The 56,789-nt window shown below is 66.8% G+C and carries 52 protein-coding genes (2 of these 52 cut by a window edge); 37 read left to right on the top strand and 15 right to left on the bottom strand.

Going from position 1 to position 56,789, the window contains the following annotated elements; translation table 11 throughout:
• The 4 genes from HWX55_RS23990 to HWX55_RS24005 form a co-directional block, all read left to right on the top strand.
• Positions 1–841, top strand: partial view of a helix-turn-helix transcriptional regulator gene (locus tag HWX55_RS23990; protein ID WP_175977541.1) — the 3' portion only. Its footprint begins 698 nt before the window's first position; 841 of the gene's 1,539 nt are visible here — the last part of the coding sequence; its start codon lies off the left edge, out of view; it ends in the stop codon at positions 839–841.
• A gap of 141 nt (positions 842–982) precedes the next feature.
• Positions 983–1,174: a CsbD family protein gene (locus HWX55_RS23995; protein ID WP_050017276.1), complete on the top strand. Its 192-nt coding sequence runs from the start codon at positions 983–985 to the stop codon at positions 1,172–1,174.
• A 417-nt stretch (positions 1,175–1,591) separates the two neighbouring features.
• Positions 1,592–2,743, top strand: coding sequence for a branched-chain amino acid ABC transporter substrate-binding protein (locus HWX55_RS24000; protein ID WP_175977542.1), 1,152 nt, complete (start codon positions 1,592–1,594; stop codon positions 2,741–2,743).
• Positions 2,744–2,904: 161 nt separating this feature from the next.
• Positions 2,905–4,077: an FAD-binding oxidoreductase gene (locus tag HWX55_RS24005; RefSeq protein ID WP_175977543.1), complete on the top strand. Its 1,173-nt coding sequence runs from the start codon at positions 2,905–2,907 to the stop codon at positions 4,075–4,077.
• A gap of 100 nt (positions 4,078–4,177) precedes the next feature.
• On the opposite strand, the gene HWX55_RS24010 is transcribed toward HWX55_RS24005, so the two are convergent.
• On the bottom strand, positions 4,178–5,359 hold the full coding sequence (locus HWX55_RS24010; protein WP_175977544.1) for a serine hydrolase domain-containing protein: 1,182 nt from the start codon (positions 5,357–5,359) through the stop codon (positions 4,178–4,180).
• A gap of 277 nt (positions 5,360–5,636) precedes the next feature.
• Between HWX55_RS24010 and HWX55_RS24015 the strand changes: the two genes are divergently transcribed.
• Together HWX55_RS24015 and HWX55_RS24020 are read left to right on the top strand one after the other, a co-directional pair.
• Entirely contained in the window at positions 5,637–6,764 is a 1,128-nt protein-coding gene (locus HWX55_RS24015) for an aminotransferase class V-fold PLP-dependent enzyme (RefSeq protein WP_175977545.1), read from the top strand.
• Positions 6,765–6,860: 96 nt separating this feature from the next.
• A complete protein-coding gene (locus HWX55_RS24020; protein ID WP_175977546.1) occupies positions 6,861–7,430 on the top strand; it encodes a YdeI/OmpD-associated family protein in 570 nt (189 codons plus the stop codon).
• Positions 7,431–7,522: 92 nt separating this feature from the next.
• On the opposite strand, the gene HWX55_RS24025 is transcribed toward HWX55_RS24020, so the two are convergent.
• On the bottom strand, positions 7,523–8,098 hold the full coding sequence (locus HWX55_RS24025) for a TetR/AcrR family transcriptional regulator (RefSeq protein WP_175977547.1): 576 nt from the start codon (positions 8,096–8,098) through the stop codon (positions 7,523–7,525).
• 145 nt (positions 8,099–8,243) lie between these two features.
• On the opposite strand from HWX55_RS24025, the gene HWX55_RS24030 reads away from it, so the two are divergent.
• From HWX55_RS24030 to HWX55_RS24040, 3 genes are all read left to right on the top strand, one after another.
• Positions 8,244–8,936, top strand: a complete 693-nt coding sequence (locus HWX55_RS24030; protein ID WP_175977548.1) for a glutathione S-transferase — start codon at positions 8,244–8,246, stop codon at positions 8,934–8,936.
• A gap of 192 nt (positions 8,937–9,128) precedes the next feature.
• Positions 9,129–9,503, top strand: a complete 375-nt coding sequence (locus tag HWX55_RS24035; RefSeq protein ID WP_175977549.1) for a VOC family protein — start codon at positions 9,129–9,131, stop codon at positions 9,501–9,503.
• Positions 9,503–10,180, top strand: coding sequence for a hypothetical protein (locus HWX55_RS24040; RefSeq protein WP_175977550.1), 678 nt, complete (start codon positions 9,503–9,505; stop codon positions 10,178–10,180). Before HWX55_RS24035 ends, HWX55_RS24040 begins: the two co-directional genes overlap by 1 nt.
• Positions 10,181–10,185: 5 nt before the next feature.
• On the opposite strand, the gene HWX55_RS24045 is transcribed toward HWX55_RS24040, so the two are convergent.
• Positions 10,186–11,157: a LysR substrate-binding domain-containing protein gene (locus HWX55_RS24045; protein WP_124638380.1), complete on the bottom strand. Its 972-nt coding sequence runs from the start codon at positions 11,155–11,157 to the stop codon at positions 10,186–10,188.
• Positions 11,158–11,291: 134 nt separating this feature from the next.
• On the opposite strand from HWX55_RS24045, the gene HWX55_RS24050 reads away from it, so the two are divergent.
• From HWX55_RS24050 to HWX55_RS24070, 5 genes are all read left to right on the top strand, one after another.
• On the top strand, positions 11,292–13,592 hold the full coding sequence (locus HWX55_RS24050; RefSeq protein ID WP_175977551.1) for an NADP-dependent malic enzyme: 2,301 nt from the start codon (positions 11,292–11,294) through the stop codon (positions 13,590–13,592).
• 289 nt (positions 13,593–13,881) lie between these two features.
• Positions 13,882–14,526 carry a hypothetical protein gene (locus HWX55_RS24055; protein ID WP_244140634.1) on the top strand — a complete coding sequence of 215 codons (645 nt, stop codon included), beginning with the start codon at positions 13,882–13,884 and terminating at the stop codon, positions 14,524–14,526.
• 362 nt (positions 14,527–14,888) lie between these two features.
• A complete protein-coding gene (locus HWX55_RS24060) occupies positions 14,889–16,088 on the top strand; it encodes a PLP-dependent aminotransferase family protein (protein WP_175977552.1) in 1,200 nt (399 codons plus the stop codon).
• Positions 16,089–16,100: 12 nt separating this feature from the next.
• Positions 16,101–16,292: a hypothetical protein gene (locus HWX55_RS24065; protein WP_175977553.1), complete on the top strand. Its 192-nt coding sequence runs from the start codon at positions 16,101–16,103 to the stop codon at positions 16,290–16,292.
• A gap of 97 nt (positions 16,293–16,389) precedes the next feature.
• A complete protein-coding gene (locus HWX55_RS24070) occupies positions 16,390–16,977 on the top strand; it encodes a pyridoxamine 5'-phosphate oxidase family protein (protein WP_175977554.1) in 588 nt (195 codons plus the stop codon).
• Between the two features lie 25 nt (positions 16,978–17,002).
• Here HWX55_RS24070 and gcvA read toward each other — a convergent pair whose 3' ends face one another.
• A complete protein-coding gene (gene gcvA, locus HWX55_RS24075; RefSeq protein ID WP_175977555.1) occupies positions 17,003–17,893 on the bottom strand; it encodes a transcriptional regulator GcvA in 891 nt (296 codons plus the stop codon).
• A gap of 134 nt (positions 17,894–18,027) precedes the next feature.
• On the opposite strand from gcvA, the gene HWX55_RS24080 reads away from it, so the two are divergent.
• The 12 genes from HWX55_RS24080 to HWX55_RS24135 all read left to right on the top strand — a co-directional run bounded on the left by HWX55_RS24080 (position 18,028) and on the right by HWX55_RS24135 (position 30,133).
• Complete coding sequence (locus HWX55_RS24080; RefSeq protein WP_175977556.1) at positions 18,028–18,732, top strand: SDR family oxidoreductase; 705 nt, start codon at positions 18,028–18,030, stop codon at positions 18,730–18,732.
• Positions 18,733–18,930: 198 nt separating this feature from the next.
• Positions 18,931–20,208: an epoxide hydrolase family protein gene (locus HWX55_RS24085; RefSeq protein ID WP_175977557.1), complete on the top strand. Its 1,278-nt coding sequence runs from the start codon at positions 18,931–18,933 to the stop codon at positions 20,206–20,208.
• A 291-nt stretch (positions 20,209–20,499) separates the two neighbouring features.
• Complete coding sequence (locus HWX55_RS24090) at positions 20,500–21,543, top strand: alpha/beta hydrolase (RefSeq protein WP_175977558.1); 1,044 nt, start codon at positions 20,500–20,502, stop codon at positions 21,541–21,543.
• Positions 21,543–22,085 (top strand): cytochrome P460 family protein, encoded by a 543-nt coding sequence (locus tag HWX55_RS24095; RefSeq protein WP_175977559.1) that lies wholly within the window; start codon positions 21,543–21,545, stop codon positions 22,083–22,085. Before HWX55_RS24090 ends, HWX55_RS24095 begins: the two co-directional genes overlap by 1 nt.
• Positions 22,086–22,343: 258 nt before the next feature.
• The gene (locus HWX55_RS24100) at positions 22,344–22,691 is read left to right on the top strand and encodes a DUF4148 domain-containing protein (protein WP_175977560.1); all 348 of its coding nucleotides are present in this window, start codon (positions 22,344–22,346) and stop codon (positions 22,689–22,691) included.
• 84 nt (positions 22,692–22,775) lie between these two features.
• On the top strand, positions 22,776–23,567 hold the full coding sequence (locus HWX55_RS24105) for an alpha/beta hydrolase (protein ID WP_175977595.1): 792 nt from the start codon (positions 22,776–22,778) through the stop codon (positions 23,565–23,567).
• Between the two features lie 76 nt (positions 23,568–23,643).
• Complete coding sequence (locus tag HWX55_RS24110) at positions 23,644–25,044, top strand: amidase family protein (protein WP_175977561.1); 1,401 nt, start codon at positions 23,644–23,646, stop codon at positions 25,042–25,044.
• Between the two features lie 375 nt (positions 25,045–25,419).
• Positions 25,420–25,890 carry a rhodanese-like domain-containing protein gene (locus HWX55_RS24115; protein ID WP_050017254.1) on the top strand — a complete coding sequence of 157 codons (471 nt, stop codon included), beginning with the start codon at positions 25,420–25,422 and terminating at the stop codon, positions 25,888–25,890.
• Positions 25,891–25,918: 28 nt separating this feature from the next.
• A complete protein-coding gene (epsC, locus tag HWX55_RS24120) occupies positions 25,919–26,857 on the top strand; it encodes a serine O-acetyltransferase EpsC (protein ID WP_175977562.1) in 939 nt (312 codons plus the stop codon).
• A gap of 8 nt (positions 26,858–26,865) precedes the next feature.
• A complete protein-coding gene (locus tag HWX55_RS24125) occupies positions 26,866–27,087 on the top strand; it encodes a helix-turn-helix transcriptional regulator (RefSeq protein WP_050017252.1) in 222 nt (73 codons plus the stop codon).
• 138 nt (positions 27,088–27,225) lie between these two features.
• On the top strand, positions 27,226–28,158 hold the full coding sequence (locus HWX55_RS24130; RefSeq protein ID WP_050017251.1) for a family 2A encapsulin nanocompartment shell protein: 933 nt from the start codon (positions 27,226–27,228) through the stop codon (positions 28,156–28,158).
• Complete coding sequence (locus tag HWX55_RS24135) at positions 28,133–30,133, top strand: family 2A encapsulin nanocompartment cargo protein cysteine desulfurase (RefSeq protein WP_175977563.1); 2,001 nt, start codon at positions 28,133–28,135, stop codon at positions 30,131–30,133. The genes HWX55_RS24130 and HWX55_RS24135 overlap by 26 nt, the downstream gene beginning before the upstream one ends.
• 80 nt (positions 30,134–30,213) lie before the next feature.
• Here HWX55_RS24135 and HWX55_RS24140 read toward each other — a convergent pair whose 3' ends face one another.
• From HWX55_RS24140 to HWX55_RS24165, 6 genes are all read right to left on the bottom strand, one after another.
• Positions 30,214–31,098: an acetylglutamate kinase gene (locus tag HWX55_RS24140; RefSeq protein WP_175977564.1), complete on the bottom strand. Its 885-nt coding sequence runs from the start codon at positions 31,096–31,098 to the stop codon at positions 30,214–30,216.
• 48 nt (positions 31,099–31,146) lie between these two features.
• Positions 31,147–31,668: a PTS sugar transporter subunit IIA gene (locus HWX55_RS24145; protein ID WP_175977565.1), complete on the bottom strand. Its 522-nt coding sequence runs from the start codon at positions 31,666–31,668 to the stop codon at positions 31,147–31,149.
• Positions 31,669–31,801: 133 nt separating this feature from the next.
• Complete coding sequence (locus HWX55_RS24150) at positions 31,802–32,023, bottom strand: hypothetical protein (RefSeq protein ID WP_175977566.1); 222 nt, start codon at positions 32,021–32,023, stop codon at positions 31,802–31,804.
• A 609-nt stretch (positions 32,024–32,632) separates the two neighbouring features.
• On the bottom strand, positions 32,633–34,273 hold the full coding sequence (groL, locus tag HWX55_RS24155; protein WP_050017246.1) for a chaperonin GroEL: 1,641 nt from the start codon (positions 34,271–34,273) through the stop codon (positions 32,633–32,635).
• A gap of 12 nt (positions 34,274–34,285) precedes the next feature.
• Positions 34,286–34,576, bottom strand: coding sequence for a co-chaperone GroES (locus HWX55_RS24160; protein ID WP_011694564.1), 291 nt, complete (start codon positions 34,574–34,576; stop codon positions 34,286–34,288).
• A 193-nt stretch (positions 34,577–34,769) separates the two neighbouring features.
• Positions 34,770–35,789, bottom strand: a complete 1,020-nt coding sequence (locus tag HWX55_RS24165; RefSeq protein WP_175977567.1) for an NAD(P)-dependent alcohol dehydrogenase — start codon at positions 35,787–35,789, stop codon at positions 34,770–34,772.
• A gap of 126 nt (positions 35,790–35,915) precedes the next feature.
• Here HWX55_RS24165 and HWX55_RS24170 point away from each other — a divergent pair, with 126 nt between their 5' ends.
• On the top strand, positions 35,916–36,845 hold the full coding sequence (locus tag HWX55_RS24170) for a LysR family transcriptional regulator (RefSeq protein ID WP_175977568.1): 930 nt from the start codon (positions 35,916–35,918) through the stop codon (positions 36,843–36,845).
• Positions 36,846–36,968: 123 nt separating this feature from the next.
• Here the strand turns inward: HWX55_RS24170 and HWX55_RS24175 are convergent, their stop codons facing one another.
• Positions 36,969–37,172 carry a hypothetical protein gene (locus HWX55_RS24175; protein WP_175977569.1) on the bottom strand — a complete coding sequence of 68 codons (204 nt, stop codon included), beginning with the start codon at positions 37,170–37,172 and terminating at the stop codon, positions 36,969–36,971.
• A complete protein-coding gene (locus HWX55_RS24180) occupies positions 37,169–37,396 on the bottom strand; it encodes a hypothetical protein (protein WP_175977570.1) in 228 nt (75 codons plus the stop codon). The genes HWX55_RS24175 and HWX55_RS24180 overlap by 4 nt, the downstream gene beginning before the upstream one ends.
• A gap of 155 nt (positions 37,397–37,551) precedes the next feature.
• Between HWX55_RS24180 and HWX55_RS24185 the strand changes: the two genes are divergently transcribed.
• From HWX55_RS24185 to HWX55_RS24205, 5 genes are all read left to right on the top strand, one after another.
• Positions 37,552–39,501 (top strand): arylsulfatase, encoded by a 1,950-nt coding sequence (locus tag HWX55_RS24185; RefSeq protein ID WP_175977571.1) that lies wholly within the window; start codon positions 37,552–37,554, stop codon positions 39,499–39,501.
• Positions 39,502–39,517: 16 nt separating this feature from the next.
• On the top strand, positions 39,518–40,567 hold the full coding sequence (locus HWX55_RS24190) for a formylglycine-generating enzyme family protein (RefSeq protein ID WP_175977572.1): 1,050 nt from the start codon (positions 39,518–39,520) through the stop codon (positions 40,565–40,567).
• Positions 40,568–40,620: 53 nt separating this feature from the next.
• Positions 40,621–41,376, top strand: coding sequence for a MetQ/NlpA family lipoprotein (locus HWX55_RS24195; protein WP_175977596.1), 756 nt, complete (start codon positions 40,621–40,623; stop codon positions 41,374–41,376).
• Entirely contained in the window at positions 41,370–42,356 is a 987-nt protein-coding gene (locus tag HWX55_RS24200; RefSeq protein WP_175977573.1) for a YkgJ family cysteine cluster protein, read from the top strand. The genes HWX55_RS24195 and HWX55_RS24200 overlap by 7 nt, the downstream gene beginning before the upstream one ends.
• Before the next feature lie 67 nt (positions 42,357–42,423).
• The gene (locus tag HWX55_RS24205; RefSeq protein ID WP_175977574.1) at positions 42,424–42,750 is read left to right on the top strand and encodes an antibiotic biosynthesis monooxygenase; all 327 of its coding nucleotides are present in this window, start codon (positions 42,424–42,426) and stop codon (positions 42,748–42,750) included.
• Positions 42,751–42,760: 10 nt separating this feature from the next.
• Here the strand turns inward: HWX55_RS24205 and HWX55_RS24210 are convergent, their stop codons facing one another.
• On the bottom strand, positions 42,761–43,657 hold the full coding sequence (locus HWX55_RS24210) for a hypothetical protein (RefSeq protein WP_175977575.1): 897 nt from the start codon (positions 43,655–43,657) through the stop codon (positions 42,761–42,763).
• Between the two features lie 155 nt (positions 43,658–43,812).
• On the bottom strand, positions 43,813–44,745 hold the full coding sequence (locus tag HWX55_RS24215; RefSeq protein ID WP_050017235.1) for a LysR family transcriptional regulator: 933 nt from the start codon (positions 44,743–44,745) through the stop codon (positions 43,813–43,815).
• Between the two features lie 205 nt (positions 44,746–44,950).
• Here HWX55_RS24215 and HWX55_RS24220 point away from each other — a divergent pair, with 205 nt between their 5' ends.
• The 4 genes from HWX55_RS24220 to pdeR all read left to right on the top strand — a co-directional run bounded on the left by HWX55_RS24220 (position 44,951) and on the right by pdeR (position 53,454).
• Positions 44,951–45,724, top strand: coding sequence for a putative hydro-lyase (locus tag HWX55_RS24220; RefSeq protein ID WP_175977576.1), 774 nt, complete (start codon positions 44,951–44,953; stop codon positions 45,722–45,724).
• Positions 45,725–45,810: 86 nt separating this feature from the next.
• Positions 45,811–47,109 carry an MFS transporter gene (locus HWX55_RS24225; protein ID WP_175883896.1) on the top strand — a complete coding sequence of 433 codons (1,299 nt, stop codon included), beginning with the start codon at positions 45,811–45,813 and terminating at the stop codon, positions 47,107–47,109.
• 127 nt (positions 47,110–47,236) lie between these two features.
• A complete protein-coding gene (locus HWX55_RS24230; RefSeq protein ID WP_175977577.1) occupies positions 47,237–50,875 on the top strand; it encodes a hydantoinase B/oxoprolinase family protein in 3,639 nt (1,212 codons plus the stop codon).
• A 575-nt stretch (positions 50,876–51,450) separates the two neighbouring features.
• Positions 51,451–53,454: a cyclic di-GMP phosphodiesterase gene (pdeR, locus tag HWX55_RS24235; protein WP_175977578.1), complete on the top strand. Its 2,004-nt coding sequence runs from the start codon at positions 51,451–51,453 to the stop codon at positions 53,452–53,454.
• 49 nt (positions 53,455–53,503) lie between these two features.
• Here pdeR and HWX55_RS24240 read toward each other — a convergent pair whose 3' ends face one another.
• Positions 53,504–54,367 (bottom strand): crotonase/enoyl-CoA hydratase family protein, encoded by an 864-nt coding sequence (locus tag HWX55_RS24240; protein WP_175977579.1) that lies wholly within the window; start codon positions 54,365–54,367, stop codon positions 53,504–53,506.
• A 700-nt stretch (positions 54,368–55,067) separates the two neighbouring features.
• Here HWX55_RS24240 and HWX55_RS24245 point away from each other — a divergent pair.
• Positions 55,068–56,789, top strand: partial view of a DUF3857 domain-containing protein gene (locus HWX55_RS24245; RefSeq protein WP_175977597.1) — the 5' portion only. It continues 204 nt past the right edge of the window; only the first 1,722 of its 1,926 coding nucleotides appear in the window; it begins with the start codon at positions 55,068–55,070; the stop codon falls past the right edge of the window.

Here is a 56,789-nt window from a genome sequence, read left to right on the forward strand (position 1 = left end):
GGTGGTCGTCGCCGGGCAGCCGATCGACATGAACGGCGAGGCGTGCATGCTGTTCACGTTCATGGATCTCGAGCCGCGCAAGCAGGCCGAGCGCGCGCTGATGCAAAGCGAGGAACGCTTCGCGACGGCCTTCCGGATGGCGCCGGTCGCGATGGCGATCGTCACGGCTGACGGTTTCGAGCTGCTCGACGTGAACGACGCGTTTGCCGCGATGACGGGCCACGCGCAGGCCGACCTGCTCGGCAAATCCGCGGACGAGATCGGGCTGTGGGCCGAGCGCGGCGTATGGCCGCGCATCGAAGGCCGGCTCGTGCGCGACGGCAACGTGCGCAATGCGGACGTGCAGATCCGCACGCGCGACGGCGATGTTCGCGATTGCGTCGTGTCGGCCGACCCCGTCGCGATTCACGGCCGCGACTGTTTGCTCGTCGCGCTGCTCGACATCAGCGACCGCAAGCGCACCGAGATGGAGCTCGTCTATGCGATCGAGACCGCGATGCAGGATGCGTCGTGGTTCAGCCGCACGCTGATCGAGAAGCTCGCGAACGTGCGACGCGCGAATGCGCCGGATGCGGGCGCGCAGCTGTCCGACCTGACCGCGCGCGAACGCGACGTGTTCGACCTGCTGTGCCATGGCCTCGCCGACAAGGAGATCGCCGGTCGTCTCGGGCTGGCGCCGAACACCGTGCGCAATCACGTCGCGACGATCTACGCGAAGCTCGACGTGCACAGCCGCGCCGAGGCGATCGTCTGGGCGCGCGAGCGCGGGATCGTCGGCGCGGCCGCGGCCGAAGCGAACGGCGCGCGTGGCGACAAGGGCGGCGCGAAGGACAAGGACTGACGGCGTTCGGTGCGAATGCACCATGCGCACTGGTGCATCCGCATCTGCCGCGCGCGGCGCCCGCTTGCGATCCTGTCCGCTCGGCGGTGCCGCGCAGGCCGCTGCATTGCCGGCTTTCCTCAACCATCGCAGGAGAAGACCATGGACAGGAATCGCATCGAAGGCAAGCTCAAGCAGGTCAAGGGTTCGGTCAAGGAAGCACTCGGCAAGGTGACGGGCGACCGCGAGACCGAAGCGGAAGGCGTCGCCGAACAGCAGGCCGGCAAGCTTCAGGAGAAGGCCGGCGAGGCGGCCGATGCGGTGCGCCACCACACGGGCACCGATCGGCACTGACCGATGACGCGGCGCCGGTTTCGGCGTCGCGAAGGCCGGCCGGACGGCGTCGCGACGATGATGCGTTGCCGGCATGACCGCGCCGGCCCTTATCTGGCGACGCGACCGCCATTTCCCCTCGGAACACCTCTATCCACGGCCCGCCGTCGTACGGGCCGCGGATCGGCCATGAATCCGGAACTTGATGAAAAATCCTCACAACGTAGTTCCGATATTTCGTTTGCTGCACGGGTATTGGCTACCCACAATCCATTCACCTCTTTCGCGATGAAAGGTTCTTCGGAGACGGAATCGCGGTGATCGGCGAGCCGGTCGCGCGCATTGCGCGTCGGCAGCGCAAGAAATCATCGGCGCGCAGGAGGTTGCCGACGCGTGCCGATCGCGCGTTGCATCCCGACTCTCACAAGAAGGACTGCCATGACGTTCCGCATTCGTTCGCTTTCCGGCGTCGCACTGACCGCCGTGCTTCTCGCGTTCCAGACGGGCGCGGCCCATGCGCAGGAGACGATCGTCAAGGTCGGCGTGGCCGGCCCGCTGACGGGTGGCGGCGCGGCATACGGCAAGGACATCGAGAACGGCGTGCGCATGGCGGTCGACGAAGCGAATGCCGCGCACACGACCGTCGGCGGCAAGCCGGTGAAGTTCGTGATCGCGTCGCAGGACGACCAGAGCGACCCGCGCACCGGCGTGCAGGCCGCGCAGCAGCTCGCCGACGCGCAGGTGGCCGTCGTGATCGGCCACTTCAATTCGGGCACGACGCTGCCCGCATCGAAGATCTACGCAAAGGCCGGCATTCCGATGATCACGCCGTCGGCGACCAATCCCGACATCACGCGCGCCGGGCTCGATAGCGTGTATCGCGTGATCGCGACCGACACGCAGAACGCCGGCAATGCCGGTACCTATGCCGCGAGCGTGACGAAAGCGAAACGCATCGCGATCATCGACGATCGCACCGCGTTCGGCCAGGGCGAAGCCGACGAATTCGAGAAGGCCGTGAAGGCGAACGGCGGCACGATCGTCGCGCGCGAATTCACGAACGACAAGGCCGTCGACTTCAGCGCGCAGCTCACGAAGATCAAGAGCGCCAACGCCGATCTCGTGTTTTTCGGCGGCCTCGACGCCCAGGCCGCGATGCTCGTGAAGCGCATGCGCCAGCTCGGCATTCGCGCGCAGTTTCTCGCGGGCGGCGGCGTGATGAACGCGAACTTCATCCGGCTCGCCGGCAATGCGGCCGAAGGCGCGTCGGTGTGGGAATACGGGCAGCCGCTGTCGCGTCTCGCGAAGGGCAAGCTGTTCGAAACGAAATTCAAGCAGAAGTACGGCGTCGACATGCTCGCGTATGCACCGTTCGCGTACGACGCGACGTGGATCGCGATCAACGCGATGCAGAAGGCGAACTCGACGAAGCCAGCCGAGTTCAACGGCGCGCTGAAGGGTACGCGCTACGACGGCATCACGGGCACGATCGCGTTCACGAGCACGGGCGACCTGAAGAACCCGAGCTCGACGCTGTATGAAGTGAAGAACGCCGCGTGGCAGCCTGTCACGACGAAATCGGCGGACTGAACGCAACATCACGCAACAGGCGCGCGGACTTTCGCGGCGATGCCGGACGTGCTGAAATAGCCGAAGCGATCGCCCGCGAAGTGTGCCCGCGCGACGCCGCGCGAGTCGCGGCACGCATCACCCCCAGGCGCTGAGCCTTTTACGTGCAACCGGAGTCAGTCGTGAGTTCTCAAGTCGTCATCGTCGGCGGTGGTGTGATCGGCAGCTCGATCTCTTATTTCCTGCGCGCCACCGATCCCACGGTCGCCGTGACCGTCATCGAGCGCGATCCCACCTATGCCAAATCGTCGTCGGCGCTGTCGGCCGCGTCGATTCGCCAGCAGTTCTCCACGCCGCTGTCGATCGAGATGTCGCTGTTCGGCATTGAGTTCCTGCGCACGATCGGCGAACGGCTCGAAGTGGACGGCAATCGGCCGTCGATCGATCTGCACGAAGGCGGCTACCTGTTTCTCGCGACGCCGGCCGGCGACGCGACGCTGCGCGAGAACCATGCGCTGCAAACGCGCCTCGGCGCCGACATCCGGCTGCTGGACGGCGACGCGCTGCGCGCGAAGTTTCCGTGGCTGAACGTCGACGATCTCGTGTCGGGCGCGTACGGCGCGAGCGGCGAAGGCTGGTTCGACGGCTACGGGCTCGTGCAGGCGCTGCGCAAGAAGGCGCAGGCGCTCGGCGCGCGCTACGTGCCGGCCGACGTGAAGGACGTGGTGCGCGACGGCCGCAAGATCACGCATGTCGTGACGGGCGACGGCGAGCGCTACGCGTGCGACACGCTCGTCAACGCGGCCGGTGCGTGGACGCGCACGCTGTCGTCGATGATGGGCATCGACATTCCGGTGTATGCGCGGCGGCGCAGCATCTTCAACGTATCGTCGCCGGCGAAGCTCGCCGATTGCCCGCTGCTGATCGATCCGACCGGCGTGTATTTCCGGCCGGAAGGGCGCACGTATATCTGCGGCACGTCGCCGAGCCCCGATCGCGACCCGGACGACCTGCCGCTCGACGAAGTCGACCACGACCTGTTCGACGACGTGATCTGGCCGACGCTCGCGCACCGCGTGCCGGAATTCGAGGCGCTGCGCGTCGAGAATTGCTGGTCCGGTTACTACGAGTACAACGTGTTCGATCACAACGCGATCATCGGCTACCACCCCGAGCTCGACAACGTCGTGTTCGCGAACGGCTACAGCGGCCACGGGCTGCAGCAAGGGCCGGCGACCGGGCGGGGCGTCAGTGAACTCATTCTGGGCGGGCGTTACGACACGCTCGACCTGTCGTCGCTCGGCTGGGCGCGTGTGCTGGAAAACCGGCCGATCGTCGAAAAGAACGTCGTGTAGTGTAGTGCGGCGTGACCGCCCGGTATGGGGTGGGCGGGATTCTCCTTGTGTCTCAAACCCGTTGGCCCGACGCTGTCGGGCCTTTTTTCGTGTGCACGCGTTAGCCGACGCCGTAGACGGCATCGCGCAGATCGAGCGTGTACTGCCCGTTCATCCCTTCGTAGAGCGTGTTCGACAGCGACACGACGGTGAGCCCGCGTGCGCGATCGACGAACCACGAATGGCCGTAGACGCCGCCCCAGCGCCAGGTGCCGACGGATTCCGGCGACGCGGCCGCCTGCGGGGCGCGCAGCACCGAGAAGCCGATTCCGAAGCCCGCGCCCGGCAAATCTGGTAATTCCAAATCGCCGGTCTGCACGCGGCCCATCTCGTCGACCAGTTCGGCCGGCAGGATCGCGCCGCCGCCTGCGCGCAGCGTGTCGAGCACCGTCAGCACGTCGCCCGCGGTGCCGACCATTCCGGCGCCGCCCGACGGGAACGCTTGGGCATTCAGCGCGCGCGACGGCGAGTACGTGACGCCGACGAACCCTTCGTCGATCGGCACCGTCTCGTTCTCCGCGAGCCGGTGCGGCTGCGGCGTGTCGTTGACGTACGGCGTGGCGAGCCGCGCGGGATCGCGTGCGACGAAGCCCGTGTCGCGTGCGCCGAGCGGGCGCAGCACGAGCGCATCGATCGCGTCGGCGAGCGGCATGCCGCAGACAGCCTCGATCAGCGCGCCGATGACGTCGATCGACAGCGAATAGTTCCAGCTCGTACCGGGCGCGAACAGCAGCGGCACGCTTGCGATCCGACGCAGGTTTTCGGCGAGCGTGATCGATGCGCCGTCGAGCCCGTCGGACACGCCCGCACGCGCATAGGGGCCGTTCGCGTCGGTTTCGTTGAAGCGATAGTCGAGGCCGGCGGTATGCACGAGCAACTGGCGCACCGTGATCGTCGGCACGCGGCCATCGGGCAGCGCCGGACGGAATTCGGGCAGCCAGCGCGCGACGTCTTCGTCGAGCGACAGCTTGCGTTGCGCGACGAGCGCCATCGCGGCTGCCGACACGATCGGCTTCGTGACCGACGCGAGCCGGAACTGCGTGTCCTCGCGCATCGGTGTACGCGATTCGCGGTCCGCGAGCCCGGCCGCGCGGCGATAGACGAGTTCGCCGTCGCGAGCGACGAGGACGACCGCGCCGACGAGGCGCTGCGTATCGAGCTGGCGGGACAGGACCGCGTCGATGCGCTCGGCGAGGGCGGGATCGGTGGACGACTGCAGTGACGATGCGGGAGAGGAGGTCATCGTGAATTCCGTCGTGAGGGGGCTGGTCGACATGTTAGGCGGCTGTTGCCATGCGCGTCGTTAACCCTTACACGGAACAGGGCGATGTGCGCGGCATGGATTGGCGTCGGCGAAGGCCGAGCCCGGGAGCCGACAAAAATATGCGCCAATCGGCCGGCGGCGTTCGCTAGAATCGGCTTTCGTCGAGGAAATGACGCAGTTGCATGGTGCAGAGCAGTATCGAATCGAAGACGCTGCTTGTCCTGATTCCATCGTTCATCTTTCACCGGAGGCGAGCATGCCAGGTTTACTTCCCGATGTTGACCGCGAGGGGCTCCTCGAATATTCGGTGGTGTACACCGATCGCTCGGTCAACCATATGTCGCAGCGCTTCCAGGGCGTCATGCGCGACATCTCCGCCACGCTGAAAAAAGTCTACAACGCGAAGTCGGTCGCGATCGTGCCGGGCAGCGGCACGTTCGGCATGGAAGCCGTGGCGCGACAGTTCGCGACGAACAAGAAATGCCTCGTGATCCGCAACGGCTGGTTCAGCTTCCGCTGGTCGCAGATTTTCGACATGGGCGGCATTCCGTCCGAAACGACGGTGCTGAAGGCGCGCCCGGTCGAAGTCGGCAGGCAGGCCGCGTACGCGCCGGCTCCGATCGACGAAGTGGTCGCCGCGATCCACGCCAACAAACCCGATTTCGTATTCGCGCCGCACGTCGAAACCGCGTCCGGAATCATGCTGCCCGATGCATACCTGCGCGCGGTGGCCGACGCCGTGCATGCGGTCGGCGGGATGTTCGTGCTGGATTGCATCGCGTCGGGCACCGTGTGGGTCGACATGCAGGCGAGCGGCGTCGATATCCTGATCAGCGCGCCGCAGAAGGGCTGGAGCGCGTCGCCGTGTTGCGCGATGGTCATGTTGAGCCCGCTCGCGCGCGAGCGCATCGATTCGACGACCAGCACCAGCTTCGCGTGCGATCTGCGCAAGTGGCTGCAGATCATGGAAGCGTACGAGGGCGGCGGGTTCGCGTATCACGCGACGATGCCCACCGACAGCCTCACGACGCTGCGCGACGTGATGAAGGAAACCGACGCGTACGGTTTCGACAAGGTGAAGGCGGAACAGCTCGAACTCGGCGAGCGCATTCGTGCGCTGCTGACGGAGAAGGGGTTCAGGAGCGTGGCCGCCGAAGGGTTCGAGGCGCCGGGTGTCGTGGTCAGTTACACCGACGATGACGGTATTCGCACCGGAAAGAAGTTTGCCGATGTCGGTTTGCAGATCGCGGCGGGCGTGCCGTTGCAATGCGACGAGCCGGAGGATTTCAAGACGTTCCGGCTCGGGTTGTTCGGGCTCGACAAGCTGCATGATGTCGATGGCGCGGTGAAGCGGTTTGCCGATGCGTTGAACCGGATTGTTTGAGGCGGTTTTGCGGAATCGGTGGCTCCGATGGTCGCCGCTCGTTCGTTGAGTGGCGGCTTTCGAGTCGTTGAAAACGCAACCATCCAGGATCGTGACATGACCGAAGGCGCTCTGACGTTTGCCAGTCAAGCCGAATGGGAAAGCTGGTTGGGGCAGAACGGCGGCACGTCGACCGGGGCATGGCTGCGGCTCGCGAAAAAAGGCGCGGGGCAGCGAACCGTCAGCTATGAAGAGGCGGTGGAAAGTGCCCTTTGTCATGGCTGGATCGATGGTCAAAAGAAGGCCGATAGCGAGCAATACGGGTTGCAACGCTTTACCCCGCGCTCGGCGAAAAGCATCTGGTCCAAACTGAACAAGGACAAGGCCGAAGCGCTGATCGCCGCAGGCAGAATGCGCGCGGCCGGCATGGGAGAGATCGAGAAGGCGAGGAAGGACGGCCGTTGGGCGGCTACCTATACATCGGCCAGCAATTCGATCGTGCCGGATGACCTGCAGGCGGCTCTGGACGCCCATCCAAAAGCCGCGAAGTTTTTCGCGACGCTGAACAGCCGCAATCGCTATGCGATCCTGTTCCGGATACAGAACGCCAAGAAGCCGGAAACACGGGCGCGCAAAATCGCGGAATTCATCGACATGCTCGAGCGGGGCGAGACTTTTCATCCGTAGAGGGTGAGTTTCTGACGGAATGGGGCGCGCGATCCACCATCACACGTTCGCGAACGTTCGACATCATTCGAAGCCGCGTCACCTTTACCCTGCTACGCCGGCAAAAGCCCCGCTTTACGATAATTGTCGATCAGCGCGTCATAGAGCGAGAGATCGGCGCGACTCCGCGCGATGAGCTGGGCGCCGGCGATGGCGGCGAAGATTGCCCGCGCCCGCGGTTTGCTCTCCCGAGCGCTGACCACTGCCGCCGCGGACAGCACCTTGCTGAGCCACGCGACATTCACGTCGGCGAAGGCCAGCACTTCCTTCATCACGACTTCCGGAAGATCGTCGGTTTCGGCCGCCATGAAGCTGCACAGGCACAGGCGATTGCCCGTCTCGAGCGCCTTGCGGAAGGTGTCTGGATAGCGACGCAGGCAGTCCAGCGGATCGCGCGATCCGGCCAGCATGTCGTCCAGCGCCGCCGCTGAATCCTCCCAATAACGCCTCGCTACCGCGGCGCCGAGATCGGCCTTGCTGTCGAAGTGGTGGTAGATGCTCGCGGCCTTGATGCCGACCTCGTTGGCGAGATCCCGGTAATTCAAGCCGCCGTAGCCGTGCGTCTGCGCGAGCCTCGTGGCGGCTGCCAGGATTTTCTCTCTCGAGTTCGAACTCGCGTCGTTCGTCACTGCTTCAGCCTCCGCGTGCAGGAAAGGGTGTTGACACCCCGGATTCTACCTTATATGGTTAACCTAACAAACGTTAGGTAGATTCGCTGGCGACGCGTTTCCGTGTCGTCAGATTCCCTGCAACCGACTACGGAGCGCCCCTGCAATGACTTCAAGTAACGTCGATTTCGACGCAACGCGACTGCCCGTGATGAAGGTCCACGATTTCCCGACAGGGCCCTATCCGACACGCGTGCGCATCGCGCTGGCCGAAAAGAGGCTGCAATCGCGCGTCCAGTTCGTGATGGTCGATCTTTACAAGGGCGAGCATAAAAAGCCCGAGTTCATCGCCGGCAAGAATTATTCGGGTACGTTGCCGGTGCTGGAACTCGATGATGGAACCTGTATTGCCGAGTGCACGGCCATTACCGAGTACCTCGACACGCTCGATGGCGTACCCGCGCTCACCGGCAGCACGCCGCGCGAAAAGGGCATCATCCACATGATGAGCAAGCGCGCCGAGCTGGAGTTGCTCGACGCGATCAGCGTTTATTTCCATCACGGCACGCCGGGGTTGGGCCCGGACGTCGAGACGTATCAGAATCCGGAGTGGGGATTCCGTCAACGCGACAAGGCGCTGAGGGGCATGCGCTACTTCGATGCGGTTCTGCAAAGGCAACCGTACGTCGCGGGCGAGACGTTCTCGATGGCCGACATCACCGTCATCGGCGGTCTGATCTTTGCGATGCTCGTGAAGCTGCCGGTGCCTGAGGAGTGCGAAGCGCTTCGAGCCTGGTACGCGAGAATGCTGGAGCGTGAGAGCGTCAGGAATCAGCCGGTGTTTGCTATCGTGACCTGAGTCGCCGCAGACGACTGCTTCGGCGTGCGCGAGGGCGCATAGAATACCGGCGCGTTGCGCGTTGCGCGTTGCGCGATCGTAGATCGGCATCGACCATTGCCATTCCCGTATCATCTGTCCGATTCGTCGGGACCGAACCATCTGACCGTCCCGCACACGAGCGTGCACGCCCATTCATCCGGGAGGGATCTCATGTTTGACCACGTCAAATTCGGCGTCAGCGACTACGCCGCCAGCAGGGCGTTTTTCCTGAAGGCACTCGAACCGCTGGGCGCCGAAATTGTCGGGGAAAGCGACCCGTCGTACGGGATCGAGATCGGTCTGCCCAGCAAGTCTTCGCTGTGTCTGTTCCCGACCGACGAGAAACCGGCACCTCTCCACATCGCGTTCGTGGCCGACACGCGGCAGCAAGTCGATGCGTTCCATCGCGCGGCGCTGGCGGCCGGCGGGAAAGACAATGGCGCGCCCGGGCTGCGGCCGCATTATCACGCGAACTACTACGCGGCGTTCGTCATCGGGCCGGATGGACACAATATCGAGGCGGTGTGTCATCGGGCGGAGGGGTGATGCGCTGGATCGGTAAAACGCTCGCGGCGATCTCGAGCATTGCGCTCGTCGGTATCGCCAGCGTTCAAGCAGCGCCCCGCGAAACGGCATTCCCGCGCTTCACTCAGACGGAAGGCAAGCTCGACGGCGACGGGCTGCCGCTATCCGGCGTGAAGCTCTGCGTGCTGCCCGACCGTGCGCCGTGCTTCGAGATGCCGCCCGCGCCGCTTCCTCATTCCTCGAAGGAGTGGTACCAGTTCGGCCTGAATCCACGGTCCGAGCGGCTGCCGATTGCGTCGGGCGGCTCGTGGGTGTTCTTCTCGGGGATGTTCTCGGGTGGCGGCAGCGGGCTGCTGGAGCGCGTGGCCGTGCTGCGGGTCGGCGCGAACGGCAAGATCGAGAACCTGATGCCGAATGTCACCCAGACGGAGATGGCCGATCGTGCGATGTGGAATTTGCCGGAGGTGTCGCCGTATCCGCTGTTTGTCCGGGCCGACTACGTGTGGGGCAAGGACGAGGATCATTTCGGCCAGCACTTCTTCGACGTCGACGCATGGGCGTTCGATCCGGCCGCCAGTCAATACGCGAAGCGCTTTTCTTACCGCACGAGCAAACGCTACGACAGAGGCGAGGGCTCGGACCACGTGCTGGCCGCCGAGCGTGCGGAAATCCTGCGTCGCCTTGCAGCGGGCAAGTAACACGGCTATCGCTGCGCGTCCCCGTACGTCTCCTTGCATACCGCGCGTAGCGCGTCGACGAGCAGATCGCGCGCAGGCGATTGCGAATCGGCGGAGCGCGTGAACAGCGCGATCGGCGGCAACGTCCACACCAGCGAATAAGGCACGATCGCCACGCCGGCGATCCGCACCAGTTCCTCCGCGATATCGGCCGGCACGATCGACACGGCCTCGTCGCTCGACGCGATCATTTCGCCGATCAGCTTCGACGAGTAGCTTTCGACGATCGGCACGGGCGGCGCGATGCCGGCCGACAGGAACAGGTCGGTCACCTGTTCGCGCATCGGCGTATGCGGCGCGCCGAGAATCCAGTCGAGCGCGTGCAGCTTGTGCCAGTCCAGCGGCGTGCGGGCAAGCTTGGCCGCCAGCCGTCGGCTCGCGATCATGCGCGGCTGCTGCTGATACAGCACTTCGAACGAAACCTGCCCGAGATCGATCGCCGACGACGCGCGCCCGATCACGATATCGACACTGTGATCGCGGAGTTGCAGCAGCAACTGATCGCTGGTGCCTTCGTGAATCGTCACGGTCAGGCGCCGCTCCATGCGCGCTTGCAGCCGCTTCAGCGCGGCCGACAGCATCTGGCCGGAGATGAACGGAATCACGCCGATGTGCAGATGGGCCGCATGCCCGGCGGCGACGGTCTCCATCTCGCGGGCGAGGTGGTCGAGATCCTTGATCATCGCCTTCGCCCGTTCGAGCACGACCGCGCCGAGCGCGGTGGGCCGCATGCCGCGCGACGAGCGTTCGAACAGCGGCGTGCCGAACATGCTCTCCAGCTCGGACAGCGCGTTCGTCACGGCCGGCTGGCTGCTCGCCATGTGCTCGGCGACGCGCGTCAGCGATCCGTGCTGCTGGATCTGCAGCAACAGCACCAGATGCCGAATCTTCAGACGCGCGCCGAGCCGCCTGACCACGTCGTTTGCGTCAAAATTCATTGACTGGTCATGCATTCATCATGAAAAAGTGATGGACCGATACTAAAACAAAATCGTCACGTTATGGCGGATCCCTAGAATCCCCTTCATGGATCGCGCCGGGACTGGCCTGGCGCCCACGCCGGGACCACAACATGAAACAGACAGAGACACAGCAGCAGGCCGCGTTCGACTATCACGAGTTTCCGACCCCCGGGAAAATCTCGGTCGTCGCGAGCAAGCCGCTGGTGACGCAGCGCGATCTGGCGCTGGCCTATACGCCCGGCGTGGCGAGCGTGTGCGAGTCGATCGCCGCCGATCCGCTGCAGGCGCACCGCTTCACGAGCCGCGGCAACCTGGTGGGTGTGATTACGAACGGCACCGCCGTGCTGGGCCTCGGCAACATCGGCCCGCTCGCATCGAAGCCGGTGATGGAGGGCAAGGCCGTCCTGTTCAAGAAGTTCGCCGGGATCGACGTGTTCGACATCGAGATCAACGAGACCGACCCGGACAAGCTGATCGACATCATCGCGGGTCTCGAACCGACGTTCGGCGGCATCAACCTCGAAGACATCAAGGCGCCGGAATGCTTCACCGTCGAGCAGAAGCTGCGCGAACGCATGAAGATTCCGGTCTTTCACGACGATCAGCATGGCACGGCCATTACGGTGTCCGCCGCGTTCATCAACGGGTTGAAGGTCGTCGGGAAATCCATCAAGGAAGTGAAGGTCGTGACGTCGGGCGCCGGTGCGGCCGCGCTGGCGTGTCTGGACCTGCTGGTCGACCTCGGGCTGCCGGTGGAAAACGTGTGGGTGACCGACATCGAAGGCGTCGTCTATCGCGGCCGTACCACGCTGATGGACCCGGCCAAGTCGCGCTTCGCGCAGGAAACCGACGCGCGCAAGCTCGCCGAAGTGATCGGCGGCGCGGATGTGTTCCTGGGGCTGTCGGTCGGCGGCATCCTCACGGCGGAGATGCTCAAGCAGATGGCGGCGCGTCCGCTGATTCTCGCGCTGGCCAACCCGACGCCGGAAATCTTCCCGGAACTGGCGCATGAGACCCGCGACGATGTCGTGATCGCGACGGGCCGCTCGGATTATCCGAACCAGGTCAACAACGTGCTGTGCTTCCCGTACATTTTCCGCGGCGCGCTGGACGTGGGCGCGACGACGATCACGCGCGAGATGGAAATCGCCGCGGTGCACGCGATCGCGGGGCTGGCCGAGGAAGAGCAGAACGAAGTCGTCGCGGCGGCCTATGGCGCGTACGACGTGTCGTTCGGCGCGCAATACCTGATTCCGAAGCCGTTCGACCCGCGCCTGATCGTGCGAATCGCGCCGGCCGTCGCGAAGGCGGCGATGGAAGGCGGCGTGGCGACGCGTCCGCTCGCGAATCTCGACGCGTACGTCGAGCAGTTGCAGCAATTCGTCTATCACTCGGGCGCGTTCATGAAGCCGCTGTTCGCGACCGCGCGCCAGCTCGTGCGTGACGGCGGCAAGGCGCGGATCGTGTTCACCGAAGGCGAGGACGAGCGGGTGCTGCGTGCGGTGCAGGTGATCGTCGACGAGAAGCTTGCGCGGCCGATTCTGGTCGGGCGTCCGGAGGTGCTGCTCGCGCGCATCGAGCGATTTGGGCTGCGCTTGCGACTCGGTCAGGATGTCGAAGTGACCAATCCCGAATATGACGAGCGTTTCCCGCAGTACTGGACGAAGTATTGGGAGCTGCGCTGCCGCGACGGTATTTCGAAGGAAATGGCGCGCGTGGAAATGCGCCGCCGCCTGACGCTGATCGGCGCGATGATGGTGCAGCTCGGCGACGCGGACGGGATGATCTGCGGGACGGTGGGCGAATATCACAATCACCTGCGGTTCGTGGACGAAGTGATCGGCAAGAAGCCCGGTGCGTCGACTTATGCGGCGATGAACATCCTGTTGCTCGATCAGCGGACGGTGGCGCTGGTCGATACGCACGTGAACGACAACCCCGATGCGGAGCAGATCGCGGAATTCACGATCGCGGCGGCGCGGCAGATGGAATGGCTGAACCTGACGCCGAAGGTCGCGCTGCTGTCGCGGTCGAATTTCGGGTCGGGGAGTGCTGCTTCAGGCGTGAAGATGCGCCGGGCGCTGGAGATCGTGCGCGAGCAGGCGCCGGATATCGAGGCCGATGGCGAGATGCATGGCGACTGCGCGCTCGATGAAGGGCTGCGGGCGAAGCTGCTGCCGATGTCGCCGTTGAAGGGGGCGGCGAATTTGCTGGTTTGTCCGAACGTCGACGCCGGTAACATCGCGTACAACCTGCTCAAGACCGAGGCGGGGAGCAATGTGGCGGTGGGGCCTTTCCTGTTGGGCGTGAACGCGCCGGTGAATATCCTTACTTCCAGTGCGACCGTGCGGCGGATCGTGAATATGGCTGCGTTGACGGTGATTGAGGCTAATCGGGGTGTGACGGGCTGATTGATTGAAACTTGTGGGCGGCTACGGCCGCCCCTTGTTTTGTCAGATTCAGCCATGAGCGGCCGTCGTGACCGCGCTCAGCAATGTCTGTCCTAGTCTGATACCTAAGCCAAGAATCTTGGGGCGACTCGTGACAGATCCTCCTATTCAATTATCCCCGTGAGAATTATCCCAAGTTTCACGGCTTTCGCGCACTCGAACTGATTTGACAGTTGTTTTCATTGCTATTGCGGACTTGCATAGGTATCGATTATTTTGGCGCCGATTAATTAAGAAGTGCTATCTACTCGTGACCATCCTCAAAGTAGTCTTGTCCGTGATCGCCATATACCTGGTAGTCGATATCGAGTGGACGTTTGTGCCGGTTGATGTGCATAACGCGATCACGATTTTCGCGCTCGTGCATACGAAGGTGGCGATCTTCGCCATCTCGTCGATCATCTTCGGGTTCTACCTGTACCGGCTCGTCAGAAATTTCAACCGTTTCAGCCACGCGAAGCGCGTAAGTCTGGTGATCATCACGCTCGGTTTTGTTGCGTTCGTCTACATGGTCGGCTTTCGCGGGATCGTGATTGACGATACCGATTGTCAGCGCTTCAATTACAACGCCGAGCTGAACGGCGGTGTCAAACACGTCGACGGCAGGACCTACATCGTGAGCATCTGCGGAAATGGTCGCCACGGCGATGGATTTTTCGCGGATCAAAACGAGCAGATCAAAATCGTCGTAGCCGATGCTCACGGATCGACATTGGCTACTAAGTTGTCGTTCGTTTTCTGGGGCGGGCGACCGGGCAACGAGCCGATCGAGGTCCGCGATGGCAAGTTGATCTACTTCGACGCGTCGGATCAGTATGATGGCGTGCGGTCGATCTCGCTGCCACCCACCACCCTCGATTGGGTCGCGGCAAAATTTCCGATTTGGCTTCGCTGAGAATGGTCCCGCCGCCCGGGCGGTCGTTGCGTTGAAGCGGCGCCACCGATGATTCTCGCTGAACCGCCCAAGCCAAGAAAGCAGCAGTGGTCATCGTGAGCACGCCCGGCGAAACAATCGCCCGAATCAAACACCCGTTCGACGAACCGCGCCCGAACCCCGCATCCCCACGCGCCGCCAACGCCCGCCCAACCGCGATTTAATGACCAAACCGCAAGACCTAGTGCATAGATATCGTTTGCCGAGCCCTTAATGACTATCGACAATCGTGGCTCGAATTCACCGCCGCGGCGCCAGAAGCGTCTTGGCGGCCGGCACTCGGCGGCTATCCCGGCCGTCCGCGCTCACCCGCTCACGACGACATGTACGCGTTCACGCCCTCATTCCAAAACCCTGCCGGCTCGCCGATCCGCGAGTTGTTCAAGTACCTGTCCGAACCGGGCATGATTTCCTTCGCGGGCGGCTATCCGGCGAGCGACCTGTTCGACGTCGACGGCCTGAACGCGGCCGCCGAACGCGCGTATGCGCAGCCCGTGCGCTGTCTGCAATACGGCCCGACCGACGGTCTCGCCGAACTGAAGCAGCAACTGATCGTGCTGATGGCGCGTCGCGGCGTCGCGTGCACGCGGGCCGAACTGCTCGTCACGACCGGCTCGCAGCAGGGGCTCGACCTGCTGCTGCGCGTGATGGTGTCGCCCGGCGACGTCGTGCTGACCGAACAACCGGCGTACCCGGCCACGCTGCAGGCGATGCGTTTGCAACAGGCGCGCATCGTGACGATCCCGGTCGACGGCGAAGGCGTCGACGTCGATCGTCTGGCCGAACAACTCGCGTCCGGCGCGATCGCGCAGCCGAAGCTGCTCTACACGGTCCCGACTTTCGCGAACCCGACGGGCGCGACGCTCACGCGCGAACGCCGGCTGAAACTGCTGCGTCTCGCGGTGCAATACCGTTTCCTGATCGTCGAGGACGATCCGTACGGCGATCTGCGTTTCGCGGGCGAAGCCGTGCCGTCGATGCTCGCGCTGGCCGGCGAAGTGGACGGCGCGCGCGACTGGCTCGTGCATTTCGCGAGCCTGTCGAAGATCGTCGCGCCGGGGTTGCGCGTGGGCTGGACGATCGCGCCGGCCGAAATCGCGCGGCGCTGCGTGATCGCGAAGCAGACGGTCGACCTGTGCAGCGCGCCGTGGACGCAGGCCACCGCCGCCGAATATCTGGCGGACGGCGCGCTCGAACGCCATCTGCCGCGCATCACGGCCGCGTACCGGCGCAAATGCGACGCGATGTGCGACGCGCTGCGCGACGGGTTCGGCGATGCGATCGAATTCCATCGTCCCGAAGGCGGGATGTTCGTGTGGGCGCGGCTCGGCGCGGTGTCGTCGGACGGGCTGCTGCAACAGGCGATCGCCAACAAGATCGTGTTCGTACCCGGCAAGGCGTTCTTCGCGGACAATGTCGACGCGGCGTCGCTGCGCCTGTCGTTCGCCGCGCCGGACGTCGATGCGATCCGGGAAGGCGTCGCGCGCCTCGTGCGCGCGTATGGTGCGGCGCGGGCCGCGTGAGGAGACATCGACATGAATAACACCATCAACGAAACGGCCGCGGTGGGCGCGGCTGCGGGCACCGGCGACAAGCGGCCGGCAAAGCATCGCTCATCGCAGATCAGTGCCGGGCCGCAGTATGTGGCCGACGTGCTCGGCCGCTTCGGCGCGGAGCCGGCGACCGATGCCGGCGATGCGGCGCCGGTCGTGCTCGGCTACAACTGAGCGGCACAACGGCTGCTGCGGCGCATCCGATGCGAGCCGTCGCCGACACAAACGGTTAAGCTTGCGCGATCGCAACACCGACGATCGCCGCCGCCTCATGTCCGACTCGACCTCCGAATCGCTCGCGCAAACCTACGACCGCGTCTGGTCCTGCCTCGAATCCGGCGTGAGCGTACAGCGCTCGCCGTTCACGATGCTGCAGGCGGCCACGCTCGGCCTCGATGGCGCGCCGAAGGTCCGGACGATCGTATTGCGTGAGGTGAGCCGCACCGCGCACGTGCTGTCGTTTCATACCGATGCGCGTTCGGAGAAAGTCGCGGAGTTGCGTCGCGATCCGCGCATCTCGATCGTCGCGAATGATCTCGACGCGCTCGTGCAGATTCGCGCGGAAGGTGTTGCATCGATCTGCGACGACGAAGCGCAACGGCGCGCGATCTGGGCATCGAGCCGCCCGCATACGTTGCTGCTGTATCGCGCGCCGTTGCCGCCCGGCACGCCGATCTCCTCACCGGAAGACGCGCATATCGACAACGCCGCTTCAACCGGCGACGGCTACGAAAACTTGTGCCTGATCCACATGACGATCACGCGCATCGACTGGCTCGAACTCGCGCGCGCCGGCCATCGCCGCGCGGTATTCGACCTGAACGAAAGCGACTACGAAGCCCGCTGGATCGCGCCTTGACGCTGGCCCAGCGCGGTCGCGCTACTCAAGGCCGTCCGTCCGACGCGGCCTGGATCATCCACTCGCGCATCACCGCGATCGCATCGTCGTCGCGGCGCTCGGCCGGATACACGAGATAGAACCCCACCGACAGCGGAAACGCGAAATCGAACGGCTTGCACAGCCGGCCTGCTGCGATATCGCGTTCGACCAAAGGCTCGGTCGCGAGCGCAATCCCCTGGCCGGCGACGGCCGCATCGATCGCGAGCGACGTCTGGTTGAAGCGCAACCCCTTGTGCGGATCGACGTCGACCGGGTCGAGCATCGCCGCGAGGAACTCGGGCCACAGGTCGTGCGCGTCGTGCAGCAGCACCTGACCGGCGAGCGCGCGCGGCGAAGCCGGCGCGCTCAGCACCGACGGGCTGCATACCGCACATACGTCGAGCGGGAACAGCGCATGAGTGGCGAGATGCTTGCCGAACGGCGGCTTGCCGTAGCGGATCGCGAGATCGACGCCGTCGTGGCGGAACGTCGCGATTTGCGGATCGGCGATCACGCGCACGTCGTAGTCGGGATGCGCGTCGGTGAACTGCGCGAGCCGCGGAATCAGCCACTTCGACGCGAACGACGGCGTCGTGCTGATCGTCAGCGCGGCGCGCCGCTTCACGAGCTTGTCGGTCGCATCGGCGATCGCGTGCAGCGCGCGCTGCACGTCGGAGAAATACGCGGCGCCGTCGTGCGTGAGCGCGAGGCCGCGCGGCAGGCGCTCGAACAGCTTCAGGCCGAGCACGTCCTCGAGGTGGCGCACCTGCTGCGCGACGGCGCCCTGCGTGACGCCGATCTCGTCGGCGGCGGCGCGGAAATTGAGGTGCCGCGCGGACACTTCGAACGCGCGAAGCGCATTCAGCGGTGGCAGGCGGGAAGGGCGTGGCGGCATCGTCAGGCTGTAGAAAAACTATCGGCTGGCGGCAGAAATACTGGTTCGACAGTGGGAAGCGATGCGCCTACATTACCACCATGGCGCGCCGAATGGCGGCTGCGCGGCGGCAGAATGGGAACGAGGAGCGGATCGTGACTGTAGAAAAAGTGGCGTTGATCACGGCGGCGGGCAAGGGCATGGGCGCGGCGATCGCGCGCGAACTGGCGGCGACGGGCTATCGCGTCGCGCTGATGTCGCCGTCGGGCAGCGCGGTGGCGCTTGGCGAGGAACTCGGCGGTTTCGGCATCAAGGGCTCGGTGACCGAAGAGGCCGATATCGACCGGCTCGTGCAGGAAACGGTCGAGCGCTACGGCCGGATCGATGCGGTCGTGAACAACACCGGCCATCCGCCGAAGGGCGAGCTGCTGGCGATCACCGACGACAACTGGCACGCGGGGCTCGACCTGATCCTGCTGAACGTGGTGCGCGTGATGCGCCGCGTGACACCGATCTTCCAGAAGCAGGGCGGCGGCGCGGTGGTCAATATCTCGAGCTTCGCGGCGGACGCGCCCGAGCAGCCGATGCCCGTGTCGTCGGCGTTGCGCGCGGCGCTGAGCGCATGGACGCGGCTGTACGCGGAACGCTATGCGGCCGAGAACATCCGGATGAACGCGGTGCTGCCGGGCTTCATCGACAGCTGGCCGGAAACGCCGGAGATCGTCGCGCGCATTCCGGCCGGCCGCTTCGGCAAGACCGGTGAGATCGCGAAGACGGTCGCGTTCCTGCTGTCGGACGGCGCGGGCTACATCACCGGGCAGAACATTCGCGTCGACGGCGCGGTCGTCAACGCGCTCTGAGCGCGACACCGGCGAGCGGCCGCGCAAGCGCCGCTCGCCGCGCAGCAGCTACAAACGCGTACAAATCAGACAAATTCGGGATACATCCGACCTTTCAAATGGGCGACGCCGCGTGACATGGGCACGCCGGATTGAAAGCCTGAGCGCGATCCCCCGCGGCGTGTTCACTTTCCATTTCACGAAAGGAGATGCCGAACGATGTCCTCCACACCGTTTTCCCCGATGCGTCGCCACCTGCTGGCCACTTCCGTGGCCGCCGGGGTCTCGGCGATGCTGCCCACCGCGCTGCATGCGGCCACCGGCGCGAGCGGCATACGCCCGTTCACCGCCCACATCCCCGATGAAGCCGTGGTCGATCTGCGCCGTCGTATCGTCGCGACGCGCTGGCCGGGCCGCGAGACCGTCGCCGACGAATCGCAGGGCGTGCGGCTCGAGCGCATGCAGGCGCTGCTGCGCTACTGGGGCACCGACTACGACTGGCGCAAGGGCGAGGCGCGCCTGAACGGTTTCCCGATGTTCATCACCGAAATCGACGGGCTCGACATTCATTTCATTCACGTGCGGTCGCGGCACGCAAACGCGATGCCGATGATCATGACGCACGGCTGGCCCGGCTCGATTTTCGAGCTGCTGAAGGCGATCGGCCCGCTGACCGACCCGACCGCGCATGGCGCCAGCGCGGACGATGCGTTCCACGTCGTCGTGCCGTCGCTGCCGGGCTTCGGTTTCTCGGGCCGGCCGACGAAGACCGGCTGGGGCTCCGACCACATCGCGCGAGCGTGGGGCGAGTTGATGGCGCGGCTCGGCTATACGCGTTTCGTGTCGCAGGGCGGCGACTGCGGCTCGGTGATCTCGCACCGGATGGCGATGCAGCGCGTGCAGGGCCTGGCCGGGATTCACGTGAACATGCCGGCGACGGTGCCTCCGGATATCGCGACGCTGCTCGAGATCGATGCGCCCGCACCGGCTTCGTTGTCGCCGAAGGAGAAGGCCGCGTACGAGAAGCTCGCGACGTTCTATCGCGACAATTGCGGCTACTCGGCGATGATGGTCACGCGGCCGCAGACGGTCGGCTATGCGCTTGCCGATTCGCCGTCCGGGCAGGCTGCGTGGATGTACGACAAGATCTCGCAGTGGACTTATAGCGGCGGCGTGCCCGAACGCTCGATTCCGCGCGACGAGATCCTCGATGACATCTCGCTGTACTGGCTGACGAACACCGCGACGTCGTCCGCGCAGATCTACTGGGAGGATCACTCGAACAACTTCAACGCGGTGGATATCTCGCTGCCGGCCGCGATCACGGTGTTTCCCGGCGAGATCTACCAGGCGCCGCGCAGCTGGGCCGAGCGCAGTTACCACAACCTGATCTACTTCAACGAAGTCGACAAGGGCGGGCACTTCGCGGCATGGGAAGAGCCGGAATTGTTTGCGCGCGAAGTGCGTGCGGGGTTCCGGCCGTTGCGGCGCGCGTAAGCGGCGTAGTAAGCGCGGTGAACACGGGCCGGCCTGTTGCGCGGCCCGTGTTCGTTTCTGCCGCGCGGCCGCGCCGAAACGTCGTTTTTCTCGCGATTTTTGAATCGCTGTGTGTCGTGTTCGCACACGGATACGTTGAGATACAAAGCCTCCGGACGGTTCGGATATAAAACCGGTGAAGCAATGCACACGGCGGCGCGGCGCCATCCGCTGCCGCCGCGAACGACGACACCCGATTGCCCGCACGTGCCGCGGGCCTCTTTCTTAGCGATCGACAATGGAGAACGAGTCATGACCGATACCGTGAACACCCGCCGCCGCCTGCTACTGGGCACCACGCTGGCAAGCCTGAGCCTGGCCGACCTCGGCTTCAGCGCGCTCGCGCATGCGCAGTCGGCGCCCGATGCATCGGCAGCGAAGCGCCCGGCCGGCGTCGCGTCGCTGGGCACGATCCACCAGATCGATGCGGGCGTGCTCAACGTCGGTTATGCGGATCTCGGGCCGAAGCAAGGCCCGGTCGTATTCCTGCTGCATGGCTGGCCGTACGACATCTACAGCTACGCGGACGTCGCGCCGCTGCTCGTCGCGGCCGGCTATCGCGTGATCGTGCCGTACCTGCGCGGCTACGGCTCGACGACGTTCCGCTCGGCCGACACGGTGCGCAACGGCCAGCAGGCGGTGACGGCCGTCGACATCGTCGCGCTGATGGATGCGCTGAAGATCGACCACGCGATATTCGGCGGCTACGATTGGGGCGCGCGCACGGCCGACGTCATCGCGGCGCTGTGGCCGCAGCGCGTGAAGGCGCTGGTGTCGGTGAGCGGCTACCTGATCGGCAGCCAGGCGGCGAACGCCAAGCCGCTGCCGCCGCAGGCCGAACTTCAATGGTGGTATCAGTTCTACTTCGCGACCGAGCGCGGCGAACTCGGCTACGCGCAGAACCGCGATGCGTTCAACAAGCTGATCTGGCAACTCGCGTCGCCGAAGTGGCAGTTCTCCGACGAGACCTATGCGCGTTCGGCCGAATCGTTCCGGAATCCCGATCACGTAGCCGTCGTGATCCACAACTATCGCTGGCGTCTCGGGCTCGCGCAGGGCGAAGCGAAATACGACGACATCGAGCGGCGTCTCGCGGCCGGGCCTTCGATCGCCGTGCCGACGATCACGATGGAAGGCGACGCGAACGGCGCGCCGCATCCGGCCCCGGCCGCGTACGCGAAGAAGTTCACCGGCAAGTACCAGCACCGGACCATCACCGGCGGCATCGGCCACAACCTGCCGCAGGAAGCGCCGCAGGCCTTCGCCGATGCGATCCTGCAAGTGGAGCATCTGTGATGCGGGCCCGCGTGGGGGGATGGCGGCGCGGCGCGCGCCGCGTGTTCGTCGCGGGCGTGCTGCTGGCCGGCGCGTGGTCGGCGAGCGGCCCGGCCGCGTTCGCGGAACAGTCGAAGCCGGCCGCGGCCGCATCGCCGATCTACGGCGTGACGATTCCGCCCGGCTACCGGAAGTGGGAAATGGTCGCGCCGGCCGAAGAGGCCGCACCGCTCGACGAGTTGCGCGTGGTGCTCGGCAATCCGGTTGCGATGCGTGCGCTCGAGAAGGCGACGCTGCCGTTCCCGGACGGCACGATCCTCGTGAAGCTCGCGTACAAGCGCAAGCAGTCCGACGAGTTCGCGCCCGCGACGGTGCCCGGCCAGGCGACGACCGTGCAGGTGATGGTGAAGGACTCGCGCCGCTATGCGGCGACGGGCGGCTGGGGGTTCGGGCGCTTCATCAACGGCGTGCCGGCCGATATCGGCCAGCATCAGACGTGCTTTGCGTGCCATCAGGCGCGGGTCAAGAACCACGATTACGTGTTCACGCGGCTCGCGCCGTGACGTGACGCGCGAGCGTGAAGCGGATGAAAGGCGTGCCCGGCGAGGCGCGCCTTTTTTCGTGGTGCGTTGCGTAGCCGGTGTGTATCGCACTGTATCTGTGGCCGTTCCTGAAAAACTGGCATGCAGAAAGCCCGGTTCCGGAAACATGCCGGATACGTGCGCGGGTTCTACTGTCGACATGCAGCAAACGTTCGGTGCCAGGCGTTCGCACCGGATGCCCAGTGCTCGACACCTCAACTTCGTTCAAGGAGAACCTTCATGAAAGCCGCTCGAATCCTCGCCGTTGCCGTCCTCGCCGTCGCCCCCGCGCTGTCGTTCGCCGATACCGGCCACAGCCTCACGCGTGCTGAAGTGCGCGCCGACCTCATCCGTCTCGAGAAGGCCGGCTACAACCCGGCCGGCAGCGAAGCGCACTACCCGGACGACATCGCCGCCGCGGAGAACGCCGTCGCGGCTGCCGAGCAGGTCGCGCGTTCCGACCAGAACGGCCCGTCGAAGTCGCAAGGCGACAACGTGGCCGATGCGTCGACGCCGGCCGGCCATCGCGATGCCGCGCCGTCGCGCGCCGCGCGCTACACCGCCGACGACCTGTACGCGCATTCGTGATCGGGCGCCGCGCTTGCCGCATGCACGCGCGGCCGCTCAGGCAGCACCTCATTTCAACGACACGATAAGGAAGGGAGCATGACGATGGCCGGTTTGATGAAACGCGTTCTGGTATCCGCCGCGATGATCGGCGGACTGTTCGGTGCGGTCGCGGCGCAGGCCGCGCCGAAGGAAGACCTGAAGGGCACCAACGTCGTGCTCGTGCACGGCGCATTCGCCGACGGGTCGAGCTGGAACCGCGTGATTCCGCTGCTCGAGGCGCGCGGGCTGCACGTGGTGTCGGTGCAGAATCCGCTGAGCTCGCTGGCCGACGACGCGGCCGCGACGAAGCGTACGATCGACGAACAGAAGGGGCCGGTCGTGCTGGTCGGCCATTCGTGGGCGGGCGTCGTGATCAGCGACGCGGGCAACGACGACAAGGTGAAGTCGCTCGTGTACGTCGCGGCGTTCGCGCCGGACAACGGCCAGTCGATCGCCGACGTCACGCAGGGGCTGCCGCCGCCGGCATGGGCTGGCGAACTGCGCAAGGACGCCGGCGGTTTCGCGCGGCTGTCGGACAAGGCGATCGCACAGGATTTCGCGCCGGATCTGCCGCCCGCGCAGCAGCGCATCGTTGCCGCGACCCAGGGGCCGTGGTATAGCGGGTGCATCTCGGAGAAGGTCACGCAAGCCGCATGGCATGCGAAGCCGTCGACGTTCGTCGTCGCGACGCACGACCGGATGATCGATCCGACGCTGCAGGAAGCGATGGCGAAGCGGATCGGCGCGACGGTCGCGCGCGTGAACGCGAGCCACGTCGCGATGCTGAGTCAGCCGAAGGCCGTGGCCGACGCGATCATCGCCGCCGCCGAGCGCGCGAAGCAGGATACGCAGTGAGCGAATGCGGCGCCGCGCTTTCGCGAGGAAGCGCGGCGCCGCGCGTGATTGTGATGTCTTTTCAGCAGGAGAAGTCATGACCGAACTCTGGCAACTGCCGGCGACCGAACTCGCGAAACGCGTGCGGCAGCGTGACGTGTCCGCGCGCGAAGTGGCGGACGCCGTGCTCGATCGTCTCGATGCGGTGAATCCGGCGATCAACGCGGTGGTCGAACACCGCCCCGACGACGTGCGGCGGCAGGCCGACGAAGTCGATCGCGCAATCGCGCGCGGCGACGATCCGGGGCCGCTCGCGGGCGTACCCGTGACCGTGAAGATCAACGTCGATCAGGCCGGCTTCGCGACGACCAACGGCACGCGCCTTCAGGAAAACCTGATCGCGCCCGCCGACAGCCCGGTGGTCGCCAACATCCGCAAGGCCGGCGGAGTGCTGCTCGGCCGCACCAATTCGCCGACGTTCGCACTGCGCTGGTTCACGTCGAATCGCGTGCATGGTCATACGCGTAATCCGCGCAATGCGTCGCTGACGCCGGGCGGATCGAGCGGCGGCGCGGCGGCGGCCGTGGCAGCCGGGATCGGGCCGCTCGCGGTCGGCACCGACATCGGCGGCTCGGTGCGCTACCCGGCCTATGCGTGCGGTGTGCACGGGATCCGGCCGTCGCTCGGTCGCGTGCCGGCATTCAATGCGTCGTCGCCCGAGCGCGCGATTGGCGCGCAACTGATGTCGGCGGCCGGGCCGATCGCGCGCACGATCGACGATCTCTCGCTCGCGCTGCGGGCGTTCTCCGCACCGGACCCGCGCGATCCGTGGCACGTCGCGGTGCCGTTCGACGGGCGCGAGGTGCCGAGGCGCGCGGCGCTGTGCGTGCGTCCGCGCGGCCTGGAGGTCGTGCCCGAGGTCGAGACCGCGTTGCGCGATGCCGCGCGCCGGCTCGTCGATGCCGGCTGGACCGTCGACGAGATCGACGATACGCCGCCGATGCGCGAGGCCGCGCTGCTGCAGGAACAGCTGTGGCTCGGCGATGGCTTCGACGCGCTGGCGAACTCGGTCGAGCAGGATGGCGACCCGGGCGCGGCTGCGGTGATCGCCGCCGTGCGCGGCAAGGTGCGCGATCTGCCGGCCGACGTGATCAGCCGCGCGCTGGTTCGACGCACGACGTTGACGCGCGAGTGGCGGCTGTTTTTCGATGAATATCCGGTGTTGCTGCTGCCGGTTTCGTCGGAACTGCCGTTCCCCGACGATCTCGACCGGCAAGGGCCGGACGGGTTCGAGCGCGTATGGGAAGCGCAGCTCACGTTGCGCGCGCTGCCCGCGATGGGGCTGCCGGGGCTGGCCGTCACGACGTCGGTCGTGAACGGCGTGCCGGTGGGCGTGCAGGTGGTGGCCACGCATCATCGCGAGGATCTGTGTCTGCTCGCGGGGCGCGATATCGAGGCGCGCGGTGCGCCGGTTACGGTGGTCGACCCGGTGGTGTGATGTACTGAAGAACACATGCATCGGCGAGGCGCGGTGGCTTCGTCGGTGCATCGCGTGATCCGTTCCATTTCGGACTCCATGACGACGCGCCGCATGCCGCGCCGATCGTCTCTCTCGCTTCCTTTCAAATCCCTTCGATGCACGACATCGAACGGCCCCCGTCCTCCATTTCCATCCCGCCAGCGACCGCGCATCGATAGCGCGCGTCTGCTATTGCATTCCCCGCGGCGCTGATTAGGAAATGAATTTTTATTGGTTCTGCTTCCCCGACCGCACTCGCATAGTGGCGCTGACGGCTATAGACAGCACGCAAGCTGCAACAGCCGCATTCCCGGTGTCTTTGTTCATACGAATCTGAGAATACAAGGAAGTGTCATGACGGTTGAACTGGAAGAACGAACGGCCGCGCAGCAGGCGCTGGAAGACGCGCGCACAACGGCCGTGGCGGCCGGCACGCCCTACGCGGGCGGCGTTGCGCCGGAAGCCGCGTGGGCGTTGTTCACGGCGGGCGACGCCGTGCTGGTCGACGTGCGCACGGCCGAGGAACGGAAATTCGTCGGTTACGTGCCGGAGTCGCTGCACGTGCCGTGGGCGACCGGTACGAGCCTGACGCGCAACCCGCGCTTCGTGCGCGAACTGGAAGCGAAGACCGGCAAGGATGCGGTCGTGCTGCTGCTGTGCCGCAGCGGCAACCGCTCGGCGCAGGCGGCCGAGGCTGCCACGAAGGGTGGTTTCACGCAGGTGTTCAATGTGCTCGAAGGCTTCGAGGGCGACCTCGACGAGCGGCAGCATCGCGGCGGCCACAACGGCTGGCGCTTTCGCGGCCTGCCGTGGGCGCAGGATTGATTCACGGCCGTTACGGGGAGAAAGCAGCATGGCCGCATTCGATATCGACGACATCGTTCAATCGCTGCAGACGGTGCGCCGCGCATGGCGCGAAAAACAGCGGCGCTCGCTCGAACCGGGCGGGCGCGATTTGCCGGCGCGCGAGGCGCTCGCGCAGATCGTCGGCGCGCTGAAGGGTGTGCTGTTCCCGATGCGGCTCGGGCCACCCGACCTGCGGCAGGAAAGCGAGAACTTCCACGTGGCTCACGCGCTCGACGCGGCGCTGAACGCGCTGCTCACGCAGGTGACGCTCGAATTGCGTTACGCGGCGCGCCAGCCTAACGCCGACGGGCCGGTAGACAACCTCGGCGAAGTCGCGTCGAAGGCCGTGCAGGCGTTCGCCGCACGCTTGCCGGAGATTCGCCGCCTGCTCGACAGCGACGTGCTCGCGGCCTTCCACGGCGATCCGGCGGCGGGCAGCGTCGACGAGGTGCTGCTGTGCTATCCGGGCATCCTCGCGATGATCCACCACCGGCTCGCGCACGAACTGTACGGGCTCGGCCTGCCGCTGCTCGCGCGGATCATCGCCGAGCAAGCGCATGCGGAAACCGGCATCGACATCCATCCGGGCGCGCGCATCGGCGCGGGGTTCTTCATCGACCACGGCACGGGCGTCGTGATCGGCGAGACGGCGATCATCGGCGAGCGCGTGCGCGTGTATCAGGCCGTCACGCTGGGCGCGAAGCGCTTCCCGCGCGATGCGGACGGCCATCTGGAGAAAGGGCTCGCGCGCCATCCGATCGTCGAGGACGACGTGGTGATCTATGCGGGCGCAACGATTCTCGGCCGCGTGACGATCGGGCGCGGCGCGGTGATCGGCGGCAACGTGTGGCTCACGCAGGACGTGCCGGCCGGCGAAAACGTCACGCAGGCCGTGCTGCGCAGCGAAGCGAACGCCGCGCCGCGCACCGCGGCGCGCGTCGCCTAGGAGGCGCGATGAGCGACCTCATCCATCACTTCGGCGCCACCGTGCGCAAGCTGCGCGAAGCGCGCACGTGGTCGCAGGAGCAACTGGCCGAGCACGCGGGGCTGAACCGCTCGTATGTCGGCGAGATCGAGCGCGGCGAGGCGATCGCGTCGATCGTCACGGCCGACAAGATCGCGCGCGCATTCGACGTGTCGATCTCGACGCTACTGCCGAGCGCGTACGTCACCTGAGGCCGCCCCCCATCGTTTTCCCCTTTCGGGTGCACGACCTGACGGCTATAGCATGTTGAGCCGGCAGGGGCGTGCTTCCGATAATCACCCAGTGTCATAAGCAATCCCGTTTTTCATCTTAAGAACCCGGAGCCACACATGTCGACCGTTGCAAGCGGCACGGCCGCGCTGAGCGATCACGCCGCCCGCCAACTAGCGAACGCTACCAAGACCGTCCCGCAGCTTTCCACGATCACGCCGCGCTGGCTGACCCATCTGCTGCAATGGGTGCCGGTCGAGGCCGGCATCTACCGCCTGAACCAGGTGAAGAACCCGGAAGCGGTGCGCGCCGCGTGCACGCAGCTCGAGGACGAAAGCGTGCTGCCGCAGACCTTCGTGCCGTACGAGGAACAGCCGCGCGAATACTTCCTGAACGCGGTGAGCACGGTGCTCGACGTGCATACGCGGATCTCCGATCTTTACAGCAGTCCTCATGATCAGATCAAGGAACAGCTGCGCCTGACGATCGAGACGATCAAGGAACTGCAGGAAAGCCAGCTGATCAACAATCCCGATTACGGGCTGCTCGCGAACGTGACCGACGAACAGCGGATCTTCCCGCTGACGGGCGCGCCGACGCCGGACGATCTCGACGAGCTGCTGACGAAGGTGTGGAAGGAGCCGGCATTCTTCCTCACGCACCCGCTCGCGATCGCCGCGTTCGGCCGTGAATGCACGCGGCGCGGCGTGCCGCCGCCGACGGTCAGCCTGTTCGGCTCGCAGTTCCTCACGTGGCGCGGCATTCCGCTGATTCCGTCGGACAAGGTGCCGGTCGCGGACGGCAAGACCAAGATCCTGCTGCTGCGCGTCGGCGACAAGCGCCAAGGCGTCGTCGGCCTGTATCAGCCGGGCGTCGCGGGCGAGCAGGGGCCGGGCCTGTCGGTGCGCTTCATGGGGATCAACAACCAGGCAATCGCGTCGTACCTGATCTCGCTGTATTGCTCGCTCGCGATCCATTCTCCGGATGCGCTGGCTGTCCTCGATGACGTCGAAATCGCCAAGTTCCATGACTATCCCGACACCTACCGTTAATCCGGGCCTGGCCGGCGGCGACGCGCACGCGTTGCCGCATGCGCCGCTGCCGGCCGGCTTGCCCGACCCGGCGACGCTCGCGCGGCTCGCGTCCGAGTTCTTCGCGACGCCGCCCGGGCAGGCCACCGCGCCCGGGCTGTCGGCAGGCAGCGGTGCGGTCGGCGGCGTGCCGTCGGCGTTGCCGGCCGCGGCGCCGATTCTCGCGTCGGTGAGCAACCCGGTGCCGGGCGGCTCGCCGCTCGCGGGCCCGGGCGGCGCGGGCACCGGCGTGCCGGGTCTTGCGTTGCCGCAAGGCAAGGTACCGGGTGCGAACCTCGCGCCGTCCGCGCCGACGCACGTGCTGTCGCTCGGCAACCGCGCACCCGCGCTCGCGCCGCATGCGGCCGCGCAGAACGGGCTGCCCGACAACGCGGTATCGATCGCGCCCGCGCTCGAACCGCGTGTCGGCGGCGCGGCGCTCGGCGTGCCGCAGGTGAATACGCCGGCACCGGAAAGCGCGGCGAAGACGTCGCCGTACTACTTCACCGACGGTTCGCTGCAAGGCTGGCAGGCGACGCCGCAGGACATCGTCGTGCCGTCGAACGGGCTGGCGTCGCCGGAAGCGTTCGGGTTGCCGGGCGACGACGCGCTGCGCGAACTGCTCGCCGTGCATCGCGACGTGCCGGTGTCGCGTGCATCGGGCGCGGATGTGCCGCGGTATTTCATCGACGACGCGCACGCAGCCGAGCCGCAAAGCCCGCTGTATCGCGGCGCGCATCCGCCGTTCGACGTGAACGCGATCCGCCGCGATTTCCCGATCCTTCAGGAGCGCGTGAACGGCAAGCAGCTCGTCTGGTTCGACAACGCGGCGACGACGCACAAGCCGCAGGCCGTGATCGATCGCCTCGCATACTTCTACGCACACGAGAACTCGAACATCCACCGCGCGGCGCATGCACTGGCCGGCCGCGCGACGGATGCGTACGAGCATGCGCGGGAAACGGTGCAGCGCTTCATCGGCGCATCGTCGCCCGACGAAATCGTGTTCGTGCGCGGCACGACCGAAGCGATCAACCTGATCGCGAAGACGTGGGGCGTGCAGAACGTCGGCGAAGGCGACGAGATCGTCGTGTCGCATCTCGAGCATCACGCAAACATCGTGCCGTGGCAGCAGCTTGCCGCGCTCAAGGGCGCGAAGCTGCGCGTGATTCCGGTCGACGATTCGGGGCAGGTGCTGCTCGACGAATACCGGAAGCTGCTCAACGATCGCACGAAGATCGTGTCCGTCACGCAGGTGTCGAACGCGCTCGGTACGGTCGTGCCGGTGAAGGAGATCGTCGAGCTCGCGCATCGCGCGGGCGCGAAGGCGCTCGTCGACGGTGCGCAGTCGATCTCGCACATGCGTGTGGACGTGCAGGCGCTCGATGCGGATTTCTTCGTGTTCTCCGGACACAAGATCTACGGGCCGACCGGGATCGGCGTCGTGTACGGCAAGCGCGCGATCCTCGACGACATGCCGCCGTGGCAGGGGGGCGGCAACATGATCGCGGACGTGACGTTCGAGCGCACGGTGTTCCAGCCGCCGCCGAACCGCTTCGAAGCCGGCACCGGCAACATCGCGGACGCGGTGGGGCTCGGCGCGGCGCTCGACTACGTGAACCGCGTCGGCATCGAGAACATCGCGCGCTACGAGCACGATCTGCTTGCGTATGCAACGAGCGTGCTCGCGCCGGTGCCGGGCGTGCGGCTCGTCGGTACCGCGCGCGACAAGGCGAGCGTGCTGTCGTTCGTGCTGAAGGGCTATGAAACCGAGGAAGTCGGGCAGGCGCTGAACGAAGAGGGCATCGCGGTGCGCTCGGGGCATCACTGCGCGCAACCGATCCTGCGGCGCTTCGGGCTCGAAGCCACGGTGCGGCCGTCGCTCGCGTTCTACAACACGTGCGATGAAGTCGATGCGCTGGTGAGCGTCGTCAGGAGACTGGCGGCGCGGCGTTGACGTTTTCGTTGCGCTGACGTCGATGTTGCCCGCTTGCGGCGGCCTTTGCGGGCCGCCGCAAGCGCTTTTATGCTACCCGGTTAGAAACGCACGACCGGCTTCTGCTCGACGCTGAAGCCTTCACGCAGCACACTGGCCGAATCCGCGAAATAACGGCGGATTTCCGACAGCAGATCGGTGTTGCCGCGCCGGCAGAACACCACGCCCGATCCTTCTTCCGTCAACAATTCGTCGATCAGCGATTCGGGTTGCCCGATATCGGCGAGGTGGACGTTCTGCACGCCGTGCGCGAGCGCATCGAGCGCGTCGCGTACGCACGGCGCCGCGTCGGCGGCCGGATGCTCGGCGAGCCATTGCTCGAGTTCCGCGATGCCGTACAGACCGGCAAGCTCGCCGAGTTCGCGCAGCCATGCACTGTCGACCATCATCACCAGCGTGACGGCGCCCGTACGTTGCGCGAACAGGCTGCCGAGCCGTTCCGGGCGCAGCAGCCGATCGTGGCCCGCGTCGTCCGGTGCGACGGGCATCACGACGGGCACCAGTCCATTGTCGAGAAACGCGTTCAACGCAGCGCTGTCGAATCGTGCGATCGCGCTTGTGCTCGCGTGGTCGGGTTCGGCGCCGGCAACCAGCAAGCCGCCGTCGTGACCGTCGACACCGATCGCCCGGGCGCCGTGGCTACCGATCAGGCGCACCAGTTCATGATTGACGCCGGTCATGGACGCATGCACGGCGTGGACCGATTGCGTGCCGGACGCGGTCGGGATGCTCTGGATCACGATCGGACGGATGCTGGTGAGCGCAAGCAGCGCGACATCCTGTGCGAAGGCGGAGCGCGCGTGGGCGTCGCTCGTGGCACCGCCGTCGACGATGACGACGGTCTGTCCGTGCAGCGCTTGCATGAAAGGCAGCGCGCGGGTCAGGCCGGCCACGCGTCGGGTGGGAGTATCAGGGTCTGGGAACATGGGAATCCGAAATGATGGAGGGAATGCCTGCCGTTGCACGATGTCGGGTCAAACAGTGCGTTGCATGAGCCGGTGAATCTCTTCGGGCGTTTGCGCATCGCGCGACGCCTGCCGGATCGCGCGTTCGCTGAACCATCGCGCGGCATCGGCGAGCAGTTCGAGGTGCACGCGGTCCTCCGCGTGCGGCAGCACCAGCACGATGAATTCATGCACGGGCTTGCGGTCCGGCGCGTTGAACGCGAACGGGTACCGCGCGCGAACGAACAGCGCGACGACCGAGCCGAGCCCGTCTACGCGCGCATGCGGAATCGCGACGCCTTGCCCCAGGCCGGTCGAGCCGAGTTGCTCGCGCTTGATCAGTTCGGCGCGGATCCGGTCGGCGGATACGCCGCTGCCGCGCGCGACATGGTGCGCGACTAGGTCGAACAACTGGCTCGCGCTTTCCACGGGTACATCGAGCAGGATGTTGTCCGGCGGACAGGCGTCGGCGAGCCGGGTCGCGGACGGCGTGCTGCCGCGTCGATGAGGGAGGGGGGATTGGCCGCCGACGGCGGCCTGCTGCGTTTGCATGCGGATTGCTCCGTGTCGGGATGACAGGGAAATCCTAGACAACCGCGCGTAAAGACGGTGTCAGATACGCGGTGGGCGGGCATTAAAATTTCGTATCGAACGGCGATGGAGCCGCGCCCCGATGCGGATGGCCTCAAGTTCCCGACAGCACGAACGGCAGCGTCGTCAGCACAAACACCGAAATGCCGACGACGGGCGCACCGAACGCGATTGCCGCGAACGCGACCGCTGCGCTCGCCAGTACGAGCGTTCTCGACACCCGGCGATGGCGGCCGTGCGCCGTCGCTCGCGCTTCGTGGAGGGTTTCGGTCCGCCGGCCGATCACGTGTTTCCAGAACATCAAACCCAGCATCATTTCACGGCTCCTGTATGAAAGACGATCGAGACGGGGCGCGCGATGCTGCGGAAGCGGAAGGCCCCGTGAATGAAATCAGTGATGCAAAACAACCGGCTAGAATCGGCGGATCGATGGCGCGTCGTTACGCGGCCTGTGTCGATGCACGTGCTCGAACGCATACATTGCGATGGTGACGACCACATCGACATCGCGTTCAAGCGTGCACGGAAAGGACTACGGCGCGCATCGTCCGCCTGTCGGCAGGACGGTGGCTCGGGAAGGAGACGCAGGCGTCCGGCCTGTCAGGCAGAAAAGCAACTCGGAGGACGAGGACTTCGGATGCGCATGGCGCGTGCTCGGCGGTGGATGGCGGACCCATTCTAGTGAACGGATGCGCGGGCGCAAGTAAAAAGGTCGTAAAGGCGTGTGAGTCGCGCGTTACGTGCACTGCGAAAGATGCGCGCTGGTGTGGCAGGGTGCGCATCAGAACGTTTGGTTTGCGCCAACGGCTCCGCAGACGGTCGATCCTAAAGAAAAACGCGTGACGACTTCCGTCGCCACGCGTTTCCCGTGACTACAACATGACCGCGCGCACACCGACAAACCGGCGCGCACGCCGCCGCGTCGTCAGAAATCGAACCCCGGCCCGCCCGCGCCCGGGCCGCCGGGCGCGGCGGCCGGCGCCGCATCCTTCGGCGCTTCGAACACGGTCGCATCGGTCGTCAGGAGCAGCCCGGCCACCGACGCCGCATTCTGCAGCGCGGTGCGCGTGACCTTGGTCGGATCGAGCACGCCCGATTCGACGAGGTCGCCGTACTCGCCCGTCTGCGCGTTGTAGCCGAAGTTGCCCGCGCCTTCCGCGACCTTCGCGACGACGACGCTCGCTTCCTCGCCCGCATTCGTGACGATCTGGCGCAGCGGTTCTTCCAGCGCGCGCAGCACGATCTTGATGCCCGCGTCCTGATCGGCGTTCGCGCCCTTCAGTTCGCGAATCGCCTGCCGCACGCGGATCAGCGCGACGCCGCCGCCCGGCACGATGCCTTCCTCGACGGCCGCGCGCGTCGCGTGCAGCGCGTCGTCGACGCGATCTTTCTTCTCCTTCACCTCGATTTCGGTCGCGCCGCCGACCTTGATCACCGCCACGCCGCCCGCGAGCTTCGCGACGCGTTCCTGCAGCTTCTCGCGATCGTAGTCGGACGTCGCCTCTTCGATCTGCACGCGAATCTGCTTCACGCGCGCCTCGATGTTCTTCGCATCGCCCGCGCCGTCGATCACCGTGGTGTTTTCCTTGCCGACTTCGATGCGCTTCGCCTGGCCGAGTTCGGCGAGTGTGGCCTTTTCGAGCGTCAGGCCCGTTTCCTCGGCGATCACCTGGCCGCCGGTGAGGATCGCGATGTCCTCGAGCAGCGCCTTGCGGCGATCGCCGAAGCCCGGCGCCTTGACCGCCACCGTCTTCAGGATCCCGCGGATGTTGTTCACGACGAGCGTCGCGAGCGCTTCGCCTTCGACGTCTTCCGCGATGATCAGCAGCGGCCGGCCCGACTTCGCGACCTGTTCGAGCACCGGCAGTAGATCGCGGATGTTCGAGATCTTCTTGTCGTGCAGCAGGATGTACGGGTTTTCGATCTCGGCGATCTGCTTGTCCGGATTGTTGATGAAATACGGCGACAGGTAGCCGCGATCGAACTGCAGCCCTTCGACGACGTCGAGCTCGTCGGCGAGCGACTTGCCGTCCTCGACGGTGATCACGCCTTCCTTGCCGACGCGATCGATCGCCTCGGCGATGCGCTGGCCGATCGATTCCTCGCCGTTCGCGGAGATCGTCGCGACCTGCGCGATTTCCTTGCTCGTGGTGGTCGGCTTGCTGATCTTCTTCAATTCGTCGACGGCCGACGCGACGGCCTTGTCGATGCCGCGCTTCAGGTCGAGCGGATTGAGCCCGGCCGCGACGTACTTCTGGCCTTCACGGACGATCGCCTGCGCGAGCACGGTAGCCGTCGTCGTGCCGTCGCCGGCCGCGTCGCTGGTGCGCGACGCGACTTCCTTCACGAGTTGCGCGCCGATGTTCTGCAGCTTGTCCGCGAGTTCGATTTCCTTCGCGACCGACACGCCGTCCTTCGTGACGACGGGCGCGCCGAAACTGCGTTCGAGCACGACATTGCGGCCCTTCGGTCCGAGCGTGACCTTTACCGCGTTCGCGAGAATGTTCACGCCTTCGGTCAACTTCGATCGTGCGATGTCGCTGAAAATGATTTCCTTGGCTGCCATGATTGCGCTCCGTTATTGATTGACGACCGCGACGATGTCTTCTTCGCGCAGCACGAGAAACTCGTTGCCGTCGACCTTGACGGCTTGCCCCGCGTACTTGCCGAACAGCACGCGCTCGCCGACCTGCAGGTCGGGCACGATGCGCTGGCCGTCGGTATCCTTGCGGCCGGGGCCGACGGCGATCACTTCGCCCTGGTCGGGTTTCTCGGCGGCGCTATCGGGAATCACGATGCCCGATGCGGTGGTGGTTTCCTGGTCGAGTCGCTTCACGATCACGCGGTCGTGCAAGGGGCGTAGGCTCATTTTTTCGTCCTGTGCTGTTCTGTCGAAATTGGCTGGCACTCTTTAACAGAGAGTGCTGACGAGTATAAAAACGCGCGGCGGTGCGATCCAATAACGGATTCGGAAAAGCATTTGCGCGAATGCGCTTTGGACGGGAAGACGGGGAACGGAGAGGGAGGAGGCGGGAGAAGGCGGCGTGTGCCGCCTTCAGGCGTCACGATGCGACGCGAATCACGACCTTGCCGAAGTGCTGGCCGGACTGCAAATGTGCATACGCTTGCGGCGCCTCGTCGAAGCCGAACACGCGATCGACCACCGGCTTGATCCGTTTCGCGTCGACGAGCCGCACGACGTCGTCGAGCATCGCGCGGCTGCCGACCATGAAGCCGTGCAGACGCCGGAAGCCGCCGATCAGCGGCAGCAGCCCGAGTTGGGGCCCGTCGAAGCTGCTGAGCCCGCCGATTACCGACACGATGCCGCTTGTTTTCGTCGCGGCGAGCGAGCGCGGCAGCGTGTCGCGTCCGCCGACTTCAACGACGAGATCCGCGCCCGCACCGCCGGTGAGGCGCAATACTTCGTGTTGCCATTCGGGCGTCGTCCGGTAGTTGATCGTTGCGTCCGCACCGAGTGCACGGGCGCGTTCGAGCTTCGCGTCGCTCGACGACGTGACGATCGTGCGCAACCCGGCGGCCTGCGCGAGCTGTAGCGCGACGATCGATACGCCACCCGTGCCGAGCAGCACAACGGTCGCGCCCGGCGACAGTCCGCCGTCGACGAACAGCGCGTTCCACGCGGTGACGCCCGCGCACGACAGCGTCGCGGCTTCGTCGTAGTCGAGATGCGCGGGGATCGCGACCAGCGCCGCCTCGTCGGACACGAAGCGTTCGGCGAGCACGCCGTCGAATTGCGCGCCGGGCGAACCCGACACTTTGTGCGGTGTCGGCGGCCCGTCGATCCAGCGCGGGAAGTAGGTATTGATCACGCGGTCGCCCGGTTTGAAGCGCGTGACGTCGCGGCCCGTCTCGACCACTTCTCCGGCGCCGTCGGCGACCGGGATCAGCGCGTCGGTGCCGATGCCGAGATAGTCGCCGCGCGCGAACATCAGGTCGCGATAGTTCAGCGCGGCCGAGTGGATCCTGACGACGACGTCGGTGGGCCCGACCGCGCGCGGTGTCGCGTCGATGCGCCGGAGCCCGGCAATGCCGTCGCCCGGTTTGATTTGCCATGCATGCATGTCGACTCCTTTTCGAGATAGTCAGGACTATCATAGTGTTGCGCAGGTGGACGCATTGGCGAGAATTTGGCCGACGATTGTCGCCAGCACGGACACAACCCTGTCATCGCACCGGAGCGGAGCGGCATGGATGAACGGCTGAGAGGCGTCGCCGAATTTGTCGACGTGGTGGAATCGGGTAGTTTCGCGGCGGCGGCGCTGCGCCTCGGCATGACGCGCTCGGCTGTCGCGAAGATCGTCGCGCGGCTCGAACTGCGTCTCGGCGCGCGGCTGCTGCAGCGCACGACGCGCCAGGTCGGCCTGACCGACGAAGGGCTCGTCTATTACGAGCAATGCCGGCGACTGCTGGCCGAACTCGGCGAAACGGAGGCCGCGCTCGATGCGGGGCGCCGCGAGCCGGCCGGGCGCGTGCGCGTCAGCGTGCCGGTGCTGTTCGGGCGGCAGTGCGTGGCGCCCGTGGTGCGGCGTCTCGTCGAGCGCCACCCGCGGCTCGAAATCGACATGTCGTTCAGCGACCGCGTGGCCGACCTCGTCAACGACGGCTTCGACCTGGCGGTGCGCATCGGCGAACTGGCCGATACGAGCGCGCTGGTCGGCCGCAAGCTGGGCGTGCAGCGCATGGGCATCTGCGCATCGCCCGCGTATCTCGCGCGTCACGGTCGGCCGTCGGGGCTCGACGAACTCGCGTCGCACGTCGGCATCGCGTATTCGCGCGGCGGACAACCGGCGCCATGGCGGGTCATCGGCGCGGACGGCGCGGTGCACGACCATCGCGCGGCCGGCCGGCTGCGGTTGGACGACCTGCAGGCGATCGCCGATGCGGCCGCCGCCGGCGCGGGCCTTGCGTGGCTGCCGTGCTGGCTGATGGCGCCGTACGTGCGCGACGGCCGCCTCGCGCTCGTGATGGACAGCGACAGCGTGTCGGGCGCCGAAGTGTTCGCGGTGCGGCCGGCAGCGCGTCACGTGCCGTCGAAGGTGCGGGTGGTCGTCGATGCGCTGATCGACGAGATTCCGCAGATGCTGGCGTCGGACGACGCGAACGGCGAGCGCGGATGACGGAGGTAGGTTCTCCGGCGACGACGCGACAATCTGGTTGGATGCGCATCGCGCTCGCGTGCATCTGGCATAGACAGCCTGAACCGAAGGAGGAAAAACTGGGAAGTCGCTTTTTTCGGGCGACTAACGCTTGCGTCGGCGCGGATCGATACCGTTTTGTTCGAGCAGCTTGCGCAGCCGCGAGTTTTCGATCCACAGTGAAGCTAACGCGGTCACCGTCATCAGAAGCGGAAACCATTCGCCTGTCGCGCTGATGATCGCCCAACCTGCGGCCGTGACGATCAGTGCCGTGACGATGAGAAGCAATCGGTCTGCAAGCCAATTCATTGCGCACTCCGAATTGCAGTGTTCGCCTTCAGGCCGAGATAGCTGTGCGAGCCCGGTGCGAGTACTTCGGGATGGCGACCGGTTTGAGTCATGATCGTTGTGGAGACAATCAGTTTGCAGATCGTTGCATCCGCACCTAACTTCTGGAGGACGTTGACCGTCGCGACAACGCTTGCGACGGACGTTTGCCTGGAAGGCTTCGAAAAGCGCTGGTATTTCGACATTTTGGCTTTCTCCTCATCGATCGCGGATTATTACATGAACCTTTCATTTGCGCCGGACATATTCCCCCACCCCGTTAGCATGTGACGAATCCGACTTTGGGCGCTGCGCGCGCGACGCTAAGATCGCCGCTCCCGTAGATCGAGCGTCAACAAGAATGAAAAAGTCCGCGTCGCCGTTGCATGCTTTTCGTTTCCGTGTCGTCTGCGCCGCGATTGCCGGCGCGGTGTCGCTCGCGTCGTGCGGCGGCGTCGACAGCAGTCCGCCGCCGCAGGCCAGCGCGACGCCCGCGGCCAAGCGCCCGAACATCCTGTACATCATGGCCGACGATCTCGGCTATTCCGACATCCATGCGTTCGGCGGCGAAATCAACACGCCGAACCTCGACGCGCTCGTCGCGTCGGGCCGCATCCTGTCGAACCACCACACGGGCACCGTCTGCGCGATCACGCGCGCGATGCTGGTGTCGGGCACCGATCACCATCTCGTCGGCGAGGGCACGATGGGCGTGCCGACCGACGAGCGGCGCGGGCTGCCCGGCTACGAGGGCTACCTGAACGATCGCGCGCTGTCGTTCGCGCAATTGCTGAAGGACGCCGGCTATCACACGTATATCGCGGGCAAGTGGCACATCGGCTCGGGGATCGTCGGCAGTACGACGGGCAGCGGCCAGACACCCGACCAGTGGGGCTTCGAGCGCAGCTACGTGCTGCTCGGCGGCGCGGCGACGAACCACTTCGCGCACGAGCCGGCCGGCTCGTCGAACTACACGGAAGACGGCCGCTACGTGCAGCCGGGCCAGCCCGGGCAACCGGGTGGCGCGGGCGGTAGCCCGGCCGTGTTCTATTCGACCGATTTCTATACGCAGAAGCTGATCTCGTACATCGATGCGAACAAGCAGGACGGCAAGCCGTTCTTCGCGTACGCGGCCTACACGTCGCCGCACTGGCCGCTGCAGGTGCCCGATCCGTGGCTGCACAAGTACGCGGGCGTGTACGACGCCGGCTACGATGCGATCCGCAACGCGCGGATCGCGCGGCAGAAGGCGCTCGGCCTGATTCCGGCCGATTTCAAGCCGTTCGACGGGCTGCCGGAGACGACGGCGGCATCGCCCGCGACCGCGAACAACGGCACGGCCAGCGCGAAGTACATCAGCGCGGTGCATTCGGCCGCGGACGGCTACAGCGACTACGGCTCCGGCAAGGTCGACAAGCTGTGGTCGAGCCTGTCGCCGGCCGAGCGAAAGGCGCAGGCGCGCTACATGGAGATCTACGCGGGGATGGTCGAGAACCTCGACTACAACATCGGCCTGCTGATCCAGCATCTGAAGGACATCGGCGAATACGACAACACGTTCATCATGTTCCAGTCGGACAACGGCGCGGAAGGCTGGCCGATCGATTCCGGCGCGGACCCGACCGCAACCGATACCGCGAACGGACAGGACCCGATCTACTCGACGCTCGGCACCGACAACGGCAAGCAGAACGCACAGCGCCTGCAGTACGGGCTGCGCTGGGCCGAAGTGAGCGCGGCGCCGTTCCGGCTCACGAAGGGCTATTCGGGCGAAGGCGGCGTGTCGACACCGACGATCGTGCACCTGCCGGGCCAGTCGCAACCGTTGCCGACGCTGCTCGCATTCACGCACGTGACCGACAACACGGCGACGTTCCTCGCGGTTGCGGGCGTCACGCCGCCGTCGCAACCGGCGCCGCCGCTCGTGAACACGCTGACGGGCGTCGACCAGAACAAGGGCAAGGTCGTTTACAACAACCGCTACGTGTATCCGGTGACCGGCCAGTCGCTGCTGCCGGTGCTCACCGGTTCGACGACGGGCGAAGTGCATACGACGCCGTTCGGCGACGAAGCATACGGCCGCGCGTATCTGCGCAGCGCCGACGGTCGCTGGAAGGCATTGTGGACCGAGCCGCCGCTCGGCCCGCTCGACGGTCACTGGCAGCTTTACGATCTCGCGGCGGACCGTGGCGAGACGACCGACGTGTCGGCGCAGAACCCGTCGGTGATCGGCACGCTGGTCGATCAGTGGAAGGCGTACATGAGCAACGTCGGCGGCGTCGAGCCGCTGCGTCCGCGCGGCTACTACTGATCCCGGGAGCAACACGATGCGGCTCCGCTTCTGGACGATCGGCGCGGCGCTGGCCGCCACGCTGTTCGCCGCCGCGTTCGCGATGGGCTATGCGAATCCGGCGGCGTCGGCAAGCGGCGCGTTCGACGATCTGAATCGCGGCCGCGCGCTTGCGCCGCTCGGTTCGGAGCGCGAGTGCAAGCGCTATTCGGGGCTGCCGGCGAAGTGGCGCGACGATCCGACGGCGGGCATGGTGCACCTGCGCGGCGGCGCGTTCGTGTTCGGCAGCACGCGCGGCTATGCGGACGAGCGTCCGGTCGGCGACGGCACGACGCGCGTCGGCGGCTTCTGGATCGACCAGACCGACGTGACGATCGCGCAGTTCGCAGCCTTCGTGCAGGCGACCGGTTACGTGACCGAGGCCGAGCAGCAGGGCGGGGCGGCGGTGTTCCATGTGCCGACGCGCGACGAGATGAATGCAGGCGACCTCGCGTGGTGGTCGTGGGTGAAGGGCGCGTCGTGGCGGCATCCGCGCGGGCCCGGTAGCGACGTGGACGGGCTCGGCAACCTGCCGGTGACGCTCGTCACGCAGCGCGATGCGCTCGCGTATGCGCACTGGCTCGGCCGCGACCTGCCGACCGAGGCCGAATGGGAATACGCGGGCAAGGCCGGCCGCGATGACGCGTCGCTCGATGCGGCGCCGCGCGACGCGAACGGCAAGCCGACCGCGAACTACTGGCAGGGTGCGTTTCCAGTGCTCGACTCGGCCGAGGACGGTCACGCGGGGCTGGCGCCCGTCGGCTGCTATGCCGCGAACGGCTTTCGTCTTTACGACATGATCGGCAACGCATGGGAATGGACGAAGGATGCGTACACGGGCCCGCATCAGTCGCATACGAACGGCGACACCGCAGCCGTCGCACCGCCGACGCGCCGGCACGATACGCCGATGGTCATCAAGGGCGGCTCGTTCCTGTGTTCGCGCGATTACTGCGTGCGCTATCGCGCATCGTCGCGCGAACAGCAGGAAGCGGATCTCGGCGCATCGCATATCGGGTTTCGCACGATCCTGAGGGACGCGTCGTGACGACGGGTATCGGGCGATTCGTTTCGGTGTGGCTGCTCGGTGCCTGCGTGCTGATGTCGCAGGGATCGACGATGGCTGCCGAAGCGTCGGCACCGGCCGTGCGCGTCGGCGTCACGCGCGGCGTGCATGCGCAGATCCTCGACGAAGTGAAGAAGGTGGCCGCCGCGCGCGGGCTGGGCGTCGACGTCGTCGAATTCGACGATGCGTCGCGCATCGACACGGCGCTGGCCGACGGGCGGATCGACGCGGCCAGCTTCGAGGATGCGCAGCGCCTGAGCGCCACGCGCGCGGCGAAAGGCTATGCGCTGACCGCCGTCGCGCCGACGGTCACGCTGCCGATGGCATTCTATTCGCGCAAGCTGAAGAACCTGAACGAACTGCAACCGGGCGCGACGGTCGCGCTGCCCGTCGATCCGCGCGGGATGGCGCGCGCGCTCGTGCTGCTGCAGAACGACACGCTGGTGACGCTGCGCGAAAAAGCCGGCCTGCATGCGACGCTGCGCGACGTGACGGGCAACCGGCTCGCGCTGAAATTCGTCGCGCTGCGCCGCGACCGGCTTTACGCGGCGCTCGATACGGCCGCATTCGTCGCGATCGACAGCGACGATGCGGCCCGCGCCGGGCTGGAGCCCGCGCGCGACAGCATCAGCCTCGAGGACGCCCGCTCGCCGTATGCGAACGTGCTCACGGTGCGCGACACCGATCGTGCGAAGCCGTGGGTCGCGCAGCTCGTCGCCGCGTATCACTCGGACGACGTCGCGCGCTTCATCCTCACGCGCTACCAGGATTCGGTGCGGCGGCCGTGGTAGACACCTACCTGCTCGCGTGCAACGCGTGCGGACGCTGCTGCAACAGCGCGCCGACGCTGTCGTTGCGCGAACTGTTCCGGCATCGGCATCGCTTCGTCGGCGCGTTGACGATTCGTCGCGTGCCGAAGCGGCGGATCGGCGAACGCTGGCAGGCGGGCGGGCGCGAGCACACGCTCGATGCGGACGACGTCGCGGCCGCCGATGCGCTGGCGGACCGGCTGTTTCATCGCGGCGGCGGCGTGCGCGGCGAATGGCTCGCGCTGACGCTGCAAGGCTACGACTATCCGTCGCTCGGCCGTTGCGCGGCGCTCGCCGACGACGGCCGCTGCGGCGTGCACGCGAACAAGCCGTCGATCTGCCGCGCGGTGCCGCTCGATCCGATGCTGCCCGACCGGTTGCAGGCCCGCGTGCTCGCGGCACGACGCGACGATGCGGCGTGGCTGGGCGCGAACTGCATCGTCGAGGCCGGGAGCGTGCAATCCACGAACGAATCGTCGTTCCCGATTCCGCTGGTGACGGCCGGGCAGGTCGCGGATCGTGCGGCGCTCGACGCGTATCGCGATGCGCTCGTGTTCGAGCGCGCGGTGTGGCGCGACGCCGTATTCGCGTCGCTGATCGACGGGGGGCAGGACCTGCGCCATGCGCTGTCGCGGCTGGCGCCCGGCGGCTACCTGACCGTGTCGATCGTGCCGGTCCTGCTCGTCGTCGCTCAGGTATCCGCGCATTGCCGCGCGCTGTGCATCGACTTCATCGACGCGCAGTTGGCCTTGATCGGCACGAACGTCGAAGCGGCGCTCGCGTGCCGACGGCCCGACGACCGGCCGGCGACGCACGAATTGCGTGGCTTCGCCCAGGCGCTGGAACGGGCGCGACAAGCGCTCGCGGCCATGCCGTCACCCACTGCCGTCACGCGCGACGATGCGTCATGCATCGACGCGTGGCTCGACGATCGCGCCGCCGCCGCTCCGCTCGCCGCTTGACGACGATCGCGGCACGCCGTGCGTGCCTTACACTTGGCGCTCTTTCATCGTGGCAGAGTGAGCGGGCATGTACGCGTCGACCTTCATTTTTCGTGCCGGGCAGTACGACGACGAATTCCACCGGCTCGACCGGCAGATCGCCAACATGGCGCGTGCGACGCCCGGCTATCTCGGCGAGGAAACGTGGGAGAACGCGGAAGCCGGCTTGATCCAGAATATCTACTACTGGGAATCCGAGGCGGCGCTGCGGCAGTTGATGCGGCATCCTGCGCATCTCGAAGCCAAGGCGAAGCAGGCGCGCTGGCTGGACGGGTATCGCGTCGTGATTTCGCAGGTGCTTCGCGAGTACGGGGACGGCAAGCTGACGCCGCCGCGTGCGGAGCCCTCCGCGTAACGGTCGCCGGTCACGCGGTCGCGCCGGTTTCTCCCGGCGTGGCCGGTTCGCGCGCCGCGCGCGCCCAGATCGGGAACGTCGCGTTCTGGATCGACGTCTGCGCGTCGATGACCTTGCGGTGGTCGATGCCGGGCAGGTCGAGCAATCGGTCGACCGCCGCCTTCGCGCCTTCGGCATCCTGCGGAAAGGCGCACGCGAACTGCTTGTTCGTATCGAACAGGATCCACCAGACATCCGACACGAACGGCCCCTGGTCGTTGGTTTCGATCAGGATCGCGCCGAGGTCGGACAGCGCGATGCCGCGTGTCGTCCCGGTCTGATCGGTCGACGCGATGCGCGTATCGGTTGCCGTCACGGTCCAGCCGCGCTGCCGGGCAGGCGGACGCGTCGATGCCGGCGCGGCATTCGGCAGGGCCGGGCCGCCGGTGCCGGTGTCGGTGACAGCACCGTTCGGTACGACCCCATCCACGGCACCGACGGCACCGCTTCGCGTCACGCCATCCTGCCGCTCGCGCCCATCGATCCACGGCAGCGCGGCGGCGCCCACCATCGCCGCGATCCACAAGTAGTATCCGGCCCCGAACGTGCGGATCGTTTCGTAGTTCGCATCGGTCGGGATCGTATGCCAGCCGAGCGCAAAGACGACGACCACGGCCAGTAGCACCGACACGGTACGGCTCGGCCTGAGCAGCGCGACGACGAGCAGCGGGTTGCCGAGCCACGCGAATTGCAGGTCGAGGATCGCGAGCGGCCCGAGCGCGAGCACGGTGTAGCCGTGCAACCAGCTTACCGCGCCGACCGCATTCGGCGGTTCGGCCGCGACGGGCAGCAGCAGCGACGCGACATACAGCGCGACGATCACGACGCGCGCGAGGTTCAGGCGGGACGAAGCGGAGCGGATCTGCATGTTGCCTTCTCGTGGTGCACGATCATGCGAAGCGACGAATGCCGGACGGCCGGGCCGTCATTCACGATGCGCGGCGCCGATATGGCGACGCGCCGATCGCGATTGTGGGCGATTCGCGCGGCGATGTCGAACGTGCGTCATCCAGCGCGTCGGGGTCAAAGCGCTTCGACCAGCAAGCGCGTGCTCTTTTCGCAATACTCATGACACGCCGCCCGCGCGGCGATCGACGCACCGTGCACGAACCGCGGCGCGTCCGTTCGCCGCGACATCGACACGACGATCGACGGCGGCGACGGCTGCAGCGGCAGCTCGACGACTTCGCCGCTTTCGATCAGCGCATCGACGAACAGCACCGGAATCGCGGCGACGCCGAAACCGTCGCGCACCAGTTGCACGATCACCGAGATCGACGGCGACCCGGTGATGCGCGTCTCCGACAGCGGCACGCCGTGCGCATGCGCGAGCGTGCGGACGATGTCTTCCAGCGCGCGATGGGGCGCGGTGCCGCGCCCGTAGGTGAGGATCGGCTGGCGCAGCACCTGCCGCGCGAGGCCGGTGCGCGTGTTCGGCAGCAGCCCGGCGCGCGCGATCCAGCGCACCGGGTAGTTCGCGAGCGCGTCGCACACGACCGACGCCTCGTCGCTGCCCTCCACGCGAATGATCAGGTCGAGTTCTCCGGCCATCAGCCGGCGCTGCAGCACGACGCTGACGTCGACGGTCAGGTCGATTTCCAGTTGCGGATAGTCGGCCGCGAGCCGCCGCATGTAATGCGGCAGCCAGCTGTGCACGACCGTCTCGATCACGCCGAGCCGCAGCTTGCCGCGCAGCGCGCGCTCGCCGGACGCCGCGGCCTGCAGTTCCTGCGTCGCCTCGACGACGGCCTTCGCATAGCCGAGCAGGTATTCGCCGTTCGGCGTGAGCCGGAACGCGCGGCTGTCGCGATCGACGAGTACGGTATGCAGTTCGTCCTCGAGCGCCTTCAGGCGCTGCGAGATCGCGGCCGGCGTCGCGTGCAGCGCGGCCGCGGTCGTGCGGAAGTTGCGCAGCTTCGCGAGCATGACGAAGGTTTCGAGAAAACGCGTGTTCATGGCAGTCGGGCGAGCAATGGATGCGCAGCTTGCCGGCGACGAAAAGTGAACGGGACCGGGGAAAACCCGCAGACCCGTTAAGAAATTCTATACAACGGGCGCAAAAAAACTCGTTGGCGACAAAATTTTTTCCTTTCTATTCTTCGCCATATCCGATGACACACCGCCGTCATCGCCCCGCCATCCCGATCTGCGACCGACCATCATGACGCCTTCCGAATTTCGCCAGTCCGTGCGCCGCGGCGCGTTCCGCGGCCCGACCGCCGGCCATTGCGGCCCGTTTGCCCAGGCGAACCTCGCGATCCTGCCCGACGCGTACGCGCACGATTTCCTGCGCTTCTGCCAGGCGAACCCGAAGGCCTGCCCGTTGCTCGGCGTCGGCGAACCGGGCGCGTTCCGGATCGCCGCGCTCGGCGAGGATCTCGACATCCGCACCGACGTGCCGAGCTACAACGTATATAGGGACGGCCGCCTGACCGAGCAGGTCGAATCGCTCGAAGCGCTGTGGCGCGACGATTTCGTCGTATTTGCGATCGGCTGCTCGTTCTCGTTCGAGGACATGCTCGCCCGCGAAGGGATCGGGTTGCGCCACGTCGAGGAGGGGCGCAACGTGCCGATGTACCGCACGTCGATCGCGAACCGCCGCGCGGGGATTTTCGGCGGCCAGCTGGTCGTGTCGATGCGGCCGCTGCGCGGCGCCGACGCGATCCGCGCGGTGCAGATCACGAGCCGGTTTCCGGGCGTGCACGGCGCGCCGATCCATATCGGGCACCCGCGGGAACTGGGCATCGCGGATCTGGATGCGCCCGAATTCGGCGACGCGGTGACGATCCGCGACGGCGAGCTGCCGGTGTTCTGGGCGTGCGGCGTGACGCCGCAAACCGCGCTGATGGACGCGAAGCTGCCGATCGCGATCGCGCATACGCCCGGCCACATGCTGATGACCGACATCACGAACGCGTCGCTGGCCGTGTTCTGACCCGCCGGCCCCGCACGCGACACACCTACGACAGACACACCGCACCACACGCCATTTGATCGGCGCACAACGACAGGAGCACCACCATGGAAAGCAAGACCCTCGCGGCGCCCGCCGCCGAGCCCGCGAGCCGCGAGCGCAGCGGCCTGTTCTCGTGGTACGCGGATGCGCAACCGCGCGAACGCCGCGCGTTCTGGAGCTGCAAGGTCGGCTACATGCTCGACGGAATGGACACGCAGATGCTGTCGTTCGTGATCCCGACGCTCGTCGCGACCTGGGGCATCTCGTTGGCCGACGCAGGCTTCATCGGCACGATCACGCTGCTCGCGTCGGCGCTCGGCGGCTGGATCGCCGGCATCCTGTCCGACCGCATCGGCCGCGTGCGCACGCTGCAGCTCACGGTGCTGTGGTTCGCGGTGTTCACCGCGCTGTGCGGGCTCGCGCAGAACTACCACCAACTGGTCGCGGCGCGTGCGCTGATGGGTTTCGGCTTCGGCGGCGAATGGACGGCCGGCGCGGTGCTGATCGGCGAAGTGATCCGCGCGCGCGACCGCGGCAGGGCGGTCGGCCTCGTGCAGTCGGGCTGGGCGATCGGCTGGGGGCTGTGCGCGCTGCTGTATGCGCTGCTGTTCTCGGTGCTGCCGGCCGAGCAGGCGTGGCGCGCGCTGTTCCTCGTCGGGCTCGCGCCCGCGCTGCTGGTCGTCGCGATCCGCCGCTACGTGAAGGAGCCGGACGTCTACGAGAAGGAGAAGGCCGCGCAGGCGAAAGTGGCCGATGCGCCGCGCCTCACCGAGATCTTCGCGCCGAAGCTGATCACGACGACGCTGCGCGCGGCCCTGCTGACGACCGGCGCGCAGGGCGGCTACTACGCGATCACGACGTGGCTGCCGACCTTCCTGAAGACGGAACGGCACCTGACGGTGATGGGCACCGGCGGCTATCTCGCGATGATCATCTTCGGTTCGTGGGTCGGTTACCTGACGAGCGCATACCTGACCGACCGCCTCGGCCGCAAGCCGAACTTCATCCTGTTCGCGGTCGGCTCGATGGTGATCGCGTTCGCGTACACGTCGCTGAACCTGACCAACGCGTCGATGCTGTGGCTCGGCTTCCCGCTCGGCTTCTTCGCATCGGGCATCTTCTCGGGGATGGGCGCGTTCCTCACCGAGCTGTTCCCGACCCGCGTGCGCGGCTCCGGCCAGGGCTTCTGCTACAACGTGGGCCGAGCGATCGGCGCGCTGTTCCCGTTCCTGATCGGCGCGCTGTCCAAGCAGTACGGGCTCGGCACGAGCATCGGCATCTTCGCGGTCGCCGCGTACGGCGTGGTGATCGTCGCCGCGCTGACGCTGCCCGAGACCCGCGGCCGCGAACTCGACGCCGCCTGACCGACGGCAGCGGCGGGGCCGTCGGCCCCGCGCTTTTTTCCCCTTTCATCGACACCGTGACACGGCGCGCGACGCGCGCCGTGCGGCGGCGCTCGTCCCTCGATTCAACGACGCATCGACCGACATCATGACTGACCGACACCTTTCCTCCGTTCCCTCCGACGCCGCGCGCTGGCAATTCTGGATCGACCGCGGCGGTACGTTCACCGACATCGTCGCGCGGCGGCCCGACGGCACGCTCGTCACGCACAAGCTGCTGTCGGAGAACCCCGAGCAATATCGCGACGCGGCCGTGGCCGGCATCCGCCACCTGCTCGGCCTCTCGGCCGACGAGCCGATCACGCCCGCGCAGGTCGACATGGTGAAGATGGGCACGACGGTCGCGACCAACGCGCTGCTCGAACGCAAGGGCGAACGCACCGCGCTCGCGACGACGCGCGGTTTTCGCGACGTGCTGCGCATCGCGTACCAGAACCGGCCGCGCCTGTTCGATCTCGACATCGTGCTGCCCGACGCGCTGTACGAGACGGTCGTCGAGATCGACGAGCGCGTCGGCGCGCACGGCGACGTGGTCTTGCCGCTCGATGTTCAGGGTGCCGAAGCGTCGTTGCGTCGCGTGTTCGACAGCGGCGTGCGTGCGCTCGCGATCGTGCTGATCCACGGCTATCGTCATACCGCGCACGAACGGATGCTGGCGGCGCTCGCGCGCCGCATCGGCTTCACGCAGGTGTCGGTGTCGCACGAGGTGTCGCCGCTGATGAAGATGGTGTCGCGCGGCGATACGACCGTGGTCGACGCATACCTGTCGCCGATCCTGCGCCGCTATGTCGAGCAGGTCGCGCACGAGATGCCCGGCGTGAACCTGCAGTTCATGCAGAGCAGCGGCGGCCTCACGCGCGCCGACGCGTTCCAGGGCAAGGATGCGATCCTGTCGGGCCCGGCCGGTGGCATCGTCGGGATGGTGCGCGCGGCGCGTGCGGCCGGCTTCGAGCAGGTGATCGGCTTCGACATGGGCGGCACGTCGACCGACGTATCGCACTACAACGGCGAATTCGAGCGCGTGTTCGAGACGCAGGTGGCCGGCGTGCGGATGCGCGCGCCGATGATGAGCATCCACACGGTCGCGGCCGGCGGTGGCTCGGTGCTCGGTTTCGACGGCGCGCGGCTGCGCGTCGGACCCGAATCGGCCGGCGCGAACCCGGGGCCGGCCGCGTACCGGCGCGGCGGCCCGCTGACGGTGACCGATTGCAACGTGATGCTCGGCAAGATCCAGCCCGATCATTTCCCGCGCGTGTTCGGCCCGCATGCAGACCAGCCGCTCGACCGCGACGGCGTGGTCGCGAAGTTCACGGCGCTCGCCGACGAGATCCACGCGGCGACCGGCCGACGCGAGACGCCCGAGGCGCTCGCCGAAGGATTCCTGGAGATCGCGATCGGCAGCATGGCGAACGCGATCAAGAAGATTTCCGTGCAGCGCGGCCACGACGTGTCGCGCTACGTGCTGACGACGTTCGGCGGCGCGGGCGGCCAGCACGCGTGCGGCGTGGCCGATGCGCTCGGGATGACGCAGGTGTTCGCGCATCCGCTCGCGGGCGTGCTGTCCGCGTACGGGATGGGCCTCGCCGACCAGACCGCGATGCGCGAGCGCGCGGTCGAGGCCGTGCTGACCGACGCGTCGCTGCCGGCGCTGAACGCGGCGCTCGACCGGCTGGCCGACGAAGCCATCGGCGCGCTGCTCGAACAGGGCGTGCCGCCGGAGCGGATCGCGACCGAGCGACGCGTGCACCTGCGCTACCAGGGCACCGATTCGGCGCTCGACGTGCCGGCCGGCTCGGTCGCGGCGATGCAGCAGGCGTTCGAAACCGCATATCGGCAGCGCTACGCGTTCCTGATGCCCGGCACGCCGCTCGTCGCCGAGCTGGCGTCGGTCGAGGCGATCGGCCGCTCGGACGCGCCGGTCGACATCGCGCCGCTCGCACCGCGCGGGGCGGGCGCGGCGCCGCAAGCGCACGCGGCCGTGCGCTTTTATTCCGGCGGCCAGTGGCACGACGCGGCGCTGGTCGTGCGCGACACGCTGCGCGCCGGCGACGCGATCGACGGCCCCGCGATCGTCGCGGAGCAGAACGGCACGACCGTCGTCGAATCTGGTTGGCGCGCGGAGATGACCCCACAGGGCAATCTCGTGCTGACGCGCACGACGCCGCTGCCGACGCGCCGCTCGCTCGGCACCGACGCCGATCCGGTGCGGCTCGAGATCTTCAACAACCTGTTCATGTCGATCGCCGAGCAGATGGGGCTGCGGCTGCAGAACACCGCGTACTCGGTGAACATCAAGGAGCGGCTCGACTTCTCGTGCGCGATCTTCGACGGCGCCGGCAACCTGATCGCGAACGCGCCGCACATGCCCGTGCATCTCGGCTCGATGGGCGAGAGCATCCGCACGGTGATCGAGCGCAACCGGGGCCGCATGCGCGACGGCGACGTGTTCATGCTGAACGACCCGTACCACGGCGGCACGCACCTGCCGGACGTGACGGTCATCACGCCGGTGTTCGCGGACGGCGCCGACGCGCCGCTGTTCTACGTCGGCTCGCGCGGCCACCATGCGGATATCGGCGGCACGACGCCGGGCTCGATGCCGCCCGATTCGACCCATATCGACGAGGAAGGCGTGCTGATCGACAACTGGCAGCTCGTGTCGGCCGGCGTGCTGCGCGATGCCGAGACGCGCGCGCTGCTGGCATCCGGCCGCTATCCGGCGCGCAACGTCGAGCAGAACATGGCCGACCTGCGCGCACAGGTCGCCGCGAACCAGAAGGGCGTCGACGAGCTGCGCCGGATGGTCGCGCAGTTCGGCCGCGACGTCGTGCTCGCATTCATGACGCACGTGCAGGACAACGCCGAAGAAGCGGTGCGGCGCGTGATCGGCGCGCTGCAGGACGGCGCTTACCGCTATCCGCTCGACAACGGCGCGGAGATTCGCGTCGCGATCCGCGTGGATCGCGCGGCGCGGTGCGCGGAGATCGATTTCACCGGCACGTCCGCGCAGCTCGACAACAACTTCAACGCGCCGAAGGCCGTCTGCATGGCGGCGGTGCTGTACGTGTTCCGCACGCTCGTCGGCGACGACATCCCGCTGAACGCCGGCTGCCTGAAGCCGCTGACCGTGATCGTGCCGGCCCGCTCGATGCTGAACCCCGAGTACCCGGCGGCCGTCGTGTCGGGCAACGTCGAGACGTCGTCGGCGATCACCAACGCGCTGTACGGCGCCCTCGGCTGCGTCGCGTCGAGCCAGGGAACGATGAACAACTTCACATTCGGTAACGATCGATACCAGTACTACGAGACGATCGCGGGCGGCAGCGGCGCGGGCGACGGCTTCGCGGGCGTCGCCGCGGTGCAGACGCACATGACGAACTCGCGGCTCACCGATCCCGAGGTGCTCGAATGGCGCTACCCGGTGCGGCTCGATTCGCACCGGATCCGCGCGGGCTCGGGCGGCGGCGGGCGCTGGCGCGGCGGCGACGGCGCGGTGCGGCGGATCCGCTTCCTCGAGCCGATGACCGCGTCGATCCTGTCGAACAACCGGATCCACGCGCCGTTCGGCGCGGCGGGCGGCGAAGCCGGCGCGCTCGGCCGCAACACGATCGAGCGGGCGGACGGCACGGTCGAGGCGCTCGACCACATCGGCCGCGCGCAGATGGCGCCCGGCGACGTGTTCGTCGTCGAAACGCCGGGCGGCGGCGGCTACGGCGCGGCAGGCTGAGCCCGCGCACCCGGCGCGGATGCGCCGCACCGGGTGCGACGGGGGCGGGTGGAGGATATTGCAACGAACTGTGGAATAAAGCCGCGTATTCGCGCACGAATGGAATCAAAAACACGGGAAACTGCGGATCACGGGATCCGATTCGACCCTGCCGCCACGGGCTCCCGAAAGATCAGGCCCCATATCGATGGACCGGCCCCGAACGCCCGCCCGGCGGGGCTTTGAGGCCTGGCACGCCGCTCCCGATGCGCACCGCCCCGTGCGCGCATTCGCCGGCCGCCAATCATGAAAACTCCGGCTTGCCAATCGAGTCCCGATTCCTTGACACACTTCTCTAAATGTGAGTGCCAATCTTCATTGTCATTTGATAAGATGGCTCTCATCATTCCGTAAGGCAGAACCTGCGCGCATCACGCGCGAACGCCGGTCGCATCAGCTGCAAACAAGTACGGGACGAGGCCGCTGTCACGGCAATCACGGCCGCCCTGCGGGGCACGTGCGTCGCGGCCCGGGAAGGCGGTGGGGTCACTCGCCTCCGTCTACACTGTGCGTTTTTTTTGGATCGGGGCGTGTCCATGGATGACGAAAACGATAGCGCGGTGCTCGAGGCGCACGTCGGTACGCGCAGCCCCTGCTGGCGTCTCGGCAGCGACAGCAATGCGCTCGAACTGGCCGCGGTCCGCGGCCTGACCAACGTCGCGATCGCGCTGACGGTCGAACAGGCGGCGCGCATCCGCGCGCTGACCGGCGTCACGTCGCACCTCGTGCTCGAGATCGTGCTGTTCGGCAGCCCGGTCAGCCTCCATCTCGTCGGCAGGAAGGTCAATACGGTCGACTGGGCCGGCACGGCGTCCGCCTATTCCGATACCGAATCCGTCGCCGGCGACCTGTCGCACGGGCTCGCGTTCGCCGAGCAGGTCGTGTCGGAAGTGAATTCGCTCGTCGTGATCCTCGACCGCAACGGGATGGTGCAGCGCTTCAACCGCCTGTGCGAGGAAGTGACCGGCAAGCGCGAGGTCGACGTGATCGGCCGCAGCGCGTTCGAGCTGTTCATGAGCCCGGAGCAGGGCGCGCAGTCGCGCACCAACATCACGGGTTTCTTCGCGAGCAACCAGTCGTTCGCGGTCGAGCGCTACATCAACACGGTCAACGGGCCGCGCCTGTTCCAGTTCCGCAACAAGTTCGTGCAGAGCGGCAGCGGCGTCGAAGAGCAGTTCCTGATCTGCTCGGGCATCGACATCACCGAGGAGCGCAACGCGCAGCAGCGGCTCACCGAGCTCGCGAACACCGACGTGCTTACCGGGTTGCCGAACCGCCATGCGATCAGCGAGCGCATCCACGCGGCGATCGCCCAGGACGACGCCAATACGCGCGGCCAGGTCGGCATCCTGTTCCTCGATCTCGACAACTTCAAGCGCGTCAACGATCACTACGGGCACATCACCGGCGACCGCCTGCTGCAGGACGTATCGGCGATCATCAACGGCTGCCTGCCGTCGGGCGCGACGCTCGCGCGGCTCGGCGGCGACGAATTCCTCGTGCTGTTCGAGCACGGTACGCGCCCGCTGCTCGAAGCGACCGCGCAGATCATCCTCGAACGGCTGCGCACGCCGATCCATCTCGGGCTGATGGAGGTCTACACGAGCTGCTCGATCGGCATCGCGATGTACCCGCAGCACGGCGATTCGCTCGAGACGCTGATCCGCTGCGCCGACACCGCGATGTACGTCGCGAAGGAGGAAGGCAAGCATACGTATCGCGTGTTCTCGCTCGAGATGAACCAGAAGGTCGCGAAGTACATGTGGCTCGACACGAACCTGCGCAAGGCGCTCGAGGAAGAGCAGTTCGTGCTGTACTACCAGCCGGTCGTCGATATCGCGACGGGCGACGTGCATGGCGTCGAGGCGCTGATCCGCTGGCAGTCGCCCGATCGCGGGCTCGTCGCGCCGATCGAGTTCATCCGTTTCGCGGAAGAGTCGGGGCTGATCGCGCCGCTCGGGCGGTGGGTGATGCGCACCGCGGCCGCGCAGGCCGCCGCGTGGAAGGCGAAGGGGCTCGGCATCCGGATCGCGGTGAACGTGTCCGCTCGGCAGTTGCAGGACATGAACATCGTCCATCAGTTCGCGTCGATTCTCGACGGCGCGGGGCTGAAGCCCGGCCTGCTCGACATCGAGCTGACCGAGAGCTGCTTCATCGAGGACGAGGAGGCGGCCATCGGGCTGATGCGGCAGTTCCGCCAGCTCGGCGCGGAGATCCATCTGGACGATTTCGGCACCGGCTATTCGTCGCTGTCGCAGTTGTCGCGCCTGCCGCTCGACGCGATCAAGCTCGACCGCACCTTCATCACGGCCATCGACCGCAATCCGCGCTCGCAGGCGCTGGTGCACTCGGTCGTGTCGCTCGCGAAGGCGCTGAATTTCGCGGTGGTCGCCGAAGGCGTCGAAACGCATGCGGAAGCCGAATTCCTCAAGCAGCTCGACGTCGATCACGCGCAGGGCTACTACTACGCGCGGCCGATGCCGGCGCAGGCGTTCGAGGCGTGGCTCGCGGAAACGAGAAAGCTCAGGCTGATCGCCTGAGCGTCGTTCCGGAAAAAGGCGCCGCCGGCCGTCGGCGGCGCCCGTCGCATCACACCGTGCGCAGCTTCGACACGCGCCGGTTCTGCAGCATCACCAGGCGTTCCATGTACGCGAGATCCTTCGGCTCGATCGTGAACGCCGCATGCACCCACGCTTCCGTGATGTCCATCAGCTCCGAGCGCGACAGCTGGAACACGCGATCGCGGGCGCGCAGCATCGCGCGGATGCCGTTCAGCTTCGGCTTCGCCACGTCGATGAAGGTGCGCGTCGCCAGATACGCATCGCCCGCGTCGAACGTCTCGTCGATCAGCCCCTGATCTTCATACCATTCGGCCGCATGCGCTTCGCCGGTCGCGATCAGCGATTCCGCGAGGCCGCGGTTCGCCTTGCGCGCGACCAGCGAATAGCCGCCCATGCCCGGGAACAGGTTGAACGCGATCTCGGGGAACCCGAGTTTCACGCCCTTCTGCGCGAGCACGTAGTGATGCGCGAGCGCGGCCTCGAAGCCGCCGCCGAGCGCGCTGCCCTCGACCATCGCGATCGAGATCGCGCCGGTGCCGAAGCCGGTATAGATCTCGTACACGCCGTCGATGCACGAGCGCGCGTAGGCCATCAGTTGATCGCGCCGGCCGCTGCGGATCGCGTCGACGAAGAAGCTCAGGTCGCCGCCGACGTTGAACAGCTCGGGGACGAGCGAGCCCGTCACCCAGAAGTCGAACGTGAGGCCCGAGTCGCGTGCGACGCGCGCGAGATGGATGATGTCGGTGACGAGTTGCTGGTTGAAACACGGCCGCGGCTCCGATCGCAGCATCATCCACATGACATTGCGGCCTTCTTCGTAGAAGGCGGTCAGTTGCGAGAGTTCGCCGGCTTCGTAAAACGGGCGGCATGCCGGATGAGATTGGAGTTGCATGGTATGTCCTCGTGAGATGTGGTTTTTAAAGCGCGCCGCGCCAGGCGCCATGCGGGAATCGGGTCGCCTGCATGGCGCCCGGCGCGAGGCATCGCCATTGTTGCGCGCGCACAAATGTCGAATTGCGGGGAAAAACGCACGACCGGGACGCCGGTGCGGATCGCGTTCGGGCGAAGCGGCGGGGGACGACGGACGGCGGAACGAGGGGGCGACGTCGGCGGGGCGGAGGGGGGCTGGCGCGGCGGCGATGACGCGGCCGGCGTCGCCGGTCGCTTACGCGCCGGAAAGCGCGTCGGGACGCCGATCGGCCGTGGCGGGTCGGGCCGATCGAAGTACGGATGGCTCGTCTCGCCGCGAGCGTGACGGATAGCGCGGCTCGCATGGCCGCGCGGTGTCGATCGGTTTCGGACGCCGCCGCTCGAGATGCCGCGCCGTCGGCAAGATGCCGAAGCCGATCACGCCGCCCGCGACGCGAACGCAATCACACGGTCAACGGATCGCGAATGCGCCGTCGCTCCGCATCACGTTTCCTTCCCGACGGCGCGGCTTGACGCTCGTCGGCACGGCGCCCACACTGGGCCGCACGACGGTCACGCGCGCGGGTGGCGCGGGCGGCCGTCATGTGCGTGTCATGCAGGCACGGCTGCCGCACCGGCGCGCGGCGCTGGCGTCCGGCAACGAACGCGCGGAGAACTTCGACGTGGTGCGTTTTCCTTCCCGATGGACCGGCTGCCTTTTCGCGTGCGCCGTGGTGCTGGGCGCGGGTACGGCCGTGGCCGATATGCGCGACACGGGCGGCATGGGCGACATGAGTGACTCGCGCGCGGCGGCCGATGCAGCGCCCGTCACGCTCGTCAGCGACGTCCACGAGTTCGTGATCCAGCACGACGGTTCGCTCGACGAGCACGACGATTCGACGCTGCGCGCGAACGACGCGAACGGCATCGACGCGGTCGCGCAGCGCTACGTGTGGTTCGACAGGAATCTCGAGAAGGTCGAGCTGGTCGCGGCCGAGACGATCGACCGCGACGGCGTCGCGCATCCGGTCGGCGCGGACGGCATCCGCGACGTGCAGGAGCCGCGCTCGGCCGGCGCGCCGACGTTCCAGGACGGGCTGCTGCGCACCGTCGTGTTTCCCGGCGTAGAGGCCGGGTCGAGCACGCGCGTCGCGTTCCGCAAGACCCGCACGAAGCCGGTCAATCGCGGCTATTTCGGCTATACCGTCGAGCCGTCGCGCGAGCCGGTCGACAGCCAGCGGCTGATCTTCGACCTGCCGGCCGACATGCCGCTGTATGCGGATGCGCGCGGCTACGTCGCGCTGCCGCCCGTCACGGCGAACGGCCGCACGCGCTACGAATTCGACTACCGGCATGGCGCGTACGACCGCATCGAGAGCGGCGCGGTCGGCTATCCGACCTACGGCGACCGGCTCGTCGTGTCGACGCTGCCCGACTACGCGGCGTTCGCCGCACGCTACCGCAACGCGGCCGTCGACCCGAGCGCGAACGATCCGGCCGTCGTGCAACTGGCGCGCGCGCTCACCGCGAATGCCGTCGATCCGCGCGACAAGGCGCGCATCCTGTACGACTGGGTGCAGGCGAACGTGCGCTACGTCGGGCTGTTTCTCGGCGAGACGGCCGCCGCGCCGCATCGCGTGACCGACATCCTGCGCAACCGCTACGGCGACTGCAAGGATCACGTCGCGCTGTTCGGCGCGTTGCTCGCGGCGGTCGGCATTCGCAGTGAACCGGTGCTGATCAATCTCGGCGCCGTGTACACGCTGCCGTCGGTGCCCGGCTACGGCGGCGGCGCGATCAATCACGCGATCACGTGGCTGCCCGATCTCCGGCTCTACGCGGATACGACGACGGCCGGCATCGCGTTCGGCTACCTGCCGCCGATCGTGATGGACCGCCCGGCGCTGCTCGTCGATACCGGCGTGCTGTCGCGCACGCCGGCCACGCAGCCGCGCGGCCGCACCGCGCGAGTCGCGATCGATGCCGCGCAGCCGGGCGCCGCGCGTGTTCAGGCTTATGTGCAGGATGACGGCTGGACCGCCGAACTCGAACGCAACCTGTTTCGCCGCGCGTCGCGCGACCGCCTCGCGCAACTGGCGAACGAGCGCTTGCGGCAAAGCGGCCTGCGCGGCCGCGCGCAACTGTCGACCAGCGACCGGCGCGTGACCGACGGGCCGTTCGACGTGACCGTGACCGGCACGCTCGATCGTTTCGTGTGGCCGGACGGCACGACCGCGTTGCCCGCGCTGTCGAGCCTGACGGGCGGTATCGCGACGCAGGTCGAAACCTGGCTGGCCGAGCCCGTGCGCACGCAGCCGTGGGGCTGCGTCGGCGGCACGTTCGACGAGACTGGCCAGATCGTGCTGCCGGCGGGCGTGGTCCTGACCGACCTGCCGGCCGATGCG

Origin of the sequence: Burkholderia sp. BCC1047 (assembly GCF_902833155.1) — a bacterium.
Taxonomy (GTDB): domain Bacteria; phylum Pseudomonadota; class Gammaproteobacteria; order Burkholderiales; family Burkholderiaceae; genus Burkholderia; species Burkholderia sola.

What these genes read in the sequence shown, in the direction of transcription:
- HWX55_RS23995 (WP_050017276.1), top strand. Translation starts at nt 983, where the DNA reads ATGGACAGGAATCGCATCGAAGGCAAGCTCAAGCAGGTCAAGGGTTCG.
- HWX55_RS24000 (WP_175977542.1), top strand. Translation starts at nt 1,592, where the DNA reads ATGACGTTCCGCATTCGTTCGCTTTCCGGCGTCGCACTGACCGCCGTG.
- HWX55_RS24010 (WP_175977544.1), bottom strand. Translation starts at nt 5,359, where the DNA reads ATGACCTCCTCTCCCGCATCGTCACTGCAGTCGTCCACCGATCCCGCC.
- HWX55_RS24015 (WP_175977545.1), top strand. Translation starts at nt 5,637, where the DNA reads ATGCCAGGTTTACTTCCCGATGTTGACCGCGAGGGGCTCCTCGAATAT.
- HWX55_RS24020 (WP_175977546.1), top strand. Translation starts at nt 6,861, where the DNA reads ATGACCGAAGGCGCTCTGACGTTTGCCAGTCAAGCCGAATGGGAAAGC.
- HWX55_RS24030 (WP_175977548.1), top strand. Translation starts at nt 8,244, where the DNA reads ATGACTTCAAGTAACGTCGATTTCGACGCAACGCGACTGCCCGTGATG.
- HWX55_RS24035 (WP_175977549.1), top strand. Translation starts at nt 9,129, where the DNA reads ATGTTTGACCACGTCAAATTCGGCGTCAGCGACTACGCCGCCAGCAGG.
- HWX55_RS24040 (WP_175977550.1), top strand. Translation starts at nt 9,503, where the DNA reads ATGCGCTGGATCGGTAAAACGCTCGCGGCGATCTCGAGCATTGCGCTC.
- HWX55_RS24045 (WP_124638380.1), bottom strand. Translation starts at nt 11,157, where the DNA reads ATGAATTTTGACGCAAACGACGTGGTCAGGCGGCTCGGCGCGCGTCTG.
- HWX55_RS24050 (WP_175977551.1), top strand. Translation starts at nt 11,292, where the DNA reads ATGAAACAGACAGAGACACAGCAGCAGGCCGCGTTCGACTATCACGAG.
- HWX55_RS24060 (WP_175977552.1), top strand. Translation starts at nt 14,889, where the DNA reads ATGTACGCGTTCACGCCCTCATTCCAAAACCCTGCCGGCTCGCCGATC.
- HWX55_RS24065 (WP_175977553.1), top strand. Translation starts at nt 16,101, where the DNA reads ATGAATAACACCATCAACGAAACGGCCGCGGTGGGCGCGGCTGCGGGC.
- HWX55_RS24070 (WP_175977554.1), top strand. Translation starts at nt 16,390, where the DNA reads ATGTCCGACTCGACCTCCGAATCGCTCGCGCAAACCTACGACCGCGTC.
- gcvA (WP_175977555.1), bottom strand. Translation starts at nt 17,893, where the DNA reads ATGCCGCCACGCCCTTCCCGCCTGCCACCGCTGAATGCGCTTCGCGCG.
- HWX55_RS24085 (WP_175977557.1), top strand. Translation starts at nt 18,931, where the DNA reads ATGTCCTCCACACCGTTTTCCCCGATGCGTCGCCACCTGCTGGCCACT.
- HWX55_RS24090 (WP_175977558.1), top strand. Translation starts at nt 20,500, where the DNA reads ATGACCGATACCGTGAACACCCGCCGCCGCCTGCTACTGGGCACCACG.
- HWX55_RS24095 (WP_175977559.1), top strand. Translation starts at nt 21,543, where the DNA reads ATGCGGGCCCGCGTGGGGGGATGGCGGCGCGGCGCGCGCCGCGTGTTC.
- HWX55_RS24100 (WP_175977560.1), top strand. Translation starts at nt 22,344, where the DNA reads ATGAAAGCCGCTCGAATCCTCGCCGTTGCCGTCCTCGCCGTCGCCCCC.
- HWX55_RS24105 (WP_175977595.1), top strand. Translation starts at nt 22,776, where the DNA reads ATGGCCGGTTTGATGAAACGCGTTCTGGTATCCGCCGCGATGATCGGC.
- HWX55_RS24110 (WP_175977561.1), top strand. Translation starts at nt 23,644, where the DNA reads ATGACCGAACTCTGGCAACTGCCGGCGACCGAACTCGCGAAACGCGTG.
- HWX55_RS24115 (WP_050017254.1), top strand. Translation starts at nt 25,420, where the DNA reads ATGACGGTTGAACTGGAAGAACGAACGGCCGCGCAGCAGGCGCTGGAA.
- epsC (WP_175977562.1), top strand. Translation starts at nt 25,919, where the DNA reads ATGGCCGCATTCGATATCGACGACATCGTTCAATCGCTGCAGACGGTG.
- HWX55_RS24125 (WP_050017252.1), top strand. Translation starts at nt 26,866, where the DNA reads ATGAGCGACCTCATCCATCACTTCGGCGCCACCGTGCGCAAGCTGCGC.
- HWX55_RS24130 (WP_050017251.1), top strand. Translation starts at nt 27,226, where the DNA reads ATGTCGACCGTTGCAAGCGGCACGGCCGCGCTGAGCGATCACGCCGCC.
- HWX55_RS24135 (WP_175977563.1), top strand. Translation starts at nt 28,133, where the DNA reads ATGACTATCCCGACACCTACCGTTAATCCGGGCCTGGCCGGCGGCGAC.
- HWX55_RS24140 (WP_175977564.1), bottom strand. Translation starts at nt 31,098, where the DNA reads ATGTTCCCAGACCCTGATACTCCCACCCGACGCGTGGCCGGCCTGACC.
- HWX55_RS24145 (WP_175977565.1), bottom strand. Translation starts at nt 31,668, where the DNA reads ATGCAAACGCAGCAGGCCGCCGTCGGCGGCCAATCCCCCCTCCCTCAT.
- HWX55_RS24150 (WP_175977566.1), bottom strand. Translation starts at nt 32,023, where the DNA reads ATGATGCTGGGTTTGATGTTCTGGAAACACGTGATCGGCCGGCGGACC.
- groL (WP_050017246.1), bottom strand. Translation starts at nt 34,273, where the DNA reads ATGGCAGCCAAGGAAATCATTTTCAGCGACATCGCACGATCGAAGTTG.
- HWX55_RS24160 (WP_011694564.1), bottom strand. Translation starts at nt 34,576, where the DNA reads ATGAGCCTACGCCCCTTGCACGACCGCGTGATCGTGAAGCGACTCGAC.
- HWX55_RS24165 (WP_175977567.1), bottom strand. Translation starts at nt 35,789, where the DNA reads ATGCATGCATGGCAAATCAAACCGGGCGACGGCATTGCCGGGCTCCGG.
- HWX55_RS24170 (WP_175977568.1), top strand. Translation starts at nt 35,916, where the DNA reads ATGGATGAACGGCTGAGAGGCGTCGCCGAATTTGTCGACGTGGTGGAA.
- HWX55_RS24175 (WP_175977569.1), bottom strand. Translation starts at nt 37,172, where the DNA reads ATGAATTGGCTTGCAGACCGATTGCTTCTCATCGTCACGGCACTGATC.
- HWX55_RS24180 (WP_175977570.1), bottom strand. Translation starts at nt 37,396, where the DNA reads ATGTCGAAATACCAGCGCTTTTCGAAGCCTTCCAGGCAAACGTCCGTC.
- HWX55_RS24185 (WP_175977571.1), top strand. Translation starts at nt 37,552, where the DNA reads ATGAAAAAGTCCGCGTCGCCGTTGCATGCTTTTCGTTTCCGTGTCGTC.
- HWX55_RS24190 (WP_175977572.1), top strand. Translation starts at nt 39,518, where the DNA reads ATGCGGCTCCGCTTCTGGACGATCGGCGCGGCGCTGGCCGCCACGCTG.
- HWX55_RS24195 (WP_175977596.1), top strand. Translation starts at nt 40,621, where the DNA reads ATGTCGCAGGGATCGACGATGGCTGCCGAAGCGTCGGCACCGGCCGTG.
- HWX55_RS24205 (WP_175977574.1), top strand. Translation starts at nt 42,424, where the DNA reads ATGTACGCGTCGACCTTCATTTTTCGTGCCGGGCAGTACGACGACGAA.
- HWX55_RS24210 (WP_175977575.1), bottom strand. Translation starts at nt 43,657, where the DNA reads ATGCAGATCCGCTCCGCTTCGTCCCGCCTGAACCTCGCGCGCGTCGTG.
- HWX55_RS24215 (WP_050017235.1), bottom strand. Translation starts at nt 44,745, where the DNA reads ATGAACACGCGTTTTCTCGAAACCTTCGTCATGCTCGCGAAGCTGCGC.
- HWX55_RS24220 (WP_175977576.1), top strand. Translation starts at nt 44,951, where the DNA reads ATGACGCCTTCCGAATTTCGCCAGTCCGTGCGCCGCGGCGCGTTCCGC.
- HWX55_RS24225 (WP_175883896.1), top strand. Translation starts at nt 45,811, where the DNA reads ATGGAAAGCAAGACCCTCGCGGCGCCCGCCGCCGAGCCCGCGAGCCGC.
- HWX55_RS24230 (WP_175977577.1), top strand. Translation starts at nt 47,237, where the DNA reads ATGACTGACCGACACCTTTCCTCCGTTCCCTCCGACGCCGCGCGCTGG.
- pdeR (WP_175977578.1), top strand. Translation starts at nt 51,451, where the DNA reads ATGGATGACGAAAACGATAGCGCGGTGCTCGAGGCGCACGTCGGTACG.
- HWX55_RS24240 (WP_175977579.1), bottom strand. Translation starts at nt 54,367, where the DNA reads ATGCAACTCCAATCTCATCCGGCATGCCGCCCGTTTTACGAAGCCGGC.